Here is a 57671-nt window from a genome sequence, read left to right as displayed (position 1 = left end):
GACACTGATCGCGTGCGCGACTGCCTGCGCAAGATCATGTTGTCCAGCGACCACTTGTTGAGCCTGGTGAACGACATTCTGGATGTGAGCCGCATCGAGAGCGGCAAGATGTCCTTCAACGAGGACATCGTCAGCCTGCCGGATGCCGTGATCGAGGTGCAGGACATGTTCGACGAGAAGGCGGAGGCCGTCGGCATCGATCTGACCATCGACGTGGACAGCCTGGCCCATCCGCAGGTGGTCACTGATCCCTTGCGCCTGAACCAGATCCTCGTGAACACCGTGGGCAATGCGGTGAAGTTCACGCCCGCTGGGGGACTCGTCACCGTGACGCTCACCGAGCTTCCCGACGCGCCCCGCGGTTTCGGCTCCTACCGGATGACGGTAAGCGACACCGGCTGCGGCATGACGCCGGAATTCCTCGATCGAATCTTTTTGCCCTTCGAGCGCGATGGCCTCGGCTATGCCAACAAGACCGAGGGCACGGGCCTGGGCATGACCATCACCAAGAGTCTCGTCGACCTTATGGGCGGCGAGATAGCGGTGGAAAGCGTCGTGGGCCGCGGCTCGACGTTCGCGATCACGCTACCTTTGCGCGTGGCCGACGCCGACGAGCTGGCCGAGGCCCGCGAGAAGGCCGAGGCGGCCGAGCGGTGCCAGCGCGACTTTACCGGGTGCAAGGTGCTCGTGGTGGACGACGACGATCTGTCCCGCGAGATTCTGGTGGAGATCCTTAAAGATTACGGCTTTAAGCCCGAAGAGGCCCGCGACGGCGATGCGGCCGTGCGCAAGGTGGCCTCGGTGGAGCCGTTCTACTACGACGCCGTGCTCATGGACATGCGCATGCCCCGCATGGACGGCGACGAGGCCACCCGCGAGATTCGCGCCCTGGATCGACCGGACGCGGCCACGCTGCCCATCATCGCCGAGACGGCCGACGCCTTCGAGGAGGGCCAGCGCCGCGCCCGCGACGCCGGCATGACAGCGCTGACCACCAAGCCGCTGAACATCCACGAGCTGATGGCGCTTCTGGCCGAGCACATCCCGGAGAAATAGCAAAAACGGCCCGGAGAATTCCCCGGGCCGTTTTTGCGTGCGATCTTTTTGCGAGCTCGCCGGGGGCTTAGGCCACCGGCGGGGTGCCCTCCCAGTTGCCGGCGATGGCGTCGATCATGACGCGGGCGCCGAAGGGCAGCTCGCCGCATCCCACGACTTTGCGGGCCGGTTTGTGGTCGCCGAAGAAGGCGACGTAGGCCTCATTCATGGCGGCGAGGTCGGCGATGTCGGCCAGATACACGTTCACCTTCACGATGTCTTCCACCGCGTGATCCACCGACTCGATGATGGCCTTCACGTAGGCCAGGCACTGGGCGGTCTGCTCGGCCACGCCGCCGGCGATGAGCTTGCCGTCAAGGTCGAGGGGCAGCTGACCGGAGATGTTGTTGTAGTGCGAGAAGGCCACAGACTGGGTGGCGTACGGGCACTTCGGGGCGGCGTCGGTGTTGCACGCCTCGATGATGAGGCCGTGACGGTCCTCGATGGCCTGGGGCGGCGTGCCGTCGCCATGGGAGACCACGGCCTCGACGGCTACGTCGCAGTGGTAAGGCAGATCCTTCACCGGCACCACGGTACGGGCCGGCAGGTAGTTCACAGCGCGGGCGATGCCGGAATCGGGGAAGAAGGTCTTGTACACCTCGTCAACCACGCTTGCGTCGGCCAGGTTCTTCACGAAGATGGTCACCTTCACGATGTCGTCGAAGGGCACGTCCACGGAAGTGAGGATGGCCTTCACGTTGCGCAAGCACTGCGCGGTCTGGGCGGCCACGTCGCCCAGGATGGGGCGGCCCGTGCCGGGATCGAGCGGCAGCTGCATGGTGATGTTGTTGTAGTGGGAGAACGCCACGGTCTGGGTGGAGCCGGCGTCGTAGGGGGCAGCGTGGGTGTTGTTGGTGAGCTTCACCAAGTCGCCGGCCTGCGGCACCGACTGGGTGCCCTCGCCGTTATCGACGAGCGCCTCGATGAACACGAGCGCGCCCTGGGGCAGGGCGTCGACGGCCACCACGGTGCGGGCGGGCTGATAGGTGGGGAAGAAGGAGGCCTGCACCTTCTCCACCGCGTTCAGATCCATGATGTCGGCCAGGAAGATGGACACACGGATGATGTCGTTCATGTCGTGGCCGATGCTCTCCACGACGGCCTGGATGTTCTTGAAGCACTGCTCGGCCTGCTCGGCGGCCCCTCCCGCCACGATGGCGCCCGTCGCCGGGTCGATGGGCAGCTGGGCGGAGAGGTTGTTGTAGTGGGAGAACGCCACCGTCTGGGAATACAGGTCGCTCACGGGCGCCTGGTCGGTGTTGCGGGCCACTACCACGTTCGGATCGCTCATTGGTACCCCTTTCAAAGGTAAGAATCAGCAGCGATGCACAAATTGTGCAAGTGCATTAAACATGACGAAAAGAGTCGTTGTCAACAGAAAAGGCTTATTGCTACGGTGTCGATGGGAAATTGCGATGATCTTGACAAATAGAACTTTTTCGAAAGCTCTGGTCATGTATGTAAAATTTGAGCATGTGAACAAAAATATGCCAGTTGTGGGTTTTTGGCGATGGAGGTGCGACGAAGCATTGAAGGACGGTGTTTGGGATAAGAGGCTCCCTGGGGCCGAATCCTTGAATTGAAAAGGGAGGATGTTTAGAATTACCTTCCATTTCAATGGCAATTCAAATGAAAGAAATCCTTAATGCTTCGACTGCACATACTGGCCAGCGGCAGCGGTGGGAACGCTGCTATTGTGGAGAACGCGGCGACGGGCGAGGGGGTGCTTATCGACTGCGGCATTTGTAAGCGCGATTTCTTCGCCCGGGCTGAGGAGGCTGGGTTCGATTTGGGCCGGCTGCGCGCGGTGGTGGTCACCCACGATCACGGCGATCATACCAAGGGACTTGGCGTGGTTCTACGGGGGCTGGCGAAGGCGGGGGCGCGTCCTGCGGTGCATGCCAGCGAGGCGGTGTTCGCGGCCTCGGCGCCGCTGCGCGATGCTGTGGCTAGCGTGGGCGCCGCGTTCGAGCCCTTCGGCGGGGGCGATGTGCTGGAGGCGGCCGGCCTGGCCGTGCGTCCCTTCCGCACGTCCCACGATGCGGCCGACTCCTACGGGTTCCGGTTCGACGAGTTGACGGGTGCATCGGAAGGTTGCGATTCCCTCGGCTACATGACCGATACCGGCATCGTGACCGATAAGGCCTGGGAGGCGCTTTCCGGCGTGCGCCTTCTGGCGCTGGAGAGCAACCATGACGCCCGCATGCTGGAGGTGGGCCCCTACCCTTACGTCATCAAGCAGCGCATCGCGTCGGCGCGCGGACACCTCTCCAACGATCAGGCCCGCGAGGCTCTGGACAACCTGGCCCACGAGAACCTGCGCGCGGTGGCGGCCATGCACGTCTCCCAGGAGAACAACACCTACCGGCTCCCGCGCGAGACCTTCGAGGCCGTCATCGCCGAGCACGGCCTTTCCACGACCGTCTCCGTCGCCTTCCAAAACCGCCTCGTGACCATCGGGTAGCGTTTCTACAGCTGCACGGCGTACACGCGGCCGGCGCCGCAGAGTTTGCCGAAGATATACTTGTTGGAGGCCGACTCGTCGGTGGTGTAGATGCGCCCGTCATGGGATTCGATGCCCTCCTGCATGGGCGATCCGACGAGGTCGTCTGTCAGGTTGCGAGAATCCAGACAGAACAGCTCCACCTCGTCGCCGGCGTTCGTCGTGAAGGTGCCGTCCGGTGCGGCGAGGTTCACGTTGTAAGCGAGCAGGTGCGAGGGCGCGATGCCGTAGGAGACCGACAGCACGATGCGCCCGTCGTCGGTCGTGCAGGTGCCCTGGACCATGCCGGGGATGGAGAACACGTTGTCGGGCACCGTGGCGAAGCGGCCTGGACGGGTGGGATCGGCGGCGAAGGCGTACATGACGGCGGGGTTCTCGGTACCGTCCGGCGTGGTGATGTGGTGGTTCTCAGGTGTCTCGTAGTCGTTCGGGTAGTAGAAGTTCCCGAGCAAGAGCTGACCCTGCTCGATGTTCATGAAGGCGGGGGAGAAATCGACGCCCACTTTCTCGGCGGCTTGCACGCAGGCGCCGTCTTCGGCGAACAGCAGGCTATCCATGGGGATGACGAGGTAGCCCTCCTCGCAGGCCAGATAGGCGTACTGCTCGTTGGTGGTGATGGCCGAGCCGTGGCCGTCGTAGGCCGAGCCGTCGGGCAGGGTGACGTAGAACTTCGTGATGGTGCCGTCGGCGGCGCGGCGGTAAATCGGCGAGGGCGAGTGGTCGGCCATATACCCGCTGAACAGCCACGAGTCGTCGGCTTCCACGTGGTCGAGGTCCTGGGGGACGAAACCGGTGTTGATGCCCGGGATGTCGAAGGGGGATTCCGCGCGGTCGAAGAAGGGGGCGAAGGCGACGCGCATATAAATGTTCAGGGCGACCACCGCGATAAGCGCGACGGCGACGATGGCGCCGATGACGATGCTGGTGATTTTCAGCGCCCGATGGCTTTTCGCGGCCATGGCGACCTCCTTAAGCGTTGGCGGTTCGGCGAGCGACGATGGCTCGGTTTCAGCATACCTTATGCCCGCGCTTCGCGCGCCGGCTCGTGGGCGCTACGTCATGAGTTTGTTTCAGATCGCTTCGTCTGGCCGATGGTTGCCTTGAAGCGCCGTCGGTGGTGTATACTCTTTAGTCGCATTTTTCACGAGCGCGGCGATGCGGGCGCAAGGCCTGCGCCGTCGCAAACGCAAAGGAGCCCCTGTGATCAGAGAGATTATCACCGACGAGGAAATCCTGTCGAAGCCCTGCGATGCCGCCACGGCCGCCGACGCCGCCATTGCCGACGATTTGGTGGAGACGCTGCTTGCCAGCGACGAGGCCGTGTGCCTGGCCGCCAACCAGATCGGCGAGACAAAGCGCATTGTCGCCTATCTGAACGAGGCCGGCCGCCCGCAGGTCATGTACAACCCGCGCGTCACCCAGAAGCTGAAACCCTACACCGCTGTGGAGGCATGCCTCTCGCGCGATGAGCCGACGGCCGTCACGCGCTACGACTGGGTGCGCGTGAGCTACGAGGTGCTGGTCGACGGCGAGCTTGTGGAGCGCAAGAAGAAGATCGAGGGCAACGCCGCCCAGGCCGTGCAGCACATGATCGACCACTGCGAGGGCATCCTTGTCTAGGGAAGGGCAACAGAGCGCCGGCGCCCCTTCCGTAGGGGGCGACCTTGGTCGCCCCTCGGCCGCGACCGGGCAGGAGGCCGCGGATCCCGTCTTCGCCGCCGAACAGGCGCACCTGAGCGAGACCTACGGCAAGCTGGAGAAGATCGGCCGCGATGCGATAGCCGCCATGGAGGCCGTGGCGCGTGATGCCGCCGAGGACAAGAAGTCCATGGCCGAGGAGCTGGCCGTGAACTTCGCCACCTGGGACGACATCCTGGAGACCCACGCCGACATCGTGGCCATGAACAACATCATCGAGGCCCACGACATGGCCAACTCCGTGCAGGCCGAGCGCCTGCGCGCCGTGGAAGTGCTCTTGCGCGAGCCCTACTTCGCGAAGATCGCGCTGCAGTTCAAGGAAGGGGCGCCGGCCAAAGAACTCTACATCGGCTCGGCCGGTATCTCGGACGAGAACTATCGGCGCCTGGTCGTGGACTGGCGCAGCCCCGTGGCTGAGGTGTACTACAACCAGACCATGGGCCCCACCTCCTATGTGGCCGATGGGCGCACCATCCACGTGGACTTGCAGCTGCGCCGCCAGTTCGAAATAGAAGAAGACCGTCTCATCACCTACTTCGATTCGGATGTGGCCATCGAGGACAAGCTGCTGCTCGCGTCGCTTTCCCGCGGGCGCTCGGCCCATATGCAGGCCATCACCGCCACTATCCAGCGTGAACAGAACGCCGTCGTGCGCCACGAGGACGTGCCGGTGCTTCAAGTGGCGGGTATCGCCGGCTCGGGCAAGACCTCGGTGCTCATGCAGCGCATCGCGTATCTGTTCTACCAGCATCGCGGCGCCCTGGACCCGACTCAGGTCTTCCTCATCTCGCCGAATCCGGTCTTCGGCCGCTACATCGACCGCGTGCTGCCCGACCTCGGCGAGCGCAATCCGGAGATCTTCACCTGGGAGGAGTTCCTGGCGCCGCTTCTTCCCGCCGGGCGCGGCGTGGGTGAGAGCGACGTATCGCTTGAGCGCCTGCGGGCCATTGATGCGGCGGTGGCCTCCTTCGAGTTCGCACGCAGCGACTTCCGCGACATCACGAGCGCCGGCGTGCGCCTGCTCGGCGTGGATGCGGTGGAGAAGGTGTCGGCGAAGTTCGCGAACCTGCCGGCCGGCCCGCACCGCGCGACGCTCATGGCCGAGGAGCTGTCCGCTCGCTTGACGGCGCGGCTGAAGTCGCTGGCGGCGCTGGAGGATACGCATGATGAGATCGCCTCGCTTCCCGTGGACGAGCAGCTGCGCCTGTTCGGAGAGGTCTTCGACCCCCAGAGCGACGAGGAGGCCCGCACGCTGGCCCTCGTGTATTTGGAAGAGAAGCACGCCGATGCCCTGCGCGCCATGGACGCCATGGAGTGGCTTGACATCGATCGGGTGGCCGTGCGCCTGCTCGGCCGCGAGGGGCTGACTTCGGTGGAGTGGGTCTACCTGAAGATGGCGCTGACCGGTCTTGGCAACCCCGAGGCGCGCTACGTCATGATCGACGAGGCCCAGGACTACTCCCAAGGCCAGTTGGCGGTGCTCGCCCGCTACTTCCGTCGGGCGCACTTCCTGCTTCTGGGCGATCCGAACCAGGCTATCTTCGAGGGCACGGCCACGTGGGACGAGATGCGGGCGGTGTTCGAGGAGATGCGCGGCGAGGTGTCGCAGTGCCGCCTCATGACGAGCTACCGGTCCACCCCGGCCATCACCGACCTGTTCGCGCGCCTTCTGCCCGAAGGCGAGGCCATGGAGGTGGCCTCGGTGCAGCGCGAGGCGCCGGCTCCGGAGATCGTGGTGTGCGAGAACGCCGACGAGTGGAAGGCCGCGTTGGTGGAAGCAGTGCGCGTCGCGTGCGACGCCGGCGGCTTAACGGCGGTGATCGTCCCCTGGAAGAACGACGCCAAACGCCTCGCGAAGGCGCTGGACGGCGTCACCGCAGGGAGCGGCCAGCCCCCCGTAGGGGGCGACCTTGGTCGCCCCTCGGCCGCAAGTGATGCCAATGCGGGGCAGGGCGTCGTTGTCCTCGGCGAGGGCGACAGCCTGCCGGAAACGGGGATCGTCGTGGTGCCGCTGAAGCTGGCGAAGGGGCTCGAGTTCGACCGCGTCATCATCCCCGACGCCTCGGCCCGCACCTTCCCGAACAGCGACATCGCCCGCCGCCGCCTCTACACCACCATCAGCCGCGCCACCCGCCACCTCACCCTACTATCCAACGGCGACCTGACGGAACTTTTAGGATAGCTATGTCGAAGAAGCAATCGCTTACGATGCGCAGCTTGCACTACTACTGGCTGGCAACCCGCAATCATCTGGGACTGTTCGTGGCGCTCGTCGCCTCGACGATCGGGTTCTGCGGCTTTCTCACCTACGGCAACCCCTACGTGATGAGCCTCATCGTCGATCGCATCAGCGCCGACCCGGTGGCTCCCGAGGCCGTGTTCGACGTGTTCGGCCCCTACATCGCGGCGCTCATCGGCATCAATCTGGCGGGACAGACCTGCAGCAAGCTTCAGGGCTACACGTTGTGGAAGCTGCAGATCGCCGTGAACTACGATTTGGCCACCATGGCCTTCGATTGTTTGTGCAACCAGTCGCTGTCGTTCCATTCCAACCGCTTCGGTGGCACGCTCGTCAGCCAGACCTCGAAATTCATGGCCGGCTACACCCAGCTGCTTCAGGTGATGAACTTCCCGTTTTTGCCGATTCTCTGCTCTATCACCTTCACGTGCCTCATCCTGTTCCCGGTGGTGCCGGCCTATGCGGCGGTGCTCATGGCGATGCTCACGGTGTACGCGGTCATCAGCTACCTCATGTACAAGCGCATCCTGCATCTGAACGAGAAGGCCGCCAGCGCCCAGAACCAGCTGTCCGGCGAACTATCGGATGCGGTCACGAACATCCTGGCCGTGAAGACCTACGGGCGCGAGGACTACGAGCGGGGGCTGTTCGACACGGCGAATCGCGAGGTGGTGGCGCGCGATTCGAAGCGCATGCGGGCCTCGCTCGCCCGCGGCATCACCACGGCGGCCATCACCGTGGTCATCATGTCCGTGGTGACGGTGTTCATCTCCGGCGGCAACGCCTGGTTCGGCATCACGCCGGGCACCGTCATCCTCATGTTCACCTACACGAACACGGTGACGAACCAGTTCAACTTCATCAACACGGGCCTGCAGCGTATCAACCAGGCCTTCGGCGACGCGAGCGGCATGACGGCGGTGCTCGATGAGCCGCGCCTGGTGGCCGACAAGCCCGGCGCGCAACCGCTCGATGTGGAACTGGGCGACATCAACTTCAAGGACATCAACTTCTGGTACACCGACGGCGATGTGAAGACCCAGGTGTTCTGCGATTTCAACCTGCAGATTCCCGCCGGGCAGCGCGTGGGGCTCGTGGGCATGAGCGGGGCGGGGAAGACCACGCTCACGAAGCTGCTGCTGCGCTTGGCCGACATCCAGGAGGGTGAGATTCTGGTGGACGGCCAGAACGTGGCCGACGTGACCCAGCAGTCATTGCGCCGGCAGATCGCCTATGTGCCTCAGGAGGCGCTGCTGTTCCACCGCTCCATTGCCGAGAACATCGCCTACGGGCGGCCCGACGCCACGATAGAGGAGATTCGCGAGGCGGCCCGGGCGGCCAACGCGCTCGAGTTCATCGAGGATTTGCCCCAGGGGTTCGACACCATCACCGGCGAGCGCGGCATCAAGCTGTCGGGCGGTCAGCGCCAGCGTATCGCCATCGCCCGGGCGATGCTCGCCAATTGCCCCATCCTCGTGCTGGACGAGGCCACGAGCGCACTTGATTCCGAAAGCGAGGCGGCCGTGCAGGAGGCGCTCGCTCGCCTCATGGAAGGCCGCACTGCCATCGTGGTCGCCCATCGCCTGTCCACGGTGGCGAGCCTCGACCGCATCGTCGTGCTGTCCCAGGGGCGCATCGTGGAGGACGGCCCCCACGCCGAGCTCGTGGCCAAGGGCGGCGACTACGCCCGCCTCTGGAACCGCCAAACCGGCGCCTTCGCGGGGGAGTAGGCGCCGGGTTTCATCCAGTGGTTCGACCTGCCGAGCGCTGGTGACACAAAACGTGCGCGGAAGGGGCTTGTTTTGTCACCGAAGTCTGGGCCTACAGCTTTACGACGGCGTCGGCGGGGCCGGATCCGGTGGCGTTTATGAGGACGGTGGCGGAAGGGGAGGCGATATCCCCGGTGCACAGGGCATAGAGCCCCGGGCGGCTCACCGTGACGGCGCCGAGCTCGTCGGCAGACAGCGTGCGGTCGCGGGAGGGGATGACGGTGCCGTCCTCGGTCAAGGCGGCGGTGCAGAGGTAGACTTCCCCGGCTCCGCTTTCCACGGCGAAGGTGAGGCCCGTCTCCGTCGCACTGGCCGAGCCGGTGCCCTCCACGGCGGCGCGGCCATCGCTGTGGCAGGAAGCGCACTGCTCGCCGGACTTCGTGATGGGGTGGCTCGATGCGCAGCCGGCCAGAGTGCCGGCGTTCGCTGTCAGGAGACAGGCGAGGGCGAGCGCGGCAAGGCACGTGCGTTGGGGATGCCGATGCGCGGCGGCGTTGGTGCGAGGCAGGATGAAAAGGCCCATGACTCTCCTCGGGGTGGTGTTGGGAATTGAGTGACAAAGGCAGTCTACCATTCGTTGCGTCATCCCCCTCATACCCAGAGCCGTATTTCCCGCGAGCAAGCTTCGAAGCGTAAATCTGGCAAGTTTTTCGAGGGTTTCGACGTGTCTCCTGAAGGCTCCTCTGCGAAAGTAACGTATTGTGCTAATTCTCGCTGGGAAATGGTCAGCAAACAAGGAAGATGGGGCCATTTCTGGCTCTCTGAGGGAAGCGCTTGTCGAAAACCTCGAAAAACTAGCCAGGATTGCTGGATTTCGAAGTCGCGCATGATAAAAGATATGACGCGAACGCGGGAGCGAATCCGTGCTTTCTTTTTGCTGGGTGGCTTTTGAATGCGCGAGAGCAAAGGCCTCGCGTCCGCTGTGTGAGGGGGCGAGTTGTGGTACCCTCAAGACTTTGCATTCGGTAATTGGGAAAAGGAGGTGCGGTGGGTCTGGGCGGTATCAAGCTGGCTGAATACGCTGACCCACGCGCCGTGTCGCGGGGTGTGGGCATTGCCGCCAATGCCGCATCTATCGTGGATCGGCGCGTTCGGCGCAGCGATGACGTGTCGGTGGTCACCGGTCGGGTGGCGTCGGCCTCGGGCATTGCCGATTACTTCAACGTTGATGTCGTGTTCGCCGATTTCGAGTCCCGCATTATCGACTACGATTGCGATTGTCCTGCCGCCGCGCGCTTCGACGGCATGTGCAAGCACTGTGTGGCGCTGACGGTCGCCTATTTTGCACAACCCAAGTCTTTCGAAGAGATAGGTGATGTCCGTGCCGCCGTTTCGCCGGGTCGGACGACGAGCGAGGCGCTGGCGCAGTGCCTGGCGGCTCGATCCGACGCGACGCCCGTGCGCGTCGGCGCACTCGCCGTGGACGCAGCTGCGGGCACCGTGCATCTCGCCGTGCATCTTGCCTACGACGGGCGCTTCTGGTCGATGGATCTGACCGTGGAAGGCCCTCGCGGAACCTATGTGGTGCGCGACCTCGAGGCCTTTGCCCATCGCGTGCAGCGCGGGGAGCATTTCTCTTACGGAAAGAAGCTCGCCTTCGCCCATCGGCTCGAAGCCTTCGACGGGCCTTCCCGGGCCGTGGCTCGCAAGGTGGCGGAGCTGTTTCCCGATGAGCGCCTGTTCGGCGGCTCGATGTTCCGCACGGCGGGGAGCAAGCGCGAGGTGCGCCTGCGCGAGGCGGAGTTGGCCGGCATGCTCGGCGCCATGGGGGAGGGCGCTGAATTTACGTTTGGGGGATGGGAGGCGCCGCTAGCGGTTGCGAACCGGGGCACGGTGGAGCCTGGTGCGAGGGAGGGCGATGAGAAGCAGGGCGACGGAGACGGCCTTTGGGTTGTCACCAGGGATGTTCCGGCGCTGACACTGCGGTTCGTCCCTGCCGAGGGCGGCTTTGAGCTGGCGCTTTCCGAACGGGTGCTCGTGGTGCGCGGGCTGGAGGAGGCCTTCGTGCTGTCCGACGGCGTGGCCGCGCGAGCGACGGGCGCCGACGCGCGGGCCTTTGCCTGGTTGCGCGAGGCGGGCCTGACCGCCGACGGCTCCGCAGGGGAAGCCCCGGTCTTCATCGCCGAGCGCGATGCCGAGGCTTTCTGTCGGCGCGCGCTGCCGGTGCTGGAGGAGACGCTTTCGGTGGAGTTGCCCGAGACCTGGGAGGCGCTGCGTCCCGTGGCCGGCACACTCGCCTTCTACTTCGATGTGACGGGGAAGAAGGAGGCCGCGCTCATCCGCCTGGTGGTGAAGGCGTTTTACGGCGAGCGGGAGGTAGTGCTGGAAAGCCCCGCCGATTCCGCCGAGGAGCCGGAGCTGCGCCCGGCTTCGAGTCAGGCCTTCCGCGACCAGGATTTGGAAGATGCGGGTGTGGCCGTGGCCGCGCAGTTCTTCGACGGGTCCATGACCTTGCCCCTGCGCCAGACCGAATTGGCCGGCGATCTGCTCTACGGCGGTCTCGTGCAGTTCCGCGCCCTAGGCGAGGTGTTTACCACGCCGGCGTTCGATCGGCTCATCGTGGAGCGGCCGCCGCGGGTGTCATTGGGCCTTTCCCTGCGGGCGAACCTCATTCAGATGGATGTGCGCGAGAGCGATCTTTCCGCCGATGAGCTGCGGGCGATGCTTTCAGCCTACCGGCGCCGCAAGCGCTTCCACCGCATGAGCGACGGGCGCATCGCCGCTTTGGGCGAGGGGGACGTGGCGGCGCTCGGCGACATGATGCGGGACTTGGGCGTGTCGGCCGACGAGTTGCTGGATGGCGGCGCCGAGCTACCGACCTACCAGGCGTTCTACCTGGATCGGGAATATGGCGACGCCGTGCGGGACCGCGCCTTCGAAGATTACCTTCGCTGCCTGGACGGTCCGGGCGAGCCTGTGGCGGCGCCCGCATCTCTCGCGGGTACGCTGCGGCCCTACCAGGTAGAGGGTTTCCGCTGGCTGGCGCGCCTGGCATCGCTCGGCTTCGGCGGCATTCTGGCCGACGAGATGGGCCTCGGCAAGACGCTGCAGATGATTGCCCTGGTGAAGAGCTTGCGCGATTCGGGGCAGCTGGGCGGTCCGGTGCTCGTGGCCTGCCCCGCCTCGCTCGTGTTCAACTGGGCCGACGAGTTCGCCCGGTTCGCGCTCGACGTGCCGGTCTGCGCGTTGGAGGGCTCCCGAGCGCACCGCGAGGTGCTACTATTCCGTGCGACGCAGGGGATAGACGAAGGGCGCGTTCTCGGGTGCGGGGACGATGCGGGCGAGGACGCGCGAACGGCTGGCGAGCGAATCGCTGGCGCTTCGAGCGCCGATGTCCCGTGCGTGATCGTGGCCTCCTACGACCGCGTGCGCATCGATGGCGCGCAGCTCGCGCGTGTCGAATGGGGCTTGGTGGTGCTCGACGAGGCCCAGTACATCAAGAACCACGCCACCAAGACCACCCGGGCCGTGAAGCGCTTGCGGGCGCCCTTGCGCTTCGCGCTCACGGGCACGCCGGTGGAGAACCGCCTCTCGGAGCTGTGGAGCATTTTCGACTTCCTCATGCCGGGGTTCCTCGGCAGCTACGAGCGGTTCCGCGAGCGCTACGAGCTGGGCATTATCGGCGAGGATGAAGAGGCGGCGGCTCGCCTGCGCGCGCTCATCGAGCCGTTTGTGCTGCGCCGCCGCAAGGCCGACGTGCTCACCGATCTGCCCGCCAAGCTCGAGAGTATCCGCTATGTGCCGCTCGGCTGCGAGCAGCGTCGGCTCTACGACGGCGCCGAGCAGCGCCTGCGCGAGGATCTGAACGCCCAGAAGCGGCAGAACGCCTCGCGGGCCAATCGCCGCGGGCACATTCCCGATGCGGAGAAGAGCGCCGTCGAGGTGCTGGCCGAACTGACGCGCCTGCGCCAGATCGCGCTTGATCCGGCGCTCGTGTTCGAAAACTACAAGGGCGGCGCCGAGAAGCTGGGCGCCATCATGGAATTGGTGGACGAGGCCATGGAAGCCGGGCGCAAGGTGCTCGTATTCTCGCAGTTCACGAGCTACTTGGACGTGCTTTCCGCCGAGCTTGATCGTCGCGGTATCGGGCATTTCGCCATAACAGGCGCCACGCCGAAGCGCGAGCGCGTGCGTCTTGTGAACGAGTTCAACGCCAATGAGACACCCGTGTTCCTTGTGTCGCTGAAGGCCGGCGGCACGGGGCTGAACCTCACGGGCGCTTCGGTGGTAGTGCACGCCGACCCCTGGTGGAACGCGGCCGCCACCGACCAGGCGACCGACCGTGCCCATCGCATCGGGCAGAACCGCGAGGTGGACGTGTACAAGGTGGTGGCGAAGGGAACCATCGAGGAGCGCATCGTCGCCTTGCAGGAGGCCAAGCGCGACCTGGCCGATTCCGTGATCGCCGCCACGGCCGGCGAGGCGCTCGCCGGACTCACCCGCGAGCGCCTTGCGGAGCTTCTCGGGGAGGCGGACTAGCGGGTTTCGTGCAGGATTTTCCGATTGGGAGAGCCTGCTCGCTCGGAAAGCCCGAGAATGACTCTCTCAATCGGAAAATCCTGCACTATTCCAGCACGAAGACTCTTCCTATCGAAAAATCCTGCACGTTCTGGCAGGTTCGGCCGACTTGCGTCTGGCCGCCTCGCGGCCGCCAAACCAGAAGGGGCGGCCCGAAGGCCGCCCCGTGTGGATGAGATCCCTTGTCTCGGCTAAGCGCCAGCCGGGAAAGCGCTACTTCCGCTTGTCCTCTTCCACCATGGCATTGATGGCGGCGCGCTCCTGGTCTTCCAGGCGCTCCTCGGCCGCGTCCAGCGCGCGCTTGTCGTGCTTGGCGTTGGCGATGGCGAGCACCGCGCCGGACAGCGCGAACAGCGCGATGGCATTGGGAATGACCATCAGCTGGTTGAACATGTCAGCGAGCTCCCACACCAGGTCGTTGGAGAGCAGCGAGCCCATGAAGATGAAGGCCAGCGCGATGATGGTGAAGGGCAGCACCGCCTTCTTGCCGAAGAGCCATTCCACGTTCAGCTTCGCGAAGAGGTTCCACGAAAGGATGGTAGAGAAGGCGAAGAACAGCAGGCAGATGGCCACGAACCAGGCGCCCACATTCGCGCCGAAGAACTGCCCGAAGGCCAGCTGAGCGATGTTGGTCTTGGTGATGGTCTCGGCGGTCAGCGTCGCGTAGTCGCCGGTGGCCAGCGTGCCGTCGCCCACGTAGAGCACCGACAGCACCACGAGCGCGGTCATGGTGACGACGATGATGGTGTCCACGAACACGCCGATCATGGCCACGACGCCCTGCTCGTGCGGATCCTTCACCTCAGCGAGCGCGTGAGCGTGCGGAGTGGAGCCCATGCCGGCCTCGTTGGAGAACAGGCCGCGCTTGGCGCCCTGGCTGATGGCGGCGATGATGCCGAAGGTGGCGCCGCCCACGGTGGCGTCGGGGTTGAAGGCGCACTGGAAGATGAGCGCGAAGGTGGCCGGAATGTTGGCGGCGTTCATGATGAGCACGACGAGCGACCCGAGCACGTAGAGCACGGCCATGATGGGCACGATCTTTTCGGTGACGGCGGCCAAACGCGACACGCCGCCGATGAACACGGTGCCGGCCAGGATGACCACGATGAGGCCCATGACCCAGGTGGGGATGCCGAAGGCGGTGTTCATGGTCTCGGCGATGGAGTTGCTTTGCACCATGCAGCCCATGAAGCCGAGCGCCAGAATGATGGCCACGGCGAAGAACCCGGCGAGGAACTTGCCCCCGTTGCCCTTGAAGGCCGTGGTGATGTAGTAGACTGGACCGCCGTGCACGGTACCGTCCTCGTCGACTACGCGGGTCTTCTGGGCCATGACCGCCTCGGCGTAGTTGGTGGCCATGCCGAGCAGGGCGATGATCCACATCCAGAAGATGGCGCCCGGGCCGCCCACGATGATGGCACCGCAGGCGCCCACGATGTTGCCCGTGCCCACCTGGGCCGCGATAGCGGTGGACAGCGCCTGGAACGACGTCATGCCGCCGCCCTGGTTGCCGCCGCGCAGGCTGAAGTTGCCGAACACGCGGCGCCAGCCCTCGCCGAAGCAGCGGAACTGGATCGCCTTGGTGCGCACGGTGAACCAGATGCCCATGCCGAGCAGCAGGATGATCAGGATGTAGTTGGACAGGTAGTTGTTGATGGTGGTAACGATACCAAGCAGCGCCTCTTCCACGGCATTCCCTTCTTCTCGCGAGAAAACTCGGGGGAGCTCATGCGTGGGCGGCCGAAGAGGTCGCGTCATCGCTCTGTCCGTTTGCCTGAGAGATTCAGCTTGCCTGCGGAGGTCGTCCGCGCGCAAGCCTTGCACCTTCGGCACTCACTTAAGAGTTCTCCAGAGTTTTCTCCGCCCCCGGTTTGCTTATGCTGCGCTTGTGCTGTTGCGGCGTTGCGGGCGAGCCGCTTTGCCTCATCGCGCGAGCGCCACAGCATTCCGAAGGCCTCACAGAAATATTGACTCGGCCACTATACGCCCTGACGCGGCGTCGATCAACAACTATTTCGCTCAACGTTACGCGTTGCCCCCGCAATGCTCCGTAGCGCCCGCGAAAGGTGGTGTCCTCGCGGTGGTTGCGAGATGCCTACGAACGGGATCCGGCCGCGGTGCCCGTGTTAGACTGGGGCGACGAAAGCGGCAAAGCCAAGGAAAGAGATCGCCATGAGCAAGTACGATAAGCTGTGGGAATACGTGGAAAAGCAAGAAGGCGACGAGCTGGTGCTCACATTCGACGAGATTGGCACCATCGCCGGCGTTCCTTTGGATCATTCGTTCCTCAACTACAAGAAGGAGCTTGTGCCCCACGGGTGGGAAGTGGGCAAGATATCCATGAAACAGCAAACCGTCCGCTTCAAGCGACTGGCGGAATAGGCCAAGATCGACGGAAAAGGTGGCCGGCGGCTGGCGAAACGGACTTTCGCTGGCGCTTATAACTCAAGATCTCGTGCGCAAATTGCCCTTTTCGTTGACGAGGGGCTCGTCTGTTTTGCGCTTGAGCATAGTCTTGTGCTTGGCAGAAGACTCGCATGAATGCCAAGAAACTTTCTCTCGTGCTGTATGCTATGAAAGTGAAAACTTGTGAAACGAAGTGAAAGATTGTGAAATGAAGCGGGATAAGGCGACATCTACATGCAACCCATTCACCCCGACCTTCGGATGTGTGCCCCCCAAACTTGCTGGACGAGACGGGCTCATCGCTGACATTCTCGAGGGGCTGGATAACGCGCCGGGCGACCCTAACAGGGCAACTATCTTTGTGGGTGCTTGAGGAACGGGCAAGACGGTGCTCCTCACGGCCATTGCCGAACGGGCTGAGATGAGGGGATGGATTAGCGTCAATGTGACCGATCGCGATGGGATGCTCTCGGAGATAATCGTCCAACTTCGTCAGAAGGCGTCGCACATCCTTGCCCCTGAGACGAACTCGTGGCTCTCAGAAATACATGTCCATGGCGTAGGGTTCACGCGAACGAGGGAGGAAGTGCCTTCTACGTGGCGCGCGGACATGACGAAGGCCGTCAGCGAGCTCAACGAGAAGGATGCCGGCCTTCTCATCACCGTCGACGAGGCATCGGCACAATCCGATGAGCTTCCGGTTCTCATCGATTCGTTCCAACATTTCGTTCGCGAGCGCCGGGACGTCGCATTGCTTTTGGCTGGTCTGCCGCACAACGTCTCGACGCTTATCGATGTGGATGCGATCTCGTTTCTGCGCAGGGCGTTCAAGCATACGATGGACCAGATTTCTGCAACCGACACTTCTTACGCCATTAAGGAGACGGTGGAAGGTGCCGGAAGGGGAATCGCCGCCCCTGCGCTCAAGGTGGCTGCCGATGCTTCGGAGGGCTATGCCTTCCTCATACAGCTTCTTGGCTACCATGCCTGGCGGCAGCATCCCGAGAGGGAAACCATCACCTTAGAAGATATGGAGCAGGCTGTGGTTCTCGCCCGAAACGACATGTACCGCATGGTGCTCGAGCCGACGGTGAACAGCTTGAGTGAGCGGGAGTTGGAATTCCTCGTCGCGATGACGGAAGGCGAAGGTCCCCACCGCGTTTCCGACATAGCCGGCCGCATGGGTATCACCGAGAACAACGCGACCAAAATCCGCGCGCGCCTCATCGAGCAGGAAGTAATCGGAGCCAGGCGAAGGGGCTTCGTAGATTTCGACATGCCCATGATCCGCGACTACCTGGTGGATGAAGGCTAGGTCCTCTTGCGCGGTTAGGCAGCATCCGGGTCGTTTTTTGCATGAGATCTTGAGTTGTAAGCGTCTGAATCGTGCACCGAAGGAAGCTGGTCGGAGGAGCGCTTGGAAAGTGCCTGGTCAGAACGTTGCGTGCGAAATGAAAACTTGCCGGTTCGCCGATTCCGCACCCCCGAGACGCTCATAACCGTCGATCTCATCCAGAAACCGCGCTTTCCGTTTACCGAGTCTGGATGTCTGCCTCTTCCGCAGTCGTGCTTTTCGGGAGATCGGCCTCAAGCAGGTGTTGGAAGATCCCTCGAAGTAGGCTCTGGAAAGGTTTTGAATGTCGCTTACGTTTTCCTTAACTTGATTCTGCTTGCCGAGTGAGCGGGGTATATTCGTCCCAGACGGTAAGGAGGATGAGGCATGGGCACGTGGCTGAAAAGAATCGGACTGGGCGCTCTGGCACTCGTCGTTCTCTGCACCGTGGTGGTCTTCGCGGTTGATGCCCATGTGCGCTCTTCCGCCGGCCCGCGCATCGTGTCGGTTGACGAGGCGGCGGCGCTCGGCGACGTGGACTGCGTGCTGGTGTTCGGGTGCGGGGTGCATCCCGACGGACGCCCAAGCGACATGCTGGCGGATCGCGTCGCGTGCGGCGTCGCGCTGTACGAGAATGGCACGTCGCCGAAGCTGCTGATGAGCGGCGATCACGGACGTGCCGACTACGATGAGGTGAATGTCATGCGGAATGCGGCGGTGCAGGCGGGGCTTCCGGTGGACGACGTGTTCATGGACCATGCGGGCTTTTCCACCTACGAGAGCATGTACCGGGCGCGAGATGTGTTCGGGGCGAAGCGCATCGTGGTCGTTTCCCAAGAGTACCATCTGTACCGCGCGCTTTACGTGGCGGAACGCCTCGGGCTTGACGCCTACGGGGTGTCGGCCGACCTGCGCCCTTACGCCGGGCAGCAGGCCCGCGAGATACGAGAGGTGCTGGCCCGGAACAAGGATTTCCTCACAGCGATCGCGCAGCCGCTTCCGACGTTTCTGGGCGATCCCATATCGCTTTCCGGCAGCGCTGCGGCCACCGAGGGGTAGGGAAGAATGGCAGCGGCCTCTCCGCGGTGAAGCGAAAGCGCTGCCATTCTGTCCTGTGTGGGGCGCAGGTGTGCTTACTCCGCCAAATCCTCCACAAAGCCTACGCGGTAGTTGCGGAAGATGACTTCGCCCTGCTCTTGGGTGGCGTCTAGGTCGACATCGGCTTCTATGCGGAAGTCGCCGGCGTCTTCCTCGTCCAGGAATATCTGACGGACGTGCCAGGCGTGCGATTCCTGCTCGGGGCTCTCGTCGATCATCAGATAGGCGGCGGACCGCGCGTCGCCATCGAGGCGGATCTCGTTGTGCTCGGCGAAGTAGTCGTCCAACGCCGCATTCCACGCGCGCTCGCTCATGCCCCAGTCCTCGTCCAGGTTGCCCAGCTCGCGAGTGCGATCGAGTGCGGCCAGGCGCACGCGGGCGAAGAGTGCGTTGCGCACCATGACTTCCATGCCGTGGCGGTCGGCCACCACGGCATCGGCCGCCTGCGGGGGCGCGCCGGCCTCGGGCAGCTCGCCGGCGCTCTCCCACGCGTCCACCAGCGACGAGTCGGTGGTGCGCACCATGAAGCCGAGCCAGGCGATGATATCGCGCAGCCGATCGTCCAGCCGATCGGGCGGTAACGTGCGCACGAGCACGCGGAAGGCGTCGGACAGGTAGCGCAGAAGCGTCCCCTCCGACTTCGCGATGCCGTAGCGGCCGATGTAGGTCTTGAAATCGCTCGCCGTCTCCACCATGTCGCGCAGCACGCTCTTCGGCAACAGCTCGTAATCGCGGGCCCACGGCACGCCCTGGCAGTACAGCTCGAAGGCGCGGGCGAGCAGCTCTTCCAAGGGCTTGGGGTAGGTGATCTCGGCCAGCCGCTCCAAGCGCTCCTCGTATTCCACGCCGTCGGCCTTCATCTCGGCCATGGCCGCGTCGCGCGCTTTGCGCTCCTGAGCCCGCAGCACCTTGGCGGGGTTTTCCAGGGTGGCCTCCACGAGCGAGATGACGTCCAGGGCGTAGTCGGGGCTTTCCGGATCCAGCAAGTCGAGCGCCGCCAGCAGGAAGGGCGAAAGGGGCTGATCCAGGGCGAAATCCTCGGGCAGTTCCACGGTAAGCTCGTAGGACGGCCGACCTTCGGCGTCCTCGCCGCGCACCACCACGCCTGCTTCCAAAAGCGTGGCGAATATCTCGTCGGCCCGCGCGTTCAGCTTGATCTTCTCCTCGGGGGTTTGGGCCGAATCAGCGATGAGCGTATGCACGTTGGCCCAGGCGTCGCCTCCGCGCGACACCACGGACAGCACCATGGAATGGGTGATGCGCATGCGGGGCGTCAGCTTCTCCGGCGGCTTCTCGATGAGGTGCTCGAAGGTCTGCTTGTTCCAGCTGACGAAGCCCTCGGGCGGCTGCTTTTTCTTCACGCGACGCTGCTTTTTCGGGTCGTCGCCGGCCTTGAGCATCGCCTTGTGGTTCTCGATCTCATGCTCGGGGGCCAGCGCCACCACCATGCCCTCGGTGTCGAAGCCGGCCCGTCCCGCGCGGCCCACGATCTGGTGGAACTCGCGGGAGCGCAAACGGCGCATCTTGGTGCCGTCGAACTTGGTGAGCTGGGTGAGCACCACCGTGTGGATGGGCACGTTGATGCCCACGCCGAGCGTGTCGGTACCGCAGATGACCGGGAGCAGCCCCTGCTGGGCGAGGCGTTCCACGAGCAGGCGGTAGCGCGGCAGCATGCCCGCATGGTGCACGCCCACGCCGGCGGCGAGCAGCCGCTGCAGGATCTTGCCGAAGGGGGTCGTGAACTTCGTGCCCTTCATGGCCTGCTTGATTTCCTCGCGCTGGGCCTTGTCCGACACGCCGTAGCTGGCCAGCGCCCGGGCGTTCTTCAGCGCCTCGTCCTGGGAGAAGTGCACGATGTACATGGGTGCCTCGCCGGCGCGCAGACCCAGCTCCACGGTGGCTTCCAGGGTTTCGAAGGTGTAGTCGTAGGACAGCGGCACGGGGCGAGGCGCGTCGGTCACCAGGTCGACGGGCCGGCCGGTGCGCTCTTCCAGCGCGCTCGCGATGTCGCTCACGTCGCCGAGGGTGGCGCTCATCAGCAGGAACTGCGCATTCGGCAGCGTGAGCAGCGGCACCTGCCAGGCCCAGCCGCGATCGGGATCGGCGTAGAAGTGGAACTCGTCCATCACCACGCAGGCCACCTTCGACGCGGGCCCTTCGCGCAGGGCCTGGTTCGCGAGGATCTCCGCCGTGCAGCAGATGACCGGCGCCTCGGTGTTGATGGTGGAGTCCCCCGTGATCATGCCCACGTTCTCGCGGCCGAGGATGTCCACCATGTCGAAGAACTTCTCGGACACGAGCGCCTTGATGGGGGCGGTGTAGTAGGCAGTGCGCCCCGTGGCCACGGCCATGAAGCAGAGCCCCAAGGCCACCATGGACTTGCCAGAGCCCGTGGGCGTGCCCAGAATCACCGAGTCGCCCACGGCCAAGTCCATGAGCGCGTCCTCCTGGTGGGGCCACAGCTCCATGCCGCGGGCGTCCACCCATTCCAAGAATACCTCCAGCGCCTCGTCAGGCGTGAGCACGTCGCCCTCGCCGGTCTCGGCCCAGGGAAGGAGCCAACCCAGCGAGCCCGGCTCGAAGGGATCCACGGGGGCGATGGGGCTGTCGGCGTCGGCGCGGGCGGCGCGCTCGGCGGTTTTTGCGGCTTCGGCGGCGATGTCCTCGGGCGTCTCGTAGACGCCCTCTTCGGCAGCGGCGGAGTTCTTGGCGGTATCGGTCATGGGGTGTCCGTTCTGACGGCGCGATCGTTCGCCATCTATTATAAGTAAGACCCGCGCATCGAAGATGACGCATCGGCAGCGGTTCCCGTGGTGTAGTATAGGCGCTTACTGAAACAAGGAGCTGTTGGTGCGGAAGGCGGGTCGTGGGCAGGTTGGAGCCTTGCAGATCCGCCGTTCCGGAAGCGGCGTCCAGCGCGCAGGGATGCGCTTATGAGAGTTAGGGTGCAACGTGAAAAAGGGAAATGTGGCGGCGCTTCTGCCCATCGGGGTATTCCTCGTGCTGTATCTGGGGCTCGGCATTCTGTTCGAGTACGGCATGGGCATTTCCATGGGGTTCTACAACATCCCCATCGTGGTGATCTTTTTGGTGGCGCTTCTGGTGGCGTGCTTCCAGAATCGCAGCCTTTCCTTTGACGACAAGCTCGTCGTCATGGGCCGAGGCATCGGGGACAAGACCATCGTCACCATGATCCTCATCTTCATGGCGGCCGGCGTGTTCGTTGGCACCGTGGGACGTGATTCCGCCGAGTCGGTGGCCTACCTCATGCTGTCGGTCATTCCCGCCGAGTACTCCGTGGCCGTTCTGTTCGTGGTGAGCTGCTTCGTATCGCTTTCGATGGGCACGTCGGTGGGCACCATCACGCTCATCACGCCTATCGCCGTGGCGGTGGCGGCGGCCTCGGGGTTCAGCCTGCCGCTGTGTGTGGCCTCGGTCATGGGCGGTGCCATGTTCGGCGACAACCTGTCGTTCATCTCCGACACCACCATTGCCGCCTGCCAGGGACAAGGTTGCCAAATGAAGGACAAGTTCCGGGAGAACTTCAAGATCGCTTTGCCGGCGGCGCTGGTGACGCTGGTGATCATTCTGGTGCTGTCGCTGGGCACCGACATCTCCGGCACGGTGCAAAACGATTACAACCTGCTGGAGCTCATCCCGTACCTCATCGTTCTTGTGGGCGGCATTGTGGGCATCAACGTGTTCATCGTGCTTTTGCTCGGCATTCTGTCCGGCTCTATCATTGTGGTGGCCGAGGGCGCCGTGGCCGCCACCGATCTGCTCGGCAACATGGGCACCGGCGCCGCCGGCATGTTCGAGACGACTATGGTGGCGGTGCTCGTGAGTGCCATCTGCGCGCTCATTCGCGAGAACGGCGGCTTCGTGGCTCTGTTGAACGGCATCAAGCGCCTGTTCCGCAGCCGGAAGGGCGGCCAGCTCGGCATGGGGCTGCTCGTGGGCGCCATGGACATCGCCACCGCTAACAACACCGTGGCCATCGTGATGGCGAACCCCATCGCCCACGAGATGGCCGAGACGTACAACGTTTCAAGGCGCAAGACGGCCTCCATCCTGGACACGTTCTCCTGCGTGTTCCAGGGAGTCATCCCCTACGGCGCCCAGATGCTCGTGGCCATCTCGGCCTGCACGGAGCTGGGCTTTCAGGTGTCGGCTTTCCAGATCATGCCATTTCTGTTCTACCCGTTCTTCCTCCTGATAAGCTCGCTCGTGTTCATCTTCTTCGTGCCGGATGACCGCGGCTACGTGCCCGACCACGCCGCCTACCACTCTTCCAGCTCATAATAGCGTTTGAGAGTCACGCCCTCGGGGGTCACTTCGAAGTCGGCCTGCCAGAGCTCCACGCCGGCTTCCCGGCAGGCGTCCACCGTGGCGAGCACTTCCTCGTAGGTGGTGCCGTGGTAGAAGCGGAACCCGAAGTTGTCGTAGTAGAGGCAGTAGAGGATGGCGGCCCGCTCGTGGTCGGCCAGCGACGCGGCCAACTCGCGCAAATGGCGCAGGGAGCGCTCGGTGGAGCTGAAGGGCGCCTCGGGCAGCCGCGGCACGTAAGGCGGGATGTCCGTCTGCATCTGCACGAGCGGCGTCTTCACTTCCAAATACAAGTCGTCGTTCACGAGGAAATCGAGGCGCGAGTCGCCTAAAGGCACCTCACGGCGTACCGTGCGAACGGGGCCGGTTATGGCTGCGAATGCGCCCTCGCGTAGGAAGTGCTCCACGTAGCGGTTCGACGCGTTCTGGTTGATGCCGATCCAGCGCTTGTCGGGATCGTCCGGCTGCTGCAGCGAGAAGGCCTCCACCGTGAGCGGCATCTTGCGCTTGGGGTTGCGGGAGTCGGACACAAGGCACGGGCGCCCCGCCAAGTCCAGGCCGCCGATGCGCGATACCGCCGGGCAGTGGCAGCGCACGATGCCCGATGGCGCGCTGCCTTCGTCGGAGGTTCCGAAGTCGACGTCCATGATGAACCGGTTCGGCCGCGCGAGAATAATGCCCTCGCGCAGGGGCTCGGGGAACGGAAGAAAGACGTCTTGCTCTTTATCGCGTGATTCCATGGGCACCTTGCAAAAGTTTTAGAGATAATGGTCACAAAGTCGAGTTCTGGGTTTTTCTGAGCCCTAATATGGCGCTCGGCATCTTCGAATTAGTTGGATAACGTTAATTACGGTATTATTCAAGCGCTTAAACGCGGTGAATATTAGGGTAAATCTGTGCTCCAGAAACCCAGAACTCGACTTTGTGACCAAAAAGAGAAATGTTTTTTGCAGGCAGGAGGTTATGAGCTCCGTGCGTCGCGGTGGTGGGCTGCGGCGGCTAAGGCGTTGAACAGGCCGTGGTGGCGATCGAGGTATTCCGGATGCCATTGCACTCCCAGGAAAAAGGGCTTCGCAGGATCCTCCACCGCTTCCACCACCCGATCCTCGGAGCGGGCGGCGACAAGCAGGGCGGGGGCCACATGGTCGACGCCCTGGTGGTGCATGGAGTTCACCTCGAAATCCCCCGATGCGCTCACCACCGATTCCAGCAAGCTGCCCTTGGCGATGGTGACCTTGTGGGATATGCCGTAATAGGGCGGGTTCTGGCGATGCTGCTTTTCGGTGACGCCGCAGTTGTACAGGTCGCGGTAGAGGCTGCCGCCGAGAGCCACGTTCATGACCTGCATGCCGCGGCAAATGCCCAAGGTGGGCAGGCTGCGCTCATGGGCGAGGCGGGCGAGCTCCAGCTCGAAGCCGTCGCGATCCTCGCAGACGGCGAGCAAACCGTCCAGGCAGGGGATGGGCGGGCGTCCCGTGGCAGACAGCACGTCGCGGCCGTCCAGGGACTCCACCGTTTCCACGGCCGAGGTGCCATCCATGGCCTCTTCGAAGGTGCGGTCGGGTACGTAATGGCCGCAGAAGGGAACTTTTGCTCCTGTGGAGCGGCAGTGGGAGGAGGAGCCGCAGCCCATGGCCGCAAGATCATCGAGGCCCAGTGCATCGCGATTCTTGGCCGGGTCGGGCACGTAGTAGCGCGGATGCACGTCGCCGCCTCCGGTGATGAGCAGGCCGTCCACCAGCTCGATGACGTGGCGGGCGTGCTCTCGGTTTGCCTCGGCGCCCCCGGCGATGGGGGTGAGGAGAATGGGCACGGCCCCGGTAGCTGCCACGCGGTTGATATATTCCACATTCACACGCTGAAAGCCATCGGCCTCGTTCAGCGTTGTTGTAATTCCAATGATCACGGGATTGTTCCTTTTGTTGCTATCGCGGCGAGTTGGCAGCAGATACGCCATTGCCTCTTCGGAGCTGTCTTGTTGCAATAGAACATACCACCGACTGCGCCTGTGCACAATCCAAGATTACCCGCATGGCTTGGCTTGGGAAGGAGAGCGGTTGTCAGACGATCTTGGTGCTGGAAATGAGGGCTTTTTTCGAGTTGTTAGACTCTGCGTTGATTGGTTTGCGGTTCAAGCAGCGGAAGGCTAACAAAATCCAGGGAGGTATTATCGCAAAACGTGTATTCTGATTGCAGATGGGGACAGCTGGATTTATCTTGCCGTCGAGGATAGCTAACAAGTCGAAATTCTTGCACAATGTCGAGTGCAAGATTCGCCGGATTAGAGCAGTTGGTACGTGCGAAGTATCTTTGTCTGGAAAATGCTTCAAGAGCGAGGTGCTATGCGAGCATATCTTAGTGCTGAGGAAAACATGAAGAGAGGAGAGCGGCTATGCGAGCGGTAGTGCAATGCGTGAGCGAGGCGTCGGTGACGGTGGAGGGTCGCGTGGTCGGTGCCATTGGGAAGGGGTACGCCATTCTTCTGGGCGTGGGCCACGGCGACACCGAGGCCGAGGCGGAGCGGCTGTGGCGCAAGATCGCCAAGATGCGCGTTTTCGAAGACGCCCAGGGCAAGACGAACCTGAGCTTGGCCGATGTGGGTGGGGAAGTGCTCGTGGTGAGCCAGTTCACGCTGTACGCGAACTGCCGCAAGGGGAATCGTCCCTCGTTCACAGACGCGGCCGAGCCAGCTATCGCCCGGCGGCTGTACGAGCACTTTGCTGCGATGGCCCGAGCCGACGGCTTCACGGTGGCGACAGGCGAGTTCGGAGCCATGATGGACGTGGCGCTTGTGAACCACGGGCCGTTCACGGTGGTGCTTGACACCGACGCGCTTTAGCGGGGGGCGGCCCTCGCGAAGAGGAACAATCCCGCCAAAGAGGGACGGCCCCAGTAAAGAGGAGCCGCCCTGCGTCGCATGGGGCAATGGCACGTTGCGCGGCTAGTTTTCGTCCACCACCAAATCGACGAATTGGAAGGTGGTGCAGTCCACCAGGCCGCGATTGGTGAGGCGCAGTTCCGGCAGGCAGGCGAGCGGAATGAGCGCCATGGTCATGAAGGGGGAGGGCATGGTGCAGCCGATCTCGGCCCAGGTCTTTTCCAGATGATGCACCTTCTCGCTCATAGCGGGGGCGTCCAGGTCGTTCATGAGGCCGGCGATGGGCAGCTCCACGAGGCCGAGCACCTCGCCGTCGGCCACGACGACCATGCCGCCGCCCACCTCGGCGAGCGTATTGGCCGCCAGCGCCATGTCCGCATCGTTGGTGCCCACTACGAGCAGGTTGTGGGCGTCGTGGGCCACCGTGGAGGCCATGGCACCGCGCTTGATGCCGAAGCCCTTGGTGAACCCGACGCCGAAGGTGCCCGTCTCGTGGTGGCGCTCGAAGACGAAGGTCTTCAGCACGTCCTGGTCAAGATCGCTTTCCAGGGCGCCGTCCGTCACGGTGAGCGCGGCGCGAACCTCGCGGTCGGGCACCGATCCGGGCAGCACTTCGATGACGCGCACGCATACCGCGTCACCCTCGGCGGCGTCGGTGGGTGCTTCCACGCGGAACGTCTCGGGTGCGATGGCGCGCCCCAGGTGCATGGAGTGGGTCACCCACGCCGGGTATTCGAAAGGCGGAAGCGGGAAGGTGCACGCGCCGTTTTCGGCCACCACGTCGCCGTCGATGAGCACGCGGGTGACGTTCAAATCCTCCAGGTTGTCCAAAAACACGATGTCGGCGCACTTGCCCGGGGTGATGGAGCCCAGCTCGTTGTCCATGCGGAAGCAGGTGGCGGTGTTGATGGTCATCATCTGGATGGCGCGCACCGCGTCGATGCCGCATTCCACGGCCTTGCGCAGGATGTAGTCGAGGTGCCCGTTGGCCACGAGCGTGTGCGGGTGCGTGTCGTCGGAGATGAGGTTTGCGAAGAGCGTGTCGATGTCGGTCTCGGTGATGGCCGCCGCCAGGTTCGGCAGGTCGAGCCAGGCCGAGCCGTAGCGCAGCTGGGCGTACTGGCCGAGGCGCATCTTGGCCAGCGCGTCCTCGGCGCGGGTCGACTCGTGGCAGCAGCGCACGCCGCTGGCGACGTAGGCGTTCAGCCCCTGGTCGGTCTCGGGGATGGAGTAGTGGCCCGTGACCACCTTGTCGGCGGCGAGGGTGGCGGCCACTTCGCCGTGGGCGTGATCGGTGCCCGCCAGCACACCGGGGAAGTTCATCATCTCGCCGAGGCCCACCACGCCGTCCCAGGTCATGGAATCGGCGATCTCGGCGGGGCCGACGGCAGCGCCCGTGTCCTCGAAGCCGGGCACGGCCGGCACACAGGAAGGTGTGGTCACCATGGCCTTCAGCGGCGTGCGCGCAGCGTCCTCCATCATCACCTGCACCCCTTCAAGGCCGAGCACATTGCACACCTCGTGGGGATCCCAGTAAATGCCCACCGTGCCGTGGGGGATAACGGCCCGGGCGTACTCGCCGGCGCCGATCATGGAGGACTCCACGTGGATGTGCCCGTCTAGAAAGCCCGGGGCAATCACCTGGCCGGCGGCGTCGATGACGCGGGTGTCCTCGCCGATGCAATGGGCGGCGCTTTGCCCCACATAGGCGATGCGGCCCTCCGCGATGGCCACGTCGATGTCGTCTTGCACTTCGGCCGTGCACACGTTCACGAGCCGCGCGCCCGTGATCACCGTGTCGGCGGGTTGGCGTCCCTGGGCCACGGCGGCCAGGGTTTGCGTGCACTCCCAAAGTGGTTTCTTGCAGAAATGGTTCAGCATGGGCGCCTCCTTCAGCGCTAGATGAATGGTCGGCGTGCGCGGGCGTCGGCGTAGGCGAGCGGCCAGATGAGCGGCCGAAATGCCTGCCTGCGGCCGCAGCCGGCCTGATGGCGCCAGTGTACGCCCGTCGTCTTCCGAGAAGGTGTCAATGGCCGAGAATGCAGAAGGGCTTCACGGAGTTCCCTTTCCTTGGAGTTAGCTCTAAATGCTTTAATGGGGGAAGCGGGGAATGAGAAGGTCGCGATAAGGCAAGATGATCGAAGAAGAACGTCGCGGCAGCATAGGGTTTGCGAAGAAGAGAGGACGTGCCATGGAGTATCGGAAATTGGGCCGCACGGGCCTGAAGGCGAGTGTTATCGGGTTCGGCGCCGAGTGGATCGGCAAGATGGAGCAGGCCGAGGTGAACGCCATGGCCGCCCGGGGCGCCGCGGCCGGCGTGAACATCGTGGACTGCTGGATGAGCGACCCGGCGGTGCGTTCGGCCCTCGGCGAGGCGCTTGAGCCGACGCGCGATCAGTGGATCATCCAGGGCCACATCGGCAGTACCTGGCAGGACGGCCAGTACGTGCGCACCCGCGAGCTGAACCACGTGCGCCCGGCCTTCGAGGACTTGCTGGCGCGCCTGCGCACCGACCACGTCGAACTGGGCATGATCCACTACGTGGACGCCTGCGACGAGTTCCGCGCCATCATGGACGGCCCCTTCATCGAATACGTGCGCGAACTTCTGGCTGCGGGCAAGATCGGGCACATCGGCCTTTCCACCCACAACCCCGAGGTGGCGCTGCTCGCTTGCGATGAGCCGGAGATCGAGGTCATCATGTTCTCGCTGAACCCGGCCTTCGACATGATGCCGGCCTCCGAGGATTTGGAAGATCTGTTCGGCGACTACGAGAACGTGGCCGGCGATGGCATCGAACCCGTGCGCGCTCGCCTGTACGCCCGGGCCGAGGAGAAGGATGTGGCCCTCACGGTGATGAAGGGCTACGCGGGCGGGCGCCTGCTTTCCGCCGACGCGTCGCCCTTCGGGGTGGCGCTCACGCCGGTGCAGTGCATCCACTACGCGCTCACGCGCCCCGCGGTGGCGAGCGTCATGGTGGGCGTGGAAACCGTGGAACAGTTGAAAGAGGCCTTGGCCTACGAGGGCGCCACCGCCGCCGAGCGCGACTACGCGAGCGTGCTGGCCGGGGCGCCCAAGCACGCCTACATGGGCCAGTGCACCTACTGCGGCCACTGCGCGCCGTGCACGGTGGGCATCAACATCGCACTTTCCAACAAGTTCGCCGACTTGGCCGAGATGGCGGGCGAGGTGCCCGCCTCGGTGGCGGCCCACTACAAGGCCATGGACGTCACGGCCGGCGCCTGCATCGCCTGCGGCGACTGCGAGCCCCGCTGCCCCTTCGACGTGCCGATCATCGAGCGCATGGAAAAGACGGAGGAGCTCTTCGGCTGCTAAACGAGCCGGCGAACTTCGGAGTCTTCAGCATTCGGGCGGGCTAATGCCACTTCGACGCAGAAATGGCCGATGGAAGGTGCCAGTTCAGGGCCGAAATGGTTGAAAATGCCAGTTCAACCTTGAAATGGCCGGCGTTGGGAAGGCGCGTCGCGCCATTTCTGCCCTCAACTGGCATCTGCCGGCGGATTTTCGAAATCGCGCTCGGCGCAGAGGCCCTTCAACGTATCCAAAAAAGCTTGGGCTTGGCGGGTGGGGAGGGTCTTGCGCCAGACGAGGCCCTGGGTGGATTCCAGGGTGGGGGACAGCGGTACGAAAGCCAAGTCGTTCAGCTCGTTGGCCTCGAACAGGCCGCGATAGGTGAACGCGCTGCCGATGCCCTGCCGCACGAGGAACTTGGCGTTCAGTGGCAGGTTGTAGGTGGCGCGCACGTCCATCTCGTCGGCCAAGTCTCCCAGCCATTGGCCGAGCACGCCCACCTTCACGCCTTGGCGCGAGCTGATGAGCGGCTGGTCCAGCAGATCCTCGGGCATGACGGCCGCCTTTGCTGCCAGGGGGTTGTCGCGGCGGACAAGGAGACCCCACGTGTCGGTGTGGGGTAGGCGCAAGGTGTGCATGTCCACATGGCTGCGCAGCTCGCATTCCAGAAGGAAGTCGTAGAAGCCGCGGACGAAGTTGTCCATGAGGTCGGCCGAGGTGCCGCTGTACAGCTCGAAGGTGATGCCGGGGTAGGCGGCGCTCGTGCGCTTCATGGCCTCGGCGACAAGCTCCATGGCCTGGGTCTCGCCGGCGGCGATGTGCACCTTACCGGCGATGGAATGGGTGGGAAGGGCGATCTCCTCCTCGGCCTTGTCAGCCAAAGCGAGGATGGACTCGGCGTAGCGGCGCAGGATGACGCCCTGCTCGGTGAGCTCGATGCCTTTGCGGTTGCGCTGATACAGAAGGTGCCCCAGCTCGTCTTCCAAAGCGGCCAGCTGGCGCGAGAGCGTCGGCTGGGTGACGTGCAATGACTTGGCCGCCGCGGTGATGGAGCCCTCGCGGACGACGGTGACGAAATAGCGGAGCGTTCTCAGTTCCATGGTTCCCCCTTCGATTCCCCGGCGTGCTCGGCTGCCGCGCTGTCCGCGTCTATTACGCCAGGCGAGATTGGGTCTGGCACATCCTGCATGCCTTTCAAGCATTTACAAGATTACAATATAAGCATTACCTATGGAAGGGGTGCCCTCCGTATGATTCGAGCTGTCAGAGAAGACACGAGAAGAGGAGGGTGATGTTCATGGCTCTATTGGACAAGGGCATGAAGCGTCGCGATTTCTTGAAGGCGTCCGCCGCCACGGCGGCGGTCGGGCTTGCGGGCTGCGCGCCGAGCACGGCCACCGACATGGCCGAGACCGGCGGGAGTGCCGGCGCGACGACCCATAAGGTGGCCAGCGACGCCGCCATCATCGAGGGCAAGGGCGAGTGGATGCCTATCCATTGCCACCAGAACTGCAACCAGATGTGCCTGAACATGGGGTACGTGGTGGACGGCGTCGTGGTGCGCCAGAAGACCGACGACTCCCATGCGGACAGTTTCGACTGCCCCCAGCAGCGCGGCTGCCTGCGCGGGCGCTCCCTGCGCCAGCAGGTGTACAACGCCGACCGCATCAAGTACCCCATGAAGCGCAAGAGCTGACAGCCGGGCGGCGGCGAGAACGCTCACGGCGAGCTGCGCGGCAAGGACGAGTGGGAGCGCATCAGCTGGGATGAGGCACTGACCCTCGTGACCGACGAGCTGAAGCGCGTCTACGCGGAGTACGGCCAGGACGCCGTCGTCTGCAACGGCTGGCGCTGGGCCCCCGGCTCCGCCATGTTCCCGGTCATCGGCGGCGCAGTGTACAACACCGAGTGCGAGTCCTTCGGCTGCTGGGCCTTCCAAACGGAGGCGCTGGGCATGTACTCCCACGGCGACCATCCCGACCTCATGATGGCGCCGGACAAGTACGATCTGCCCAACGCCGACACCATCGTGCTGTACGGCTGCAATCCGGCCTGGTCGCAGCACTCCTCCATGTATTGGCTGAAGAACGCGCAGAAGGCCGGGGTCAAGTTCGTGTTCGTCGGCCCCGACTACAACGCCACCGCCGCCGCCATGGACGCCCGCTGGATCCGCGTGCGCCCCGGCACCGACACGGCCTTCCTCCTAGCCGTGGCCTACGAGATGGTGCGGCTCGACGAGGAGCGCGGCGACATCATCGATTGGGACTTCGTGAACGAGCGTACCGTGGGCTTCACGCCGGAGACCATGCCCGCCGACGCCACCACCGACGAGAACTTCCGCGACTATCTGCTGGGCGCCTACGACAACACGCCGAAGACGCCGGAATGGGCGACGGAGATCTGCGGCACGCCGGTCGAGGACATCACTTGGTACGCCGAGATGGCCGGCAAGAACAACGCCGTCATGTTCCTGCACAGCTACGCCGCCTCTCGCTACCTGGGCGCCGAGAACCTCTCCCAGGCCTTCATGACGGTGTCGGCCTTGGGCGGGCACTTCGGCAAGAGCGGCCATGGTTCGGCGGCCATCTACACGTGGGATGCGGGCGACTCGGGCTACCGGCTCATCCAGCACGTCGGCGGCGATTACGGCTACGTGGACAACCTGGTGGGCAGCCCCGCCGCCACGGGCCCCAACCGCAATATCGAGGGCAATTCCTGGTGGAGCTCGCTGGCCGACGGCAAGTATCTGTCCTCCTCGGAAGGCCCCTACGACCTCGGCTCCAGCGACGTGGTGGGCGATCCGACGAAGCTGCGCGCCAACACGCCGGTCTACCATGAGGCCCGCGAGATGCCGGTGAACCCGCGCCTGCTCGTGCAGACGAACTCGAACTTTATGCAGACGCGCGGCAACCTGTCCACGGCCATCAAGGTGATGCGCGCCGCCGACACCTGCGTGTCCTTCGAGATCAAGTTCTCGCTCACGGCTCAGTTCGCCGACATCATCCTGCCGGTGTGCACCCACTGGGAGGGCAACGACGACGAGAGTTGGGGCGAGCTGTCCTGGCCGAGCCCCTTCGGCGACGGCAACGGCCAGAAGCAGCGCAAGGACGCCCTGCTCGCTTGGAAACCCCTGGTGAAGCCGATGTACGAGGCCCGCGAGGAGAAGCGCGTCTTCCGCGAGATCATCGAGCGCATGGGGTACAACCCGGATGACGCCTACCCGAAGAGCAACTACGATCAGTGGTTCGGCTACTTCCTCGGCATGCGCGTGCTGAATGAGGACGCCACGAAGTGGGAGCCAGTCATCACCTGGACCGAGGCCGACAACGAGAAGTACCACGCGAGCTACCCGGCCCAAGAGGGCAAGGTCGCCTTCGACCAGTTCATGGCAGACGGAAGCTACGTGGTGGAGCGCTCGGAGGGCGATCCGCGCAACTACGTGGGCTATCGTGATGACAAGCTGGGCATTGGCGAAGATGGCGAGTCGGTCGTCGTGGCCGACGCCGCCTGGCCGCGCCCGTCGGTGTCCGGCAAGCTGGAGATCTACTGCCAGTACAAGGCCGACAATGTGAACCGCATCGGGCTTAACGACGAACCCATCAAGCCCTACGCGAACTACTTCGTGCCGCGCCGCGGCTACCAGGAGACATTCGCCAACTGGGAGGCCAAGGAAAAGGGCGCCTACCCGCTGCAGGCCTACACGCCGCACTACATGCGCCGCGCCCACACCTGCTACGACAACATGACCTGGACCCAGGAGGCCTTCCGCAACCCGGTGTTCATGAGCGTGGAAGACGCCGAGGCCCGTGGCATCAAAGCCGGCGACACGGTGCGCTGTTTCAACGATTTCGGCAGCATGCTGAGAATCGCCCAGCCCATGCAGGGCTACATGCCCGGCGTGGTGGGCATTCCCCACGGTGTGCACTCGGTGTTCGACGAGTCCGACCCCGAGAACATCATCGACCGCGGCGGCAGCGAGCAGATGCTCTCCGATGGCCTGCAGTCGAACTACTTCCCCCAGGTGGACGGCTACAACAGCCTGCTCATCGAGATCGAGAAGTACGACGGTGAGCCGTTGGTGGAAGACTTCGAGCGCGGGCCGTTTCTGGCCGCGGGTATAGATGCTGAGGGCACGGCCGCCTATATGGTGCCCGGTGCCGACAACGGACAGGAGGCTTAAGTCATGAGCTTGGGATTTTACGTTGACCTGGCCAGCTGCATCGGCTGCAAGACCTGCCAGGTGGCCTGCAAGGATCGTCGCGACATCCAGGTGGCGGGCCCCCGCCTGCGCCGGGTGGACACCTTCGAATGCGGGACGTACCCGGAGGTGGCCATGTTCCACCTGAACCTCTCCTGCAACCACTGCGAGAGCCCGGCCTGCGTGGCGAATTGCCCCACGGGCGCCATGTACAAGGACGACGACGGTACGGTGCAGCACGACGACGAGGCCTGCATCGGTTGCCAGACCTGCGTGAACTCGTGTCCCTATGGTGCGCCGCAGTTCATCGAGGAGGACAAGATCGTCCAGAAGTGCGACACCTGCCGGGCGCTGCGCGAGGCGGGCCATGAGCCGGTGTGCGTGGAGGCGTGCCCCATGCGCGCCATCGAGTTCAGCGAAATGGACGATTTGCGCGCCACCCATCCCGACGCGGTGAGCGAGCTGCCCTGCACCGAACCGGCCGCCACGACGACCCCGAACATCCTCATCGGCGCCAGCCGCGGGGCCCTGCTCGAGGACTTCAACCCGGTCGTTCTGTAAACGCGAATGCTGCTGGGGCGGTCGGTGCGGCCGCCCCTTTTGCTAGAGGAGGGAACCATCATGACCGATGTCGTCAACATGCGTCGCGAGTCCATCGACCTGAAGGCGCTGCTTCTGTCTCGCACGTATTTGTACACGCTGTTCCACAAGCTGTTCGGCGGTACGCCGGATGCGGCTGTGGTGGCATGCGTGCTGTCGGAGACCACCCGCGATGTGGTGGAGGAATACGCCGGCGATGATCCTTCCATGAAGGGGCTCGGGCGCTTTTTGGAAAACCTCGGAGAATGCGTCGATGGCGCGGTGCTGACCGAGCAGGCCCGCGACGAGTACACGCGCCTGTTCATTGGCCCGGGCGAGCTGCCCTGCCAGCCGATGGAATCGCCCTACCGCACGAAGGATGCGGCCGTCTTCCAGGAGAACACCCTGGCCGTGCGCGCCATCTTTCGCGAGCACGGGCTTCAGCTTGCGCGTCTCATGCGCATTCCCGACGACCATATCGCCACCATGCGCGGCTTTATGGCCCATGAGGCCGAGCGCTCTCTCGCCGAGTTGCGCGCGGGGAACGTGGGCGATCTGGCCGTGTCCCTGCGCGGCGAGGAGGCCTTCGTGCGCGACCATATGCTCACCTGGGTGGACGATTTCGCCCGCTGCGCGCGCCGCTCGAAGACGGCGGTGCTCTACCCGCAGATGATCGAGGCGCTGGCCGCCTTCGTTCGCAACGATGCCGTGCTGCTCTCGGAGGCCGCCTGCTGGGCCGAGGAGGCGCGCGACGTCTGCGGCGAGATGATCCCCGGGGGTCTCGGCGCCCTTCCGGGCAGCCCCGAGGCCGCCGCCTTCGCCGAGGTGTCCGATGCCCTGGCGGCCCTTGCCCGCCTGCATCCCTTCGGCATCGAGGATCACGAGCTGGTGAGTATATCGGTCTAAAGGGCAGCCTCGTCGCTACAACCAAAGCCCCGTGTTCCCCATCAGGTAGAGAGGGACATTGGTGAGCCAGTTCTGCTCGCGGTAGTCGGAAAGCGAGAAGCGCCGGGCCTGAACTTCCGAGTACTTCTCCTTGAAGCTGCGCAGACTCTTGGCGCGCAGGTTCTCCTCGGCTTTCACCTCGATGGCGTAGACGGTACCCGCTGACTGCACGAGGAGGTCCACTTCTCCCCGGGAGTTCTCGGCAGACCAGTAATAGGGGACAAGCCCACAGCTTGCTATAAGCTCTTGGCACGCGTACTGCTCGGTGAGCGTCCCTTTGAATTCCTCGAAAAGGGCTCCTCGTCCGTCTTTTCTGCGACTATACAAAAACAAGGACGTAAAAGTGTGAAAATCAGCAAAAACAAGGACGTAAAAGTGTTAGAACTTACACAAATCAGGACGTAATGGGAGATATTACCGTGGTGCGCCGTTGGCCTCGGCGAGAGTGGACCCGGGCGAGGCCGAGTAGATCGGCTAGCCGTTCTTCTTCTCCTGCTCCCACACGAAGCGGAGGTTGTCGGGGCCTTCGGCCCACTGGCGCGAGGAGAAATCGAACAGCAGCTCGTAGGTGCGCGACGAGGCGAAGGCATCCAGCGCATCATCGAAGGGAATGCCGGTGTCGTCGCACCAGTCTTCCAACATGGTTCGCATCACCACGACGGCGCATGCTTCGCGCTGCTCGTCGGTCACGGCCTCTTCGTCAAATCCCATAGGGCTCGCTCCCCTCGAACGTAAGGCATTCGATGGAAGCGTAACTGCCGTGGTAGAGGATGAGATCGTCTTTCAAAGCTAGCATAGCGAATACCCTTTTGCGGTAAGGTAGGTCTCGATGTCGTCGAGGGCGCGCTCGTTGCTGCTCAGATGCAGCAGGTCGTACAGCTCCGTGACGTAGTCGTAGACGCCAGCCTCGCTGAAGAGCTGAGCGACCCGAACGGCGGGCATGCGCCAACGTTTCTGAGCGAGGCGCAGAAGTCAGCACTTCATATCGGCGATATCGGACTGTCGCGGCGACACGGTCTCTCCTTGGGCGTTGCGGTTGCTGTAGGCTTATTATAGCGGCTTCGCTGCAAAGTCGCGGGAACGTCACCTTCCAAGACCCCGAAGAGGCGTTGTCATGGTTGCATTACCATAATGCATCAAGTATGATGGGTGCGGCAAGGAGGTTGTTATGGCTCAGGCTACCATCAATGCGCGCTTGAATGCGACGGTTAAGGAGCGGGGCGACAAGGTGCTTCGCGACAACGGGATATCGACGACGGAGGCAATCCGCGGGCTGTGGTCGTCCATGGCCCGGACGCGCGAGGTTCCTAGCTTTCTGGCACAGGAATGCAAGCGGGACGAGGCGGCGGAGCGCCGACGTAAGCGTGAGGTCGCGCATGGCCTCGTCGGGCTGGCGGCCGAGGGGACGGCTCTTGGCGACGATGAGCTCTCCGACCTGAGGTTCCAGGCCACGCTGTCTCGCTATGAGGCGCTATCGTGAAGGTCCTTTTCGATACCAACGTGTGGCTCGACATCATTTTGAGTCGCGAGGGCTTCTGGGAAGCGTCATGCGCGGCGCTGTACGACTGCATCGACGAGGACGACGATCTCTGCGTGGTCGCCACTTCCCTGAAGGACGTCTTCTTTCTCGTGGAGCGCTTGAAGAGCGCCGATGCTGCCTACGAATCGGTCGAGCGCATGCTTGAGCTTGCTCGCCCTATCGCTGTTGACGAAGCGGTCTGTCGACGTGCCCTTCCGTTGGAGCGCCCCGACTACGAGGATGGTCTCATAGCGGCAGCGGCCGAGATCGAGCAAATCGAGTGCATCGTCACGAGAGACGACGGTGCCTTCCGCGATCTGGGCATACGCCGCATGAGCCCTCTCGAGTTCATCAAAGAGCGTGGTACGGAGGTCGTCGCTCTGTAGGGCGCGGAGCGCACCCGTGCGCGGCAGCTGCTGGGGTAGGGGCGAAGGTCGATTCTCGGTTGCTTGCGCCCTTCCGCATCGTACCGGTAACGTTCTTCCGGGAGCGCGGGCGCGAAGCTTTTCGGCTGCACTAGAATGGACACCGATCATTGGCTTCTTACGATGTATCAAAGAGCAACTTTCTTGAAAGGACGAATTATGGCGAAATCGGCAGTGGTGTTTGTGGCGAACGGGTGCGAGCCCGTGGAAGTGGTGGCCCCGGTGGACGCGCTTCGGCGCGGCGGGGTGGACGTGGTGCTGGCCGCCGTGTCCGACGATCTGACCGTGCGGGCGGCCCAAGCGGTGACGCTTCAGGCCGATGCGCCGCTTTCCACCCTCGATCTGACGCAGTTCGATATTGCCATCGTGCCCGGCGGCTCGGTGGGCGTTGACAACCTGGGCAAGAGCCAACGTGTCGTGGCCGAGCTCACGCGCCGCATGGAAGCCGGCGAGTACGTGGCCGCCATCTGCGCCGGGCCCATGGTGCTCGCCAACGCGGGGCTGCTCACCGGGCGCAAGGCCGTGTGCTACCCGGGCTGCGAGGAAGGCTGGCCGGCCGACATCTACCAGGCGGGCAAGGACGTCTTCGTCGATGGAAACCTTATCACTGCCACGGGCCCCGGCACGGCGCTGTCCTTCGGCATCCAAATTTTACGTACGCTTGAAGGCGACAAGGTTGCCGATGATGTGGCTTCGGGAATGCTGCTGAAATAATCATCGCATTGCCATAGCGCGACGAGGGTTGCGCGGCGGCGGGCGAAGGGGCGGCGCAGGAAGCGCAACCTCTTCGCCCGTCGTGCGTTTCGGGTCGAAACCTTCTCACCCATTCTCGGGTATATTTTACGTTTTCCCAGGTGACCGCTGGGTGAATACCCGAATGCGGGCGATGTGCGGCCTGCTGCATTCCACTTAAGATGCGTCTCGTTCGGTTCGCTTAAGGGAGGGCCGGATGCGTGCCGGTTCACGTAAGGGAGGGCCGGGCGCGAACCGTCTTTAGGAGGATGCAATGGAAACCAATCTTTCCCGTCGTGGATTTCTGACCGGTGCCGCCGCGGCCGGCGCCCTGGCCGCCATGGGCCTTGCGGGCTGCGCGCCGACCCCCGCGGCCGAGGGCGGCACGAAGACCGCCGACACCGGTGCTGCGGCCGCGACAAGCTGGCGCGACAAGCCGGAGATGCCCACGGAATTCGTGGAAACCGTTGACGCCGACATCGTGGTTGTGGGCGCGGGCAACGGGGGCCTTGTGGCCGCCACCACCGCCGCCCAGAACGGCGCGAAGGTGGTCGTGCTGGAGAAGGCCGGCGCCATCGCCGCCGCCCGCGAGGCCATCGGCGCTCTGAATTCCAAACTGGCCCCCGACCATCAGGAAGACGTGCCTACGCTTTTGAACCACGCCAACCAGACCCAGGCCGGCGACGCGAACATGCTCATGTACAAGACCTGGGCCGAGAAGTCCGGTGAGATGATCGAATGGATGGCCGACACGCTGGGCCCCAAGGGCATGCTCTTCCCCTTCGAGTGGCACTGCCCCGACGACCCGCATGCCTACTATCCGGCCATGTGCTACAACCCCTGCCTCGATGAGTACAATCCGGACGGCCCGAACTACACTTCCTACACGCACCTCGAAGTCATGGCCGATGTGTTCACCACCGATCTCGGCGGCGAGATCCGCTTCGAAACGCCCGCACAGCAGCTCCTCATCGACGAGGCCGGCCGCGTGACCGGCGTGGTGGCCGAGGGCAAGGAGGGCTTTATCCAGGTGAACGCTGCCAAGGGCGTCATCATCTGTACCGGCGGCTACGGCGCCAACAACGAGATGCTGGCCGATCTGGCCCCGGGCAACTCGGCCTGGTGCGCTCTGCGCGATTCGGTGACCGAGACCGGCGACGGCATCCGCATGGCGCTGTGGGCCGGCGCCGAGCTTGAGGCCGGCGGCGCCTGCATGATCTGGAACCGCGCCATTCTGCCCGACGGCTTCGAGTTCAACGAGGACCGCATGGGCGGCGACATCTTCCTGCCCGGCAGCCAGCCCTTCCTGCACGTGAACGTGAACGGCGAGCGCTTCATGAACGAGGATCAGTGCTATCCCATGAGCTACGCCGCCGGCGCGAACCAGCCGAAGCACTACAGCTGGATCGTCTGGGACGGCAACTACTGGGACGACATCGCCCAGTTCGACACCTGTGGCTGCTCTCGCTTGTACCCGGCGCCCTCCGGCACCGCCTTCAACGCTGATGTGTACGACTGCGAGGCCATGTCCAAGGAGCACCTGGACGAGTTCTGGCTGAACCCGCGCCTGGAGGCTGGCACGCTGAAGAAGGCCGACACCTTAGAGGCGCTCGCCGACATGATGGAGTTCGACGCCGACCAGAAGGCCACGTTCCTGGCGACGGTGGAGCGCTACAACGGTCTGGTGGCCGCAGGCGAGGACACCGATTTCGGCAAGCCGGCCTACCGTCTGTCCGACGTGGAGACCGCGCCCTTCTATGCGGCGCGCATCGGCGGCGAGTTGCTGGTGACCACTCACGGCGTCATCACCGACGTGAACTCGCGTCCGCTCAAGAACGACGGCACGCCCATCGAGGGCCTGTACGTCTGCGGCAACGACCAGGGCGGCTTCTATCCGCACAACTACCCGAGCAACTTCACGGGCATCAACGCCGGCCGCACGGCCACCTTCGCCCGCATCGCCGCCAAGCACGCCTTGGGCGTCGAATAGGGCGACCGCTCGCTTTTCCCGAGCCTGCCAACCCTCCCTTCAGCAGGCGTTTTTCAGGGCTCCCCTTCGAGGGAGCCCGTTTTTATGGAACGGGTGCATCGGTTTGTGCAAAATAGGGCACTTCTCGTAGCTGTATTGATGCATCAGGTCTCTGCTCAGGGAAAGGTGGTGGCATTTTCCCAGGTGAAGAGCGTCCGTGTAACAGTTGACGGACTCGAAGACTACGAGAAGTGTGCCATTTTGCACATTTCAGAGTGTTTGGGGCTCATTGGAGTTCATGTTGCGACGATAGGGGCTGTGGCTATAGAGTCGCTAGGAGGAGCTCGTTATCGCCGCGCGAGGTCGATGAGCTCTTGGCGGGAGTGGACGCCCAGTTTTGCGTAGATATGCTTGGCGTGGGTGGCCGCCGTCTCGCGGCTGATGATGAGCTCGTCGCGGATGTAGGGGATGGAACGGCCCTGGGCGAGCAACGCGAGCACCTCGGTCTCGCGCGGCGTGAGGCCGCCGACGCGGGCGAGCTCGTCGATGCGCGCCGCGCCGTGCACCTCGCCAGATGCGTCGGCGGTTGGTGCGGTAGTGGGCGCCGGTGCATCCGGCTGAGGCTCACCGGGCTGGTCCATGGCATCGTGGGCATCCGGCGATTCGGTCACGATGCCCTTCCCATGCGCGTGGGGCTGATCCTTTGCGGTCTCGGGGATGCGCAGGAATGTGGAGGTCTCGCCCATAACGGCCATAGTGACCGTCACGAGAACGACGATGCACCCCACGCTCACCGCGGTGAGCCCCGTCGGCTGCGCCAACATCAGCGGTTCGAGAACGATCCACAAAACGACGCCGAGAAGGTCGCCCGCATGCACGAACAGCCATCCCAAGCTTGAGGCCTGGGCGGGGGTCGCGCGGCCGGCGGCAGCGTAGTTGGCGAAGTAGATCTGGGCGATCAGGCAGAAGGTGAAACGGCCTCCAAGCGATGCGGCCACGGCAACAAGGGCGCCGGCCTGTCCGAACAGGATGACGGCCGCAAATCCGATGACCAGGGTGGGGCATATCCAGCGGTAGAGGAAGAACAGGGATATGCGGCGCGGTCCCGAAATGGCCATGGCCGCTACCACGGCCATCATGAGCGCGCTGAACAGCAAGATGGCTTGAAGGGGGATGCCTTCCACCCGCTCGGCACTCATCATGCCCGCGATGCTCACGATGGAGAACACGACGAGGATGCCGAACCCCGTGCGCCCGAGTCCCGCCAAGGGGGAGCGCCGCTCGGTTGCGAAGCGATGGGCGGTTGCGAGCGCCTCTTCGGTGCGGGCGGCTTCTGGCGTCCACGCGAGATGGAAGCATAGGCCGGACAAAAGCGGGAGCGCCGCGGCGACGGCGACGGGCACCCAGCCGTCCATGGCGGATACCAGAAGCACGATGACGGCGGCGGAAACCGCGGAAACCGGCGCGAGCCATTCCGATCGATCGCGGGGGATGACGGCGTAGTACTCGCCCCACATCGCCCACAGAAGCGCGCTTCCGATGCCCGTGGCCACGGCGCCGATGCCGAAAAGCAGGGCGTTCAGCCCTGGATCGGCGACGGAGACGAACATGAAGGGAGTGCTCGCGGCCGTAAGGGCGGGGGCGACGACGAAGAGGGGGCGATGGCTTGTGGGCGAGCCGATGCGCGGCTCGGCGAGCACGATGGCCGCCAGGGTCGCCACCGATGCGGCCAAGGGGAGCACGGCGTAGAAGAGCGCGGCACCGATGGATGTCGGGACGGGCGCGGCACTAGCTGCAGCTTCGCCCGCATTCGGGATCGCGTCCCCGCTCAGCACGCCGGCGGCGTTGGTGTAGAACACGCAGAACACCCAGGCGAGCAGAAACGCCCATCCCAGCTGCCGCAGCGGCGCGACCTCTCGGCGCTCGTCGTTCTGCGGCGCCAGCCATGTTTCGAAGCGTTCCTTCACGGCCCTCCCTTTCCAATCCCCTCATTGTAGCGCGAATGGCGCGAAGGCTACCGCAGCTTGAACTTCATGGCGACGGGGTTGTGGTCGGAGTAGGCGAAGTCCAAGTTCACGGTGGAGCAGTCGAGGCACTCCACGTTGTCGGAGTAGATGAAGGTGTCCATGACCCAGCGGTCGTTGGTGCCGTCGTAGGGGCGTCCGGCGTCGCGGCAGGTGGCGGCATCGGGGAAGGCGGCGGTGCCCGTCTCGTCTAGCTTCGCCTTGGCGGCCACCGTGAAGCCCTCCGGCACGCCATCGAAGTCGTAGGGCTTCGCCCAGCTTTCCACGGCCTGGGCGGCGTTGCCGTACACCTCGCCGGAGACGCCGATCATGTCGTGGTTGTAGTCGCCGCCGGCGATGACGTAGTTGCCCGCCACCCGCGCGGCCGTCATGTCCTCGTAGAGCTTCTCGCGCTGGGCCGCCATGATGGAAGCGTCGGCCCCGTAGGCGGACAGATGCACGTTGAAGAGCACGAGCTCGGCGTCGCCCGCGGGCACGCGCACGATGGAGTAGCAGCGGTCCAGGTCGAGGAGCTTGCTGAAACTCTCCGAAATGGGCAGGCTCTTGCGCACCGGGTCGCCCACGGGCAGGCGCGAGAACGTGGCCAGCCCCGCGCGGTTGGCGCCGTGAGGTGCGTAGAGGGGCCAGGCGAGGAAGGCCGAGTCGTAGTTCTGGCAGAACACCGACCAGTCGCTGGGGAACTGGGTGCGCAGAAGCTCGTACTCGTCGATGTGGTGGCTGCGGGTGCCGTCTGTGTCCACTTCTTGGAAGAGAACGAAATCCGGCGAGAGCGCACGTATGGCCTCGGCCGAGCCGAGAATGTCCTCGCGCACCACCTCCGGGCTTTCGGCCACCGATCCTGTGCCGCCGTCCATGAAGAAGTCGAAGTCGCGGTTGTAAGCGCCGAAACCGAGGTTGGCTGTCACCACGGTGAACTCCTCATCAGCGGAAACGACCGGCGCAGCCTCGTCGGCAGCCAAAGGCGCGTCCACGGTGAGCGCCAGATTGTCGGGAAGTCGCTCGTAGGTGACCATGACGTAGGCGACGTAAACAAGGGCCACGGCCAGAAGCGCGCCGAGCAATGCGAGCAGAACCGTTATTATGCGTTTGGCCACAAAAGGCTCCTTTGACGAGGGAAAAATCCATTTGGGTCATTGTACTTCACCCTGATACACGGGTCATTGTGGAATACCCTAGCTTAACCATATCGTTAGGCAGTCGCATTAGATGACTAAAAACTCACCATTGGATTTGAATCTGAACACTCTGTATCCAGATAATGACAGGGAGGTAACAGAGACCTGACGCGACAGTGACAAGCTAGAGGAAGCTATAAGGTACGCTCCATCGGATTGCACAGGTAGCAAGCATTCCCTTTGGCACCCTTCTTCTCGCGGGTTGGTCGCTTGGGTGCGCTTAAAGACAGGAGGTCCCTCATGCAGTCGAACAAGAAGAGCACCCGAGGTGTGGCGACGCGCGAGGTACTCCGCAGCAACGACACGGCCAAGCGGTCGGCGGAGATCGTCGTCGCCGCGCGCGAGCTGTACGAGGAGAAGGGCCTGGCCCGCACCTCCATCCAGGACATCACCAACCACGTGGGCGTGACGCGCTCGCTGTTCTACCACTACTTCCAGAACAAGGAAGAAGTAACGAGCGCCGTGCTCGACCAGTACATCACCGATTTTCTGGAGGCCATGCAGCACTGGCACGAGAGCCAGACGGCGCTGGCCACCGACGAATCGCTGCACTCCATGGTGAAAATCATGCGCATGGTGCTGTTCGAGAAGAACACCTTCCGCATGGCCCTTTCCACCCAGGAGAATGCGGCGCTGTACCTGGATTTCCTCAATCGCTTCGCCGCCCAGGGCGCCGAGTTCATGGTGACGCACCCCATGGTGGAGCAGACGAAGTACGGCGAGCAGTCCGACCATCTGTACGAGACGTTCTACGTGCTCATCGTGGGGCTGGTGAGCTATCTGCGCTCGCATCCGGATGTGGAGGACGAGGTGCTCATCGACGTCGTCACCCGCATGCTCAACATCGAGCAGGCCGAGGAGGCCCGCGAGCTCGCCTAATTCGGGGTTCCGCACTGCTTCTGGTTGGAAGGTCGGCGATCTTGCCAAGCTGCTCTGGCGCTCTTCGCGGCCGGATCCTGCGTCGCGCCGCCGTTGCGCGGCGGTATGGCGAATCGGTTACGATCTGCGCGCTGCGCCGCCTATCGGCTATCATCTTACTCGTAAGGTAACGGGCCCGCCCGCGTAAGCGGCGGGCCCGTGCGCGATTGCGGGAAGGAGGGGCCATGGACATCAAACGAGTGCTGGCGAGCACGCCTCGCGACCACGACCCGGGCGCTGCCCGTCCGCTGCTCACGCGCTGGGGCGAGGCGCTCGATCCCGACTCCGTGCGCAGCGAGCATCCGCGCCCGCAGTTCGCCCGCGACCGTTTCACGTCTCTCAACGGCTGGTGGGACTACGCCTTCGTCCCCATGGGGGCTCATCGCACCGTGCGGCCGCCCGATGCGTTCGATGGGCGCATCCTCGTGCCCTTCTCGCCCGAGTCCCTGCTGTCGGGGGTGGGGCGCCAGCTTCAGCCCGACGAGCTTCTGTGGTACGTGCGCCGCGTGCCCGTTCCCGCCCTGGGCGAGGGCGAGCGCTGCCTGCTGCATTTCGAGGCCGTGGATTTCGCCTGCGCCTGCTGCGTGAACGGCCAGGTCGTGGGCACTCACGAGGGAGGGTATCTGCCGTTTTCCTTCGACATCACCGAGGCGATTGCGGCTGAAGTGCCCTGCGGCGCCAAGGACGCCGAGCCGGATGTCGGGGCCTCGGAGGCGAGGGTCGGGAATGCGGCGACCGGTGTTGTCGGAGATGCCGGAGGTGGAGCGGCGGGGGAGGGCCGGCCCGACTGCGAAAGAGCGGCCGACCTGGCTCCGGCGCCGCCGCGGGAGTTCGTGGTCGCCCTGTGCGTTCGCGATCCGAGCGATGCGGGTACCCAGCCGCGGGGCAAGCAGCGGCTCAAGTCGGGCGGCATCTGGTACACGGCCCAAAGTGGCATTTGGCAGCCGGTGTGGATGGAGGTCGTTCCCGCTCGCCGCGTGCTGGCCCTGGCGTTGCATCCCGACGCCGATGCCGGCACTCTGACGGCGGATGTCGATGTGAGCGGGGACGCGGGTCTGGTGCGCATCTACGTGTGCGACCCGACGGGCCGCCAGGTGGCCGCCGGCGCCGCTTTCGCCGAAGAGGGCTCGGTGCCGGTGGGCGAGGCGTCTTCTGAACAGGCGGGGCCGGCCCGCCGCGTACGCCTGCGGCTCGATCTCGGCGAGGTGCGCCGCTGGAGCCCCGACGACCCGTGTCTTTACGACATCACCGTGCGCTTCGGCACCGATGTCGTGCGCAGCTACACCGCCTTCCGCACGGTGAAGGTGGCGCCAGATGGGGCGGGACGCTTCCGCTTCTTCCTGAACGGCGAGCCGCTGCTTTTGCGCGGGGTGCTCGACCAGGGCTACTGGTCCGACGGCCTTATGACGGCGCCCTCCGATGCTGCGCTTGCCTTCGACATTCAGGCCATGAGGGACGCCGGTTTCAACATGGTGCGCAAGCACCTGAAGGTGGAGGCCGACCGCTGGTACTACCATTGCGATCGGCTTGGCATGCTGGTGTGGCAGGACATGGTGTCGGGCGGGGGCACCTACGACGGTTGGGAAACCAGCTACAAGCCGACGCTGTGGCGCGGGAGCTGGGGCGATTACAGTGATACTTCGGCGTCCCATCAGCGGAGGCTCGGCGCCGATGATGTCGCCTATCAGCGCCAGTGGATGCGGGAGTGCCGCGGCACGGTGGCCCACTTGCGCGCCCATCCCTCGGTGGTCACCTGGGTGCTGTTCAACGAGGGTTGGGGGCAATTCGACGCCCTGGCCTGCGCCGAGGAGGTTCACCTGCTGGATCCGACGCGGCCCATCGATGCCGTGAGCGGCTGGTACGACCAGGGCGTGGGCGATTTCCAAAGTGTCCACAACTACTTCCGCCCGCTTCAGGTCTATCGCGACCGGCGCGATCTGGCGGGCTATGCGCGGCTGGCCGGCGGCCGCGCCTTTGCGATCTCGGAATTCGGCGGGGTAGTGCACGCCGTGGCGGGTCACAGCGCCTTCGCGGGCACCTACGGCTACGGGGCCACCGACACGCCGGCCGAATGGCGCGCGGAGGTGCGCCGAACACTGGATACCGCGGGGGCCTTGGAGGGGGCGGGGCTTTCCGCCTACGTGTACACGCAGCTGTCGGACGTGGAAGAAGAGTGCAATGGCATCCTCACCTACGACCGGCGGGTGAACAAGCTGAAGGAGGACGGCGATGAGTGCGGTAGCGCTGAGATGTGAGGCGGACGCCGAGCACAAGTTGGCACATTTGCGGGAGCGGTTCACCGAGGCGTTTCCCGTGGTGGCGGCCGATGACGGTGTCGGCGGGAACGCCGGTGGGGACACCGACGACGGCGCCGACGGGGACACCGATGCGACCGCCCCGTTCGCGCCCGTGGCGGCCCACGGCACCTTCGTGCTCGCCTCGGCGCCGGGCCGGTTGGAGGTGGCGGGCAACCACGTGGACCACCAGGGCGGCCGCGTCATCTCCTCGGCCATCGGCGAGCGCGTCTGGGGGCTTGCGGCCGAAAACGGAAAGCATCTGGTGCGGGTGTCCATGGAGGGCTTCGGCACCGATGTGATCGATCTGAACGATGCGGACTGGCGGGCGCCCCACGGCGTGGAGACCCAGTCCTCCGGCGCCCTTCTGCGCGGCATGCTGGCCGCCTACGACGAGGCGGGCGGCACGTTGCGCGGCTTCGATCTGGCCACCTGCTCGGAGGTGCCCGCCGGCTGTGGCCTGTCCTCCTCGGCGGCCTTCGAGGTGATGGTAGGCGCCGTTCTGGAGGCGCTGTTCGGCCCCGGCCCCTTCGCCGGCACGTCGTCGCCGGCGCCGGCTCAGGACGCCGTGGAAGAGGAGGGGGGTCGCTTCGTTCCCCTTGATCCCGTGGCCTTGGCTCTGGCGGGCGTGACCGCTGAGCAGCGCTACTTCGGCAAGCCCTGCGGCGCCCAGGATCAGCTGGCCAGCGCCTGCGGAGGCACGGTGCTTCTCGATTTCGGGCCGAAAGTACCCACGGTGACCCCGCTTGCCTTCGACGCGACGGGCGTCGGCTATGCGGTGGTGCTCGTCGACTCGCGCCAGGATCACTCGGTGCACACCGAGGAGTTCGCTTCCGTCCCGGCCGACATGCGCATGGTGGCCAATCATCTGGGCGCCGCGCGCCTGGGTGACGTAAGCGTCGATGCGCTGTTCGCGAGCCTACAGGACATCCGCGCGGCCTTGGGCGACGGGCGCGTCATGCGGGCCCTGCACTACTTCGACGAGGTGGCCCGGGTCGATCGGCAGTGTCAGGCTTTGGAAGAGGGGGATTTCCCGCTGTTTTTGAAGTGCGTGCGTCTGTCGGGGGCCTCCTCCGCTCAGTTTCTGCAGAACGTGTCCCCGCACGGCGACGGCTCCGGGGAGCGCCAGCCGGCCATGCTCATTCAGGGGCTGTGCGCGCACCTGCTCAGCGAAGAGGGCGCCTGGCGCATCCACGGCGGCGGTTTTGGCGGATCGGTGCTGGCGCTCGTGCCCGTCGGCGAGGTTTCCGGCTTCATGGAAGCGATGGACGGCCTGCTCGGCTACCGGGCCTGCCGTGAGGTGGTCGTGGGCGGCCCCGGCGTGCTGGCGAGGCGGCTGCCATGAGCGGGGCCGCAAGAGGCACGGAAGGTGCCGTGGACGAGCGCGGCAATCCTTTCTGGACGTACGATTCTCCGACAGGGCCCTTGGAGATCACCATCAACCGGGCCAAGCCCGAGAAGGATCCGCGGGACATCGCCGCCGCAGATCGCAGCGATGTCGCTTCCTGCGACTTGTGCTGGGAGGCGTCGGGGGAGGACGGCCCGGCGCATCTGCGGCGCTCGGGCGCGCCCGTCACCGAGGTGGAGCTCGGCGGCGAGCCCTGGGCCTGGTGGTTCTCGCCTTACGGCTACCTTCCCGAGCACCTCATCGTGGCGTCCCGCGTGCATCGCCCCATGGCCGTGGGCCACGGCACCGTCGCGCGGCTGCTCGATTTCTCGGACGCCTATCCGCAATGGTTCATCGGATCCAATGCCGATTTGCCCATCGTCGGGGGCTCCCTTCTGGGCCACGACCACTTCCAAGGTGGTAGCCACCGCTTCCCGCTGATGGACGCGCCGATTGCGCGAGCGTTTTCCATCGAAGGCTTGGAAGGTGTGAAAGCCGGTATCGTGCGCTGGCCCGCATCCGTGGTGCGCCTGCGCAGCCGCGATCGCTCGGCTCTCGCCGAGGCGGCCTGTCGCGTCCTGGACGCCTGGCGTCCCTTCAGCTTCGAGGAATGCGGCATTCGGGCCTTCTCGCTCGTCCCGGACGACGGCCGCGAAGGCGCCGTGAGCGCTTCAGGCGCCCTGGCCTCGCCTGCGCGTTTCGTCCAACACAACACGGCGAATCCCATCCTGTGGCGCGAGGGCGGCGACTACGTGATGGATCTCGTGCTGCGCAACAACCGCACGACGGCAGAGCGCCCCTTCGGGCTTTTCCATGTGCCCGAGCGGCTCTTCCACATCAAGAAGGAGAACATCGGCCTCATCGAGATTATGGGCCGCGCCATCCTCCCCGCGCGCCTGGCGGCCGAACTTCCCGCCGTGAAGGACGAGTGCAGCCGCGCCTTCTACGAGATTCTGCAGGCCACGGGCGTCTTCAAGGACGACCCCGCCGGCCGCCGCGGCTGGGAGACTTTCCTCGCGACTATCTAGGAGCGTCGCGGCTCGCCGCCGGCGGTGTGGCGGACGACCTCGAAGCGCTCGAGGTGCACCTGCTCGTCTGGCCGGATGCCCGCTTTCTGCTTGGCGATGGCGATCTGGTCGAAGACGGTGTCGACGCCTTCCAAATCGGGAAGCAGAAGGCCCCGGCGATGCCCGCGAGTCACGATGACGCCGTAGCGCGCCGGATCGAGCTCTTCCAGGTTGTCAACGGGCTCCGATTCGCCGAGCACGTCCACGGAATACTCGAGGAAGGGAAGTTCCTCGGGGCGCACGGGGGCGAAACGCGGATCCTCGGTGGCCGCCGCCACGCCGTTACGAATGACCTCCTCGGCAAGGCTTTTGCGCACCGGCGCAATGGTGCCGATGCAGCCGCGCAGCTGCCCGTGCTTGTGCAGGCTCACGAAGGCCCCGGCGCGCCGGCCGGTCAGCTCCTCGGGTGCGTCGGTGGGAAGGGGTAAGACGGTGCCCTGAGCGACGATGGACTCCACGCTCGCCCGGGCGAGGGCCACAATCGGGTCGTCTCCGGGGTGCGGCGGCCACGCCGGCGAACCGCCGCGAGCCCCGCCGATCTCGCGATCCTCTTCCCGCACGATTTCGGCCGCCGCCTCCTCTTCGGTGCTCTCGGGCGCGTCCTCGATTTCGAAGGCGGCCACGGCGTAGCCCACGCCGAAGGGCCCCTCGTAGCTTAAGAGCTCGGAAGCGAAGGGCTCGCCGGTCGCCTCTAGGGCGCCGGCCATGATCTGGAAGGAGCGCAGCCCGCACTCGGCGGCGCCGTCGCAGAGGGCGGCGTCCAGGCCGAACAGGCCTTCCAAATTCCCGTGGGCGAACATCTCGGCTACCGTACGGTCGAACTTAGGTCCTTCCGGGGCGAATCCGTAGGGGCCGTCCTCCTTCAGCTTGTGGGACATATCCCCGCTTGCGACGAGCACGCAGCGGCGCCCCAGGGCGCGAGCGGCTTCGGTGATGGCCCGGCCCAGAAAGCGGTGGTCGGCCTCGGAAAGTCCCGAGAGCCCCATCCGCACCACCGTCACGGAATCAAGATTGATAGTCTCTTCCAGGAAATGGAGCGGCACGAAGGTGGCATGGTCGATGTCGGCCATGGACGCGGGGGCGCCGGCCGAGGGGATGCCCCGGCGGTGCAGGCGCGCGGTCACGTCCTGAGCGAAGGGAAGGTCGGTGCGGGTCGTCACGCGCTCGTCCGGCTGCCCGAAGGCGGCCAGCGAGTCAGTTTCCTCCGGCGTGTCGGCGATGAAGAACCCGTCACGGTACAGCGGCGCGTGAGGCGAGGTGATGACGATAAGGTCGGGTCGGTGGGCGGCCACGCGTCGGGCGACCTCGCGGTAGGCGGCGATGGTGTCGGCGATGGCCGCCTCCTGGCCGCGCCCGACGGCGGGCACGATGAGCGGCGGATGGGGAACGGCGTAGGCAGCGAGCAGGGCCATGGGATCACCTTTCTTTTGGAGGAGCGCGGGGGGGCGAATGCCGGCGCGGGCGCGGACGTTCGCGCGGATCTTCCCGTGACAGTGGGTTTTGCATTCATGATGACCCACCGCATCCGTATTCCCCACCGAACCGCCAAAGCGTCACGGGATTGTATTCGCCGTCTTCCAACAAACAGGCAACAATCGGGCGCGCGGAGATAACAGAACAGTCGCGTCGCTGGTCTCGTTGCATTCCGAAACCACAATAGGGGACGCATCTGACTGTGGACTCATCCCCAGCAAAGGAGAGCTATCATGATCGAGATTCTGAACGAGGGCAACTTCGATGAGAAGGTCCTGCAATCGAGCGGCAACGTACTTGTCGAGTTCTTCGCCACCTGGTGCCCGCACTGCCAGCGCATGATGCCCATCATCAGCGACGTGGCCGAGCGCGTCCAGGGCCAGGCCGTGGTCTACCAGGTTGATGTCGACAAGTCACCCGACCTTGCCCAAACCTACGCGCCCAACGGCTTTCCGTCCTTCGCCTTGTTCGTGAACGGCCAGCTCGCCGAAACCCTGGTGGGCGAGCAGACCGAAGAGCGTTTGCTTGCGCTTGTTGCCTAATCGCTTGACTTGGAGCCGACTCCAACCTTTATCATTCTCCTCATCAATGATTGAGAGGAGAATTCATGACCGCATCTTACGAGGGCGTGGCGAAGCTCGGCTTCGGTGCCATGCGCCTTCCGCTCGCAGACCCCGACGACGTGACCGCCATCGACATCGAGCAGCTGAAGGCCATGATGGACGAGTTCATCGCGAAGGGCGGTACCTACGTGGACACCGCGTTTGTCTACCACAACGGCGCCTCTGAGACGGCTCTGCGCGAGGCGCTCGTGGAACGCTACCCGCGGGACGCCTACACCCTCGCCACAAAGTGTCTGGCCTGGGCGTGCCCCACGAAGGAGGAGGCCCAGGCGTGCCTGCCCACTTCTCTTGAGCGGCTGGGGGTCGACTACATCGACTATTACCTGCTGCACAACCTAGGCGGCGCGCGCACGGCCAAGTTCGACGAGTACGACATGTGGAACTACGTGGCGAAGGCGAAGGCCGACGGGCTCGTGCGCCACGTCGGCTTCTCCATGCACGACGGCCCCGAGACGCTGGAGGAGATTCTGACGGCGCATCCCGAGGTGGACTTCGTGCAGCTGCAGGTAAACTACCTGGATTGGGACGACCCGGTCACCCAGTCTGCCCGCTGCATGGAAGTGGCCGCGGCCCACGGCGTGCCCGTCATCATCATGGAACCGGTGCGCGGCGGCCGTTTGGCGAACTTGCCCGAGCGTGGCGCCGAGGTGCTGGCCGCTGCCGATCCCGATGCGAGCCAGGCGAGCTGGGCCTACCGCTTCTGCCTCGATCTGCCGGGCGTGCTCACGGTGCTCGCCGGCGCCTCCACGCTCGATCAGATGCGGGACAACATGGCCACCTTCCAAAGCCACGCGCCGCTGACCGAGGCGGAGCGCGGTGCCATCGACGGCGCCATCGCGGCCCTGCGCAGCGTGGATCTCATCCCATGCACGAACTGCGGCTACTGCGTGAAGGACTGCCCCGAGGGTGTGAAGATCCCCATCGCCATGAACCTGTTGAATCTGGAGAAGACCTGCGAGGACAACGAGTTCGTCAAGGGTCTCTACTCTTGGCAGGCCGCCGAGGGCCCCGCGTCCAAGTGCATCCAGTGCGGCACCTGCGAGGCTATGTGCCCCCAGTCCATCGGCATCATCGACCACCTCGCCGAAGCCGTCGAGCACTTCGAGGGGTAGTCTTCCTACATCACCACACCCACGAACCCTGCCAGTAGGGGGATGCTCGCTATTGCCAGCACGGTGGTGACGAAGGTGCCCTGGGCCATGACCCGGGAGTTGCCGCCGTACTGGTAGCAGAGCATGGTGCCGTTGGTGGCCACCGGCATGCCCGCCAGCACCACCGCCACTGAGAACATGAGCCCCGCCGGCACGAATGCGTGGAAGACCGCCCAGATGATGGCCGGCATCACGAGCAGGCGGAACACCGAGCAGGTCCACAGGCGCGGGCCGCCGATGAGGTCGCGCACTGGCAGGTTCGCGAGCGACGAGCCGATGATGAGCAGCGCCGCCGGCGTGGTGATGGAGCCGAGCGTGTTCAGCGCCTCCCCCAGAATCGGCGCATGGTGAATGCCGGCAAGCGTGAGAACCACCGCCGCCACGCATGACAGCATGACCGGTGTGACGAAAGTGCGCCAGCTGGTTTGCACCTTTACGTCGCCATCAATATCCTGGGTGAGAAACCATGCGCCCACGGTGAACACGAAGAAGTTGAAGGGCAGATTGAACACGGCGGCGTACACGAGCGCATCGGGGCCGAAGATGGCCGAGAGCACCGGATACCCGATGAACCCGACATTGCCGAAGCAGAGCATGAACCGGTACACGCCCCGGTGCCCGTCGGGAATGCGCAGAAGCAGCGTGAACCCGTAGGCCACGGCGAACATGACAAAAGTACTCGCCACGGAAAGCCCCAGGCACAACCACACTTCCGCTTGTGTGGGCAGCTCAGTGGCCGTGAGCACCGAGCCCAAGATCATGCCCGGCAACGCAATGTTGATGACCAGCTTCGAGAGCATGTGGTCGAACTCGTCGTTCATGAAGCGTAGCCTCTTCGCGGCGTAGCCCACTCCCACGATGACGAACAGCGTGATGATCTCCTTGAATATGCCTATCATGCCCTCGGTCATGGGGCGAAGCTCTCTTTCTCCGATTGCGGAACGCTCGCTCGATCCTTTGCGACTCTCGTCGGTCTTCTCGAGCAATTTGCAGGACAGATTGTGGCAAAAAAATCGAGTTGTTAGACTTTCAGGGGTGCGGCAAATGGATTTATGGAACGATTTAGGTCTCTTCAGGCATCGGATGCGGCTTCTTTCGGTGTTTTCGGCGCTACTGGCAGGTGCTGGATGAATCGAAATGTCTAACAACTCGAAATTCTTGCCCAAATTTGGACTTCGGATTGCCTCGCAGGCGAGGGCGAGAATATCGCGACGCGCATTGCGGTTCCGGCATCGCGTCCCCGCGTTGTAGAGGCTACGGGTTTTCTGGAAAGCGCGCGACGATGCGGCTCGGTGGCGTATACTGACCAGCGCTGCGTTAGCTTCGTCGAAAGGATGAGTCCGTGTTCACCATCGGTTGTCATTTGTCCAGCGCCAAGGGGTATCTGAAGATGGCCCAGGATGCGGCCTCTATCGACGGGAACACGTTCCAGTTCTTCACGCGCAACCCGCGCGGCGGCAAGGCCAAGGCCATCGACCCGGCCGATGTTGCCGCGTTTCACGAGTTCGCTGTCGCCCACGGCATCACGACGTTTCTGGCCCACGCGCCCTACACCATGAACCCGGCAGCGGCCAAGCCCGAGACGCGCGCCTTTGCCATCGAGCTCTTAACCGACGACCTCATGCGTATGGAAAACACCCCCGGCCAGCTGTACAACATGCATCCGGGCTGCCATGTGGGCCAAGGCGCCGAGACGGGCATCGCGCTCATCGCCGATGCGCTGAATCAGGTGATTGCGCCCGAGCAGTCCACCACGCTGCTGCTTGAAACCATGGCAGGCAAGGGCACGGAGGTCGGCGGCCGTTTTGAAGAGCTGGCCGCCATCATCGACGCCGTGGAATTGGACGAGAAAGTGGGCGTGTGCCTGGACACCTGCCACGTGTGGGACGGCGGCTACAACATCGCCGGCGATCTGGACGGCGTGTTGGAGGAGTTCGATCGCGTGATTGGGCTCGACCGCCTGCGCGCCATCCACTTGAACGACTCGAAGAACCCGCTCGGCGCCCACAAGGACCGCCACGCCCCCATCGGCGAGGGCTGCATCGGCTTTGACGCGCTCGCTGCCGTGACGAACCACCCGGTCCTACGCGATCTGCCCTTCTTCCTGGAAACGCCTCAGGACGATCTTTCCGGCTGGGGCCGCGAAATCGCCGCCCTGCGCGCCGCGCACACCGAGTAGCTGCAGCGCTAAATCACGAAGAAGTACACGCTGAAGAACTGCAGGCAGCTGGCGGCCAGCACGAACAGGTGAAAAATCGAGTGCATGTAACGCACCTTTTTGAAGATGTAGAACACGGCGCCCACGGTATAGCTGATGCCGCCGGCAACCAAGAGCCAGAAGCCTGCGGGGGCCAGCTCGGCGAACAGCGTCGGGATGAAGAACACGATGGACCAGCCGAGCGCCACGTAAAGCACGGCCGATATCCAACGGGGACGGTAGGTCCAGAAGGCTTCAAAGGCGATGCCGACAAGTGAGACGGCCCAGACGAAGGCGGCGAGCCAGATGCCGCCCACATGTCCCAAGGTGATGAGGCAGTAAGGGGTGTAGGTGCCGGCGATGAGCAGGTAGATGCCGGAATGGTCGAGCACTTTGAACACGCGTTTGGCGCGTTCTGCTGCCAGCGCGTGGTACAGCGTGGACATAAGGTACTCCAGCAACTGCGCGATGCCGTACACGAGGGCCGCTGCTAAAAGGATGCCGCCGCCATCGGCCACCGACTTCACGATGAGAAGCACGAGGGCCGCCACGGCCAGGCCCGCCCCTACGCCATGGGTGACGGCGTTGAAGATCTCCTCGCCCAAGGTGTACTCGCGCACGGGCTTTTTGCCGGAGCGCTTGATGAGTTCCCGAATTTCGGGCGACACCTTGGCCGCCGCCGCAGCGGCGTTGGGGGAGAGCTCGGGATGGGTTAGGCGAATGTTGGGCATCGCGTCCTCCTTCGCGTGCGGATAGATCACCGCATCATAGACCATTGGTCAGGCTTCCCAGACAACGATAGGCAAACCGTAGGAGAAAGGCAAATCACGGCAAGACGCCACGAGAGATGCGGCTACTGCTGCTCGCGCAGGGCTTTGAGAATGGCGCGCTTTTTGGCCTGCTTGTCGGCGTAGGCCTGCTTCTCGGCGCGGGTGCGGGCGCGTTCGGCTTCGGCGGCAGCGCGCTCGTCGGCATGGGCTGCAAGCTCCGCTTCGCGGGCGGCTCGTCGGGCGGCGCGACGCTCTTCGCGCTCGGCGGCGGCCTCGGCGTCGGAGAAGCGGCAGCCGCAGTAGTTCTGGCGGTACATGCCGCCCTCGCGCGAGCGCCGGGTGGCCTCGTCGTAGAAGGGGCGGTAGTCTGCGAAGCAGGCCTTGATGCCCTCGCGGGCGCAGGCGCGCTCCAGCTCTTCGCGGATGATGCGGGTGTACTGGTAGGGGCTCACCGAAAGCGTGGTGCCAAGGGCAGCGAAGCCGTGCTCGCGGGCGTAGCGCGCGGCTTCTTCAAAGCGCAGGCGGTAGCAAGCCCGGCAGCGGGCCTCGCGAGCCCGACGCGCTGCCGTACGCCCTTCCGTAGGGGCGGGGCTTGCGCCGCCCTCATCGAGCACGGTTGACTTGCTTGATGAGGGGCGACCAAGGTCGCCCCCTACGGGATTTGTCCCAAAGAGGGCTTCCTCCTCAAGATCGCCTTCTTCGTTGGCGATGACGCCGAACTTGGCTTCGGCAGCGTCGCCTATGCGGCCGGCAGTGGCCTCCCAAGCCTCGGGGTCGTAGGCGCCTTCCACGACTTCCACGTCGGCGTCCGCGGCCCATTCGCGCAGGGTAGCCAGGCGGCGGGCGTATTCCTCGGCAGGGTGGATGTTCGAGTTCGCGTAGAACACGACGGGTTCCACCCCTTCCGAGCGCAAAATGCGGACCGGCTCCAAGGAGCACGGTCCGCAGCAAGCATGTAACAGGATGCGTTCCAAGGGTGGCAAGCTCGGCGGCCTACTTGCCGGCCAGGGGGCTCGGCACGGTGTAGACGCGGGCGGCGCAGGCCTGATCCAGGTCGTACAGGCCCTTCGGGTCGCCGCCGAACAGCTTCATGTTGGTGATCATGGTGTCGGCGTTGTCCTCTTCCTCCAGCTGCTCGTCGATGAACCAGCCGAGGAACTTCTGGGCGCGGTAGTCGTGGGCCTCGAGCGCCGCGGTGTAGATGTCGTTGATGAGCGAGGTCACGTACTTCTCGTGCTCCATGGCGGCCTCGAGCGGCTCCAGGAAGTTCGCGAAGGTCTTGTCGGGCATATCGATGGCCAGAAGCTTCACGGCCTCGCCGTTCTCATGCAGGTAGTTGCGGAAGATCATCGCGTGATCGCGCTCTTCCTGAGCCTGGATCTCGAAGTAGTTAGCGTAGCCGGACAGGCCCTCCTCCTCGTAGTAGTCGGCGAAGGAGAGGTACAGGTAGGCGGAGTGCAGCTCCTTGTTGATCTGGTCGTTGATGAGCTCGTAGACCTTGGCGTCCATAGTTGTCCTTTCTCGTTGGTCGGCGCGATGCCGTCTGGCGCAACGGGGCGTTGAGCGTGGGGCCCGCATCCGCGCAGCTGGCGGGGAACGCCGACGCTTCTTGGTGAACCGCATGACAGGATACCGCGAAACCGCTTAATCTTCGTGGCAAATCTATGCAAATAACCCGCTTTTAACGAAAGCGCCAGACGGCGCGCACCGCCGCACCTTCATAATGGCTCCCGAGAATTGAAGGAAAGGGAACGCGCGCATGCTGCAGCTCAAGAATATCTGCAAGTCCTACACGACGGGCGACTTCACCCAGGTGGCCTTGAACGACGTCTCCATCTCGTTCCGCGACAACGAATTCGTGGCGATTCTGGGGCCGTCGGGCTCGGGCAAGACGACGCTTTTGAACGTGATGGGAGGTCTTGACCACTACGACTCTGGCGACATGATCGTCGACGGCATTTCCACCCACCGCTACAAGGACCGCGATTGGGACACTTTCCGCAACAACCGCATCGGGTTCGTGTTCCAGAGCTACAACCTCATCCCGCACCAGACCATCCTGCAGAACGTGGAGCTGGCGCTGACGCTCTCGGGCGTGGGGAAGGCCGAGCGCACCCGCCGCGCCAAGGAGGCCCTGGCATCGGTCGGGCTGTCCGAGCATTTGAACAAGAAGCCGAGCCAGCTTTCGGGCGGTCAGATGCAGCGCGTCGCCATCGCCCGCGCGCTCATCAACGATCCGGAGATCGTGCTGGCCGACGAGCCCACCGGCGCGCTTGACTCCCATACCTCGGTGCAGATCATGGACCTGCTCACTCAGATCGCCAAGGACCGTCTGGTCATCATGGTCACCCACAACCCGGAGCTGGCGGCCGAGTACGCCACGCGCACGGTGAACCTCGCCGACGGCGTCATCCGCTCGGACACAGACCCCTATTTCCCCACGGAAGCGGAAATGCACGCCTCGCGCAAGCCCATCCGCAAGACCTCGATGAGCTTTCTCACGGCGCTCGCGCTGTCGGCGAACAACCTTATGACCAAGAAGGGCCGCACCATCATGACGGCCTTCGCCGGCTCCATCGGCATCATCGGCATCGCGGCCATACTCGCGCTCGCCAACGGCGTGGACAACTACATCGAGCGCACCGAGGAGGAGACGCTGTCGGTGTACCCGCTGCAGATCATGTCCACGGGCTTCGACATGACGGCGCTCATGGGCATGGCCGTCGATGGGAGCACGGGCGACGGGGGAGATGCGACGGGCGAGGGCACCGGCGACGACCCGCTTGCGGAAATGGGCCTTCAAGGTGGCAAGAACGGGGACGAGAACGACCCGGCCGCCGACGGCAACGTGCCCGAGACGCGCATGGTCACCGACATGTTCGCGAGCCTGGAGAACAACGACCTCGCCTCGCTCAAGCTGTTCCTCGACGAGAACGGCGGCGACATCAACAGCTACGTGAACTCCATCGAGTACTCCTACAACGTGGTGCCCCAGATCTTCGACGGCAACACCGAGGACGGGGTGCGCCAGATCAATCCGGACACGACG

At 64.4% G+C, this 57671-nt stretch carries 47 protein-coding genes and 1 riboswitch (2 of these 48 cut by a window edge); of the genes, 28 read left to right on the top strand and 19 right to left on the bottom strand.

Features of this window, described 5'->3' with window-relative positions; all coding sequences use genetic code 11:
• Positions 1–1056, top strand: the 3' end of a protein-coding gene (locus ACW4QM_RS03460) for an ATP-binding response regulator (RefSeq protein ID WP_161127613.1). It extends 1260 nt beyond the left edge of the window; 1056 of the gene's 2316 nt are visible here — the last part of the coding sequence; its start codon lies off the left edge, out of view; it ends in the stop codon at positions 1054–1056.
• 67 nt (positions 1057–1123) lie between these two features.
• Here ACW4QM_RS03460 and ACW4QM_RS03455 read toward each other — a convergent pair whose 3' ends face one another.
• Positions 1124–2386, bottom strand: a complete 1263-nt coding sequence (locus ACW4QM_RS03455) for a RidA family protein (protein ID WP_161127614.1) — start codon at positions 2384–2386, stop codon at positions 1124–1126.
• Between the two features lie 354 nt (positions 2387–2740).
• Between ACW4QM_RS03455 and ACW4QM_RS03450 the strand changes: the two genes are divergently transcribed.
• Entirely contained in the window at positions 2741–3559 is an 819-nt protein-coding gene (locus tag ACW4QM_RS03450; RefSeq protein WP_161127615.1) for an MBL fold metallo-hydrolase, read from the top strand.
• 5 nt (positions 3560–3564) lie between these two features.
• Here the strand turns inward: ACW4QM_RS03450 and ACW4QM_RS03445 are convergent, their stop codons facing one another.
• Positions 3565–4557, bottom strand: a complete 993-nt coding sequence (locus tag ACW4QM_RS03445) for a hypothetical protein (RefSeq protein WP_237974487.1) — start codon at positions 4555–4557, stop codon at positions 3565–3567.
• A 241-nt stretch (positions 4558–4798) separates the two neighbouring features.
• On the opposite strand from ACW4QM_RS03445, the gene ACW4QM_RS03440 reads away from it, so the two are divergent.
• From ACW4QM_RS03440 to ACW4QM_RS03430, 3 genes are read left to right on the top strand one after another with little or no spacing between them, the layout of a single operon-like run.
• The gene (locus ACW4QM_RS03440; RefSeq protein ID WP_161127617.1) at positions 4799–5218 is read left to right on the top strand and encodes a peptide deformylase; all 420 of its coding nucleotides are present in this window, start codon (positions 4799–4801) and stop codon (positions 5216–5218) included.
• Positions 5211–7478, top strand: coding sequence for a HelD family protein (locus ACW4QM_RS03435; protein WP_161127618.1), 2268 nt, complete (start codon positions 5211–5213; stop codon positions 7476–7478). Before ACW4QM_RS03440 ends, ACW4QM_RS03435 begins: the two co-directional genes overlap by 8 nt.
• Before the next feature lie 2 nt (positions 7479–7480).
• A complete protein-coding gene (locus ACW4QM_RS03430) occupies positions 7481–9265 on the top strand; it encodes an ABC transporter ATP-binding protein (RefSeq protein ID WP_455798183.1) in 1785 nt (594 codons plus the stop codon).
• A gap of 91 nt (positions 9266–9356) precedes the next feature.
• Here ACW4QM_RS03430 and ACW4QM_RS03425 read toward each other — a convergent pair whose 3' ends face one another.
• A complete protein-coding gene (locus tag ACW4QM_RS03425) occupies positions 9357–9827 on the bottom strand; it encodes a hypothetical protein (RefSeq protein WP_161127620.1) in 471 nt (156 codons plus the stop codon).
• A gap of 464 nt (positions 9828–10291) precedes the next feature.
• Here ACW4QM_RS03425 and ACW4QM_RS03420 point away from each other — a divergent pair, with 464 nt between their 5' ends.
• Positions 10292–13783 (top strand): SNF2-related protein, encoded by a 3492-nt coding sequence (locus ACW4QM_RS03420; RefSeq protein WP_455798182.1) that lies wholly within the window; start codon positions 10292–10294, stop codon positions 13781–13783.
• A 252-nt stretch (positions 13784–14035) separates the two neighbouring features.
• On the opposite strand, the gene ACW4QM_RS03415 is transcribed toward ACW4QM_RS03420, so the two are convergent.
• Complete coding sequence (locus ACW4QM_RS03415) at positions 14036–15511, bottom strand: alanine/glycine:cation symporter family protein (protein ID WP_225885490.1); 1476 nt, start codon at positions 15509–15511, stop codon at positions 14036–14038.
• 63 nt (positions 15512–15574) lie between these two features.
• A riboswitch (glycine riboswitch) is annotated at positions 15575–15684 on the bottom strand.
• A gap of 310 nt (positions 15685–15994) precedes the next feature.
• Here ACW4QM_RS03415 and ACW4QM_RS03410 point away from each other — a divergent pair.
• The 3 genes from ACW4QM_RS03410 (at position 15995) to ACW4QM_RS03400 (ending at position 18620) form a co-directional block, all read left to right on the top strand.
• The gene (locus ACW4QM_RS03410; protein WP_114548885.1) at positions 15995–16204 is read left to right on the top strand and encodes a hypothetical protein; all 210 of its coding nucleotides are present in this window, start codon (positions 15995–15997) and stop codon (positions 16202–16204) included.
• Between the two features lie 634 nt (positions 16205–16838).
• Positions 16839–17543 carry a hypothetical protein gene (locus ACW4QM_RS03405; protein ID WP_161127623.1) on the top strand — a complete coding sequence of 235 codons (705 nt, stop codon included), beginning with the start codon at positions 16839–16841 and terminating at the stop codon, positions 17541–17543.
• Between the two features lie 405 nt (positions 17544–17948).
• Positions 17949–18620: a SanA/YdcF family protein gene (locus tag ACW4QM_RS03400; protein ID WP_161127624.1), complete on the top strand. Its 672-nt coding sequence runs from the start codon at positions 17949–17951 to the stop codon at positions 18618–18620.
• 74 nt (positions 18621–18694) lie between these two features.
• Here ACW4QM_RS03400 and ACW4QM_RS03395 read toward each other — a convergent pair whose 3' ends face one another.
• Positions 18695–21382 carry a DEAD/DEAH box helicase gene (locus ACW4QM_RS03395; RefSeq protein ID WP_161127625.1) on the bottom strand — a complete coding sequence of 896 codons (2688 nt, stop codon included), beginning with the start codon at positions 21380–21382 and terminating at the stop codon, positions 18695–18697.
• A gap of 229 nt (positions 21383–21611) precedes the next feature.
• On the opposite strand from ACW4QM_RS03395, the gene ACW4QM_RS03390 reads away from it, so the two are divergent.
• Positions 21612–22961, top strand: a complete 1350-nt coding sequence (locus ACW4QM_RS03390) for a Na+/H+ antiporter NhaC family protein (protein ID WP_161127626.1) — start codon at positions 21612–21614, stop codon at positions 22959–22961.
• Here the strand turns inward: ACW4QM_RS03390 and ACW4QM_RS03385 are convergent.
• Together ACW4QM_RS03385 and ACW4QM_RS03380 are read right to left on the bottom strand one after the other, a co-directional pair.
• Entirely contained in the window at positions 22940–23725 is a 786-nt protein-coding gene (locus ACW4QM_RS03385; protein WP_161127627.1) for a DNA/RNA nuclease SfsA, read from the bottom strand. The two genes, ACW4QM_RS03390 and ACW4QM_RS03385, sit on opposite strands and share 22 nt — an antisense overlap.
• 221 nt (positions 23726–23946) lie before the next feature.
• Positions 23947–24891: a gamma-glutamyl-gamma-aminobutyrate hydrolase family protein gene (locus ACW4QM_RS03380; protein WP_231699585.1), complete on the bottom strand. Its 945-nt coding sequence runs from the start codon at positions 24889–24891 to the stop codon at positions 23947–23949.
• A gap of 486 nt (positions 24892–25377) precedes the next feature.
• On the opposite strand from ACW4QM_RS03380, the gene dtd reads away from it, so the two are divergent.
• Complete coding sequence (dtd, locus tag ACW4QM_RS03375) at positions 25378–25824, top strand: D-aminoacyl-tRNA deacylase (RefSeq protein WP_161127629.1); 447 nt, start codon at positions 25378–25380, stop codon at positions 25822–25824.
• 102 nt (positions 25825–25926) lie between these two features.
• On the opposite strand, the gene ade is transcribed toward dtd, so the two are convergent.
• Entirely contained in the window at positions 25927–27744 is a 1818-nt protein-coding gene (ade, locus tag ACW4QM_RS03370) for an adenine deaminase (RefSeq protein WP_161127630.1), read from the bottom strand.
• 310 nt (positions 27745–28054) lie between these two features.
• On the opposite strand from ade, the gene ACW4QM_RS03365 reads away from it, so the two are divergent.
• Complete coding sequence (locus ACW4QM_RS03365; RefSeq protein ID WP_161127631.1) at positions 28055–29200, top strand: aldo/keto reductase; 1146 nt, start codon at positions 28055–28057, stop codon at positions 29198–29200.
• 164 nt (positions 29201–29364) lie between these two features.
• On the opposite strand, the gene ACW4QM_RS03360 is transcribed toward ACW4QM_RS03365, so the two are convergent.
• Positions 29365–30276: a LysR family transcriptional regulator gene (locus tag ACW4QM_RS03360; protein WP_161127632.1), complete on the bottom strand. Its 912-nt coding sequence runs from the start codon at positions 30274–30276 to the stop codon at positions 29365–29367.
• Positions 30277–30473: 197 nt separating this feature from the next.
• Here ACW4QM_RS03360 and ACW4QM_RS03355 point away from each other — a divergent pair, with 197 nt between their 5' ends.
• From ACW4QM_RS03355 to ACW4QM_RS03340, 4 genes are read left to right on the top strand one after another with little or no spacing between them, the layout of a single operon-like run.
• Complete coding sequence (locus tag ACW4QM_RS03355; RefSeq protein ID WP_237418810.1) at positions 30474–30872, top strand: twin-arginine translocation signal domain-containing protein; 399 nt, start codon at positions 30474–30476, stop codon at positions 30870–30872.
• A 33-nt stretch (positions 30873–30905) separates the two neighbouring features.
• Positions 30906–33356, top strand: a complete 2451-nt coding sequence (locus ACW4QM_RS03350; protein ID WP_272918769.1) for a molybdopterin-containing oxidoreductase family protein — start codon at positions 30906–30908, stop codon at positions 33354–33356.
• 3 nt (positions 33357–33359) lie between these two features.
• Positions 33360–33935, top strand: coding sequence for a 4Fe-4S dicluster domain-containing protein (locus ACW4QM_RS03345; RefSeq protein ID WP_161127633.1), 576 nt, complete (start codon positions 33360–33362; stop codon positions 33933–33935).
• Positions 33936–33995: 60 nt separating this feature from the next.
• Positions 33996–34859 (top strand): TorD/DmsD family molecular chaperone, encoded by an 864-nt coding sequence (locus tag ACW4QM_RS03340; RefSeq protein WP_161127634.1) that lies wholly within the window; start codon positions 33996–33998, stop codon positions 34857–34859.
• 15 nt (positions 34860–34874) lie between these two features.
• Here the strand turns inward: ACW4QM_RS03340 and ACW4QM_RS03335 are convergent, their stop codons facing one another.
• From ACW4QM_RS03335 to ACW4QM_RS03325, 3 genes are all read right to left on the bottom strand, one after another.
• Complete coding sequence (locus tag ACW4QM_RS03335) at positions 34875–35225, bottom strand: DUF4143 domain-containing protein (protein ID WP_237418811.1); 351 nt, start codon at positions 35223–35225, stop codon at positions 34875–34877.
• Positions 35226–35372: 147 nt separating this feature from the next.
• Positions 35373–35609, bottom strand: coding sequence for a hypothetical protein (locus tag ACW4QM_RS03330; RefSeq protein WP_161127636.1), 237 nt, complete (start codon positions 35607–35609; stop codon positions 35373–35375).
• A gap of 78 nt (positions 35610–35687) precedes the next feature.
• A complete protein-coding gene (locus ACW4QM_RS03325) occupies positions 35688–35867 on the bottom strand; it encodes a DUF3791 domain-containing protein (RefSeq protein ID WP_302148120.1) in 180 nt (59 codons plus the stop codon).
• 199 nt (positions 35868–36066) lie between these two features.
• Between ACW4QM_RS03325 and ACW4QM_RS03320 the strand changes: the two genes are divergently transcribed.
• The 4 genes from ACW4QM_RS03320 to ACW4QM_RS03305 all read left to right on the top strand — a co-directional run bounded on the left by ACW4QM_RS03320 (position 36067) and on the right by ACW4QM_RS03305 (position 39564).
• Positions 36067–36378: a hypothetical protein gene (locus tag ACW4QM_RS03320; RefSeq protein ID WP_161127638.1), complete on the top strand. Its 312-nt coding sequence runs from the start codon at positions 36067–36069 to the stop codon at positions 36376–36378.
• Positions 36375–36803, top strand: a complete 429-nt coding sequence (locus ACW4QM_RS03315) for a type II toxin-antitoxin system VapC family toxin (RefSeq protein ID WP_161127639.1) — start codon at positions 36375–36377, stop codon at positions 36801–36803. Before ACW4QM_RS03320 ends, ACW4QM_RS03315 begins: the two co-directional genes overlap by 4 nt.
• A gap of 198 nt (positions 36804–37001) precedes the next feature.
• Positions 37002–37556, top strand: a complete 555-nt coding sequence (locus ACW4QM_RS03310; RefSeq protein WP_161127640.1) for a DJ-1 family glyoxalase III — start codon at positions 37002–37004, stop codon at positions 37554–37556.
• 292 nt (positions 37557–37848) lie between these two features.
• Entirely contained in the window at positions 37849–39564 is a 1716-nt protein-coding gene (locus tag ACW4QM_RS03305; protein ID WP_114548824.1) for an FAD-dependent oxidoreductase, read from the top strand.
• A 326-nt stretch (positions 39565–39890) separates the two neighbouring features.
• Here the strand turns inward: ACW4QM_RS03305 and ACW4QM_RS03300 are convergent, their stop codons facing one another.
• Both ACW4QM_RS03300 and ACW4QM_RS03295 read right to left on the bottom strand, forming a co-directional pair.
• Positions 39891–41510 (bottom strand): helix-turn-helix domain-containing protein, encoded by a 1620-nt coding sequence (locus tag ACW4QM_RS03300; RefSeq protein WP_237974348.1) that lies wholly within the window; start codon positions 41508–41510, stop codon positions 39891–39893.
• A gap of 47 nt (positions 41511–41557) precedes the next feature.
• Complete coding sequence (locus ACW4QM_RS03295) at positions 41558–42661, bottom strand: endonuclease/exonuclease/phosphatase family protein (RefSeq protein ID WP_161127642.1); 1104 nt, start codon at positions 42659–42661, stop codon at positions 41558–41560.
• A 321-nt stretch (positions 42662–42982) separates the two neighbouring features.
• Here ACW4QM_RS03295 and ACW4QM_RS03290 point away from each other — a divergent pair, with 321 nt between their 5' ends.
• The 4 genes from ACW4QM_RS03290 to ACW4QM_RS03275 all read left to right on the top strand — a co-directional run bounded on the left by ACW4QM_RS03290 (position 42983) and on the right by ACW4QM_RS03275 (position 48369).
• Positions 42983–43621 (top strand): TetR/AcrR family transcriptional regulator, encoded by a 639-nt coding sequence (locus ACW4QM_RS03290; RefSeq protein WP_022740496.1) that lies wholly within the window; start codon positions 42983–42985, stop codon positions 43619–43621.
• Between the two features lie 224 nt (positions 43622–43845).
• Positions 43846–45915 carry a glycoside hydrolase family 2 protein gene (locus tag ACW4QM_RS03285; RefSeq protein WP_237974347.1) on the top strand — a complete coding sequence of 690 codons (2070 nt, stop codon included), beginning with the start codon at positions 43846–43848 and terminating at the stop codon, positions 45913–45915.
• Positions 45890–47299 (top strand): galactokinase, encoded by a 1410-nt coding sequence (locus tag ACW4QM_RS03280; RefSeq protein ID WP_161127644.1) that lies wholly within the window; start codon positions 45890–45892, stop codon positions 47297–47299. Before ACW4QM_RS03285 ends, ACW4QM_RS03280 begins: the two co-directional genes overlap by 26 nt.
• Positions 47296–48369: a hypothetical protein gene (locus tag ACW4QM_RS03275; protein WP_237974346.1), complete on the top strand. Its 1074-nt coding sequence runs from the start codon at positions 47296–47298 to the stop codon at positions 48367–48369. The genes ACW4QM_RS03280 and ACW4QM_RS03275 overlap by 4 nt, the downstream gene beginning before the upstream one ends.
• Here ACW4QM_RS03275 and amrA read toward each other — a convergent pair.
• A complete protein-coding gene (gene amrA, locus ACW4QM_RS03270; protein WP_237974345.1) occupies positions 48366–49820 on the bottom strand; it encodes an AmmeMemoRadiSam system protein A in 1455 nt (484 codons plus the stop codon). The genes ACW4QM_RS03275 and amrA overlap by 4 nt on opposite strands.
• A gap of 294 nt (positions 49821–50114) precedes the next feature.
• On the opposite strand from amrA, the gene ACW4QM_RS03265 reads away from it, so the two are divergent.
• Both ACW4QM_RS03265 and ACW4QM_RS03260 read left to right on the top strand, forming a co-directional pair.
• Positions 50115–50423, top strand: a complete 309-nt coding sequence (locus ACW4QM_RS03265) for a thioredoxin family protein (protein WP_237974344.1) — start codon at positions 50115–50117, stop codon at positions 50421–50423.
• Positions 50424–50488: 65 nt separating this feature from the next.
• Positions 50489–51616: an aldo/keto reductase gene (locus ACW4QM_RS03260; RefSeq protein WP_157012017.1), complete on the top strand. Its 1128-nt coding sequence runs from the start codon at positions 50489–50491 to the stop codon at positions 51614–51616.
• A gap of 5 nt (positions 51617–51621) precedes the next feature.
• Here ACW4QM_RS03260 and ACW4QM_RS03255 read toward each other — a convergent pair whose 3' ends face one another.
• A complete protein-coding gene (locus ACW4QM_RS03255) occupies positions 51622–52566 on the bottom strand; it encodes an AEC family transporter (RefSeq protein WP_237974342.1) in 945 nt (314 codons plus the stop codon).
• A 431-nt stretch (positions 52567–52997) separates the two neighbouring features.
• On the opposite strand from ACW4QM_RS03255, the gene ACW4QM_RS03250 reads away from it, so the two are divergent.
• On the top strand, positions 52998–53834 hold the full coding sequence (locus ACW4QM_RS03250) for a deoxyribonuclease IV (protein WP_237974341.1): 837 nt from the start codon (positions 52998–53000) through the stop codon (positions 53832–53834).
• An 8-nt stretch (positions 53835–53842) separates the two neighbouring features.
• On the opposite strand, the gene trhA is transcribed toward ACW4QM_RS03250, so the two are convergent.
• From trhA to ACW4QM_RS03235, 3 genes are all read right to left on the bottom strand, one after another.
• The gene (gene trhA / locus ACW4QM_RS03245; protein WP_114539590.1) at positions 53843–54583 is read right to left on the bottom strand and encodes a PAQR family membrane homeostasis protein TrhA; all 741 of its coding nucleotides are present in this window, start codon (positions 54581–54583) and stop codon (positions 53843–53845) included.
• 122 nt (positions 54584–54705) lie between these two features.
• Positions 54706–55596: an epoxyqueuosine reductase QueH gene (locus ACW4QM_RS03240; RefSeq protein ID WP_273701256.1), complete on the bottom strand. Its 891-nt coding sequence runs from the start codon at positions 55594–55596 to the stop codon at positions 54706–54708.
• Positions 55597–55615: 19 nt separating this feature from the next.
• A complete protein-coding gene (locus tag ACW4QM_RS03235; RefSeq protein ID WP_237974340.1) occupies positions 55616–56131 on the bottom strand; it encodes a ferritin in 516 nt (171 codons plus the stop codon).
• Between the two features lie 250 nt (positions 56132–56381).
• On the opposite strand from ACW4QM_RS03235, the gene ACW4QM_RS03230 reads away from it, so the two are divergent.
• Positions 56382–57671 carry the 5' portion of an ABC transporter ATP-binding protein/permease gene (locus tag ACW4QM_RS03230; RefSeq protein ID WP_455798181.1) on the top strand. It continues 1905 nt past the right edge of the window, so only the first 1290 of its 3195 coding nucleotides appear in the window; it begins with the start codon at positions 56382–56384; the stop codon falls past the right edge of the window.

It is taken from the genome of Adlercreutzia sp. CNCM I-6207 (genome assembly GCF_977072305.1).
The sequence above is the reverse complement of the archived record's forward strand: the minus strand, read 5'-3'. Positions and strand labels throughout refer to the sequence as shown.

Bases quoted from the DNA above. Each gene is read 5' to 3' on its own strand.
- ACW4QM_RS03455 (WP_161127614.1), bottom strand. From the start codon at position 2,386: ATGAGCGATCCGAACGTGGTAGTGGCCCGCAACACCGACCAGGCGCCC.
- ACW4QM_RS03450 (WP_161127615.1), top strand. From the start codon at position 2,741: ATGCTTCGACTGCACATACTGGCCAGCGGCAGCGGTGGGAACGCTGCT.
- ACW4QM_RS03445 (WP_237974487.1), bottom strand. From the start codon at position 4,557: ATGGCCGCGAAAAGCCATCGGGCGCTGAAAATCACCAGCATCGTCATC.
- ACW4QM_RS03430 (WP_455798183.1), top strand. From the start codon at position 7,481: ATGTCGAAGAAGCAATCGCTTACGATGCGCAGCTTGCACTACTACTGG.
- ACW4QM_RS03425 (WP_161127620.1), bottom strand. From the start codon at position 9,827: ATGGGCCTTTTCATCCTGCCTCGCACCAACGCCGCCGCGCATCGGCAT.
- ACW4QM_RS03410 (WP_114548885.1), top strand. From the start codon at position 15,995: ATGAGCAAGTACGATAAGCTGTGGGAATACGTGGAAAAGCAAGAAGGC.
- ACW4QM_RS03405 (WP_161127623.1), top strand. From the start codon at position 16,839: ATGACGAAGGCCGTCAGCGAGCTCAACGAGAAGGATGCCGGCCTTCTC.
- ACW4QM_RS03400 (WP_161127624.1), top strand. From the start codon at position 17,949: ATGGGCACGTGGCTGAAAAGAATCGGACTGGGCGCTCTGGCACTCGTC.
- ACW4QM_RS03395 (WP_161127625.1), bottom strand. From the start codon at position 21,382: ATGACCGATACCGCCAAGAACTCCGCCGCTGCCGAAGAGGGCGTCTAC.
- ACW4QM_RS03385 (WP_161127627.1), bottom strand. From the start codon at position 23,725: ATGGAATCACGCGATAAAGAGCAAGACGTCTTTCTTCCGTTCCCCGAG.
- dtd (WP_161127629.1), top strand. From the start codon at position 25,378: ATGCGAGCGGTAGTGCAATGCGTGAGCGAGGCGTCGGTGACGGTGGAG.
- ade (WP_161127630.1), bottom strand. From the start codon at position 27,744: ATGCTGAACCATTTCTGCAAGAAACCACTTTGGGAGTGCACGCAAACC.
- ACW4QM_RS03365 (WP_161127631.1), top strand. From the start codon at position 28,055: ATGGAGTATCGGAAATTGGGCCGCACGGGCCTGAAGGCGAGTGTTATC.
- ACW4QM_RS03360 (WP_161127632.1), bottom strand. From the start codon at position 30,276: ATGGAACTGAGAACGCTCCGCTATTTCGTCACCGTCGTCCGCGAGGGC.
- ACW4QM_RS03355 (WP_237418810.1), top strand. From the start codon at position 30,474: ATGGCTCTATTGGACAAGGGCATGAAGCGTCGCGATTTCTTGAAGGCG.
- ACW4QM_RS03345 (WP_161127633.1), top strand. From the start codon at position 33,360: ATGAGCTTGGGATTTTACGTTGACCTGGCCAGCTGCATCGGCTGCAAG.
- ACW4QM_RS03340 (WP_161127634.1), top strand. From the start codon at position 33,996: ATGACCGATGTCGTCAACATGCGTCGCGAGTCCATCGACCTGAAGGCG.
- ACW4QM_RS03330 (WP_161127636.1), bottom strand. From the start codon at position 35,609: ATGGGATTTGACGAAGAGGCCGTGACCGACGAGCAGCGCGAAGCATGC.
- ACW4QM_RS03320 (WP_161127638.1), top strand. From the start codon at position 36,067: ATGGCTCAGGCTACCATCAATGCGCGCTTGAATGCGACGGTTAAGGAG.
- ACW4QM_RS03310 (WP_161127640.1), top strand. From the start codon at position 37,002: ATGGCGAAATCGGCAGTGGTGTTTGTGGCGAACGGGTGCGAGCCCGTG.
- ACW4QM_RS03305 (WP_114548824.1), top strand. From the start codon at position 37,849: ATGGAAACCAATCTTTCCCGTCGTGGATTTCTGACCGGTGCCGCCGCG.
- ACW4QM_RS03290 (WP_022740496.1), top strand. From the start codon at position 42,983: ATGCAGTCGAACAAGAAGAGCACCCGAGGTGTGGCGACGCGCGAGGTA.
- ACW4QM_RS03285 (WP_237974347.1), top strand. From the start codon at position 43,846: ATGGACATCAAACGAGTGCTGGCGAGCACGCCTCGCGACCACGACCCG.
- ACW4QM_RS03280 (WP_161127644.1), top strand. From the start codon at position 45,890: ATGAGTGCGGTAGCGCTGAGATGTGAGGCGGACGCCGAGCACAAGTTG.
- ACW4QM_RS03275 (WP_237974346.1), top strand. From the start codon at position 47,296: ATGAGCGGGGCCGCAAGAGGCACGGAAGGTGCCGTGGACGAGCGCGGC.
- amrA (WP_237974345.1), bottom strand. From the start codon at position 49,820: ATGGCCCTGCTCGCTGCCTACGCCGTTCCCCATCCGCCGCTCATCGTG.
- ACW4QM_RS03265 (WP_237974344.1), top strand. From the start codon at position 50,115: ATGATCGAGATTCTGAACGAGGGCAACTTCGATGAGAAGGTCCTGCAA.
- ACW4QM_RS03260 (WP_157012017.1), top strand. From the start codon at position 50,489: ATGACCGCATCTTACGAGGGCGTGGCGAAGCTCGGCTTCGGTGCCATG.
- ACW4QM_RS03255 (WP_237974342.1), bottom strand. From the start codon at position 52,566: ATGACCGAGGGCATGATAGGCATATTCAAGGAGATCATCACGCTGTTC.
- trhA (WP_114539590.1), bottom strand. From the start codon at position 54,583: ATGCCCAACATTCGCCTAACCCATCCCGAGCTCTCCCCCAACGCCGCT.
- ACW4QM_RS03235 (WP_237974340.1), bottom strand. From the start codon at position 56,131: ATGGACGCCAAGGTCTACGAGCTCATCAACGACCAGATCAACAAGGAG.